The 54,869-nt window shown below is 70.6% G+C and carries 57 protein-coding genes (2 of these 57 only partly in view); 31 read left to right on the top strand and 26 right to left on the bottom strand.

Translation table 11 applies throughout. The features are described 5' to 3' along the window. The 6 genes from JIN95_RS02970 to JIN95_RS02945 form a co-directional block, all read right to left on the bottom strand. On the bottom strand, positions 1–165 hold the 5' portion of the coding sequence (locus JIN95_RS02970) for a M28 family peptidase (RefSeq protein WP_200530468.1). It extends 1,152 nt beyond the left edge of the window; 165 of the gene's 1,317 nt are visible here — the first part of the coding sequence; it begins with the start codon at positions 163–165; its stop codon lies off the left edge, out of view. 89 nt (positions 166–254) lie between these two features. Next, on the bottom strand, positions 255–917 hold the full coding sequence (locus JIN95_RS02965; protein WP_095636399.1) for a DUF420 domain-containing protein: 663 nt from the start codon (positions 915–917) through the stop codon (positions 255–257). 88 nt (positions 918–1,005) lie between these two features. Next, positions 1,006–2,058 (bottom strand): NAD(P)-dependent glycerol-1-phosphate dehydrogenase, encoded by a 1,053-nt coding sequence (locus JIN95_RS02960; RefSeq protein WP_095636400.1) that lies wholly within the window; start codon positions 2,056–2,058, stop codon positions 1,006–1,008. Positions 2,059–2,205: 147 nt separating this feature from the next. Next, positions 2,206–2,904 (bottom strand): LysE family translocator, encoded by a 699-nt coding sequence (locus tag JIN95_RS02955; protein ID WP_095636401.1) that lies wholly within the window; start codon positions 2,902–2,904, stop codon positions 2,206–2,208. A gap of 168 nt (positions 2,905–3,072) precedes the next feature. Beyond that, positions 3,073–3,732, bottom strand: coding sequence for a metal-dependent transcriptional regulator (locus JIN95_RS02950; protein ID WP_200530467.1), 660 nt, complete (start codon positions 3,730–3,732; stop codon positions 3,073–3,075). 81 nt (positions 3,733–3,813) lie between these two features. Further along, entirely contained in the window at positions 3,814–4,605 is a 792-nt protein-coding gene (locus JIN95_RS02945) for a DUF2103 domain-containing protein (protein ID WP_200530466.1), read from the bottom strand. Between the two features lie 90 nt (positions 4,606–4,695). On the opposite strand from JIN95_RS02945, the gene JIN95_RS02940 reads away from it, so the two are divergent. Both JIN95_RS02940 and JIN95_RS02935 read left to right on the top strand, forming a co-directional pair. Next, a complete protein-coding gene (locus JIN95_RS02940; RefSeq protein ID WP_095636404.1) occupies positions 4,696–5,328 on the top strand; it encodes a hypothetical protein in 633 nt (210 codons plus the stop codon). Further along, entirely contained in the window at positions 5,325–5,990 is a 666-nt protein-coding gene (locus JIN95_RS02935) for a hypothetical protein (protein WP_095636405.1), read from the top strand. The genes JIN95_RS02940 and JIN95_RS02935 overlap by 4 nt, the downstream gene beginning before the upstream one ends. 23 nt (positions 5,991–6,013) lie before the next feature. Here JIN95_RS02935 and JIN95_RS02930 read toward each other — a convergent pair whose 3' ends face one another. The 3 genes from JIN95_RS02930 to JIN95_RS02920 form a co-directional block, all read right to left on the bottom strand. Beyond that, positions 6,014–7,231 carry a TRC40/GET3/ArsA family transport-energizing ATPase gene (locus JIN95_RS02930; protein ID WP_200530465.1) on the bottom strand — a complete coding sequence of 406 codons (1,218 nt, stop codon included), beginning with the start codon at positions 7,229–7,231 and terminating at the stop codon, positions 6,014–6,016. Positions 7,232–7,751: 520 nt separating this feature from the next. Continuing rightward, on the bottom strand, positions 7,752–8,273 hold the full coding sequence (locus tag JIN95_RS02925; RefSeq protein ID WP_200530464.1) for a PUA domain-containing protein: 522 nt from the start codon (positions 8,271–8,273) through the stop codon (positions 7,752–7,754). 74 nt (positions 8,274–8,347) lie between these two features. Beyond that, entirely contained in the window at positions 8,348–12,010 is a 3,663-nt protein-coding gene (locus JIN95_RS02920; RefSeq protein WP_200530463.1) for a MarR family transcriptional regulator, read from the bottom strand. A 117-nt stretch (positions 12,011–12,127) separates the two neighbouring features. On the opposite strand from JIN95_RS02920, the gene JIN95_RS02915 reads away from it, so the two are divergent. Next, entirely contained in the window at positions 12,128–13,588 is a 1,461-nt protein-coding gene (locus tag JIN95_RS02915; RefSeq protein ID WP_200530462.1) for an aldehyde dehydrogenase family protein, read from the top strand. 65 nt (positions 13,589–13,653) lie between these two features. Here the strand turns inward: JIN95_RS02915 and JIN95_RS02910 are convergent, their stop codons facing one another. Further along, on the bottom strand, positions 13,654–14,580 hold the full coding sequence (locus JIN95_RS02910; RefSeq protein WP_200530461.1) for an HD domain-containing protein: 927 nt from the start codon (positions 14,578–14,580) through the stop codon (positions 13,654–13,656). Positions 14,581–14,903: 323 nt separating this feature from the next. Between JIN95_RS02910 and dapA the strand changes: the two genes are divergently transcribed. From dapA to JIN95_RS02880, 6 genes are read left to right on the top strand one after another with little or no spacing between them, the layout of a single operon-like run. After that, complete coding sequence (dapA, locus tag JIN95_RS02905; protein WP_200530460.1) at positions 14,904–15,917, top strand: 4-hydroxy-tetrahydrodipicolinate synthase; 1,014 nt, start codon at positions 14,904–14,906, stop codon at positions 15,915–15,917. Continuing rightward, positions 15,914–16,708: a 4-hydroxy-tetrahydrodipicolinate reductase gene (dapB, locus tag JIN95_RS02900; protein ID WP_200530459.1), complete on the top strand. Its 795-nt coding sequence runs from the start codon at positions 15,914–15,916 to the stop codon at positions 16,706–16,708. Before dapA ends, dapB begins: the two co-directional genes overlap by 4 nt. A gap of 53 nt (positions 16,709–16,761) precedes the next feature. Continuing rightward, the gene (locus JIN95_RS02895) at positions 16,762–17,601 is read left to right on the top strand and encodes a 2,3,4,5-tetrahydropyridine-2,6-dicarboxylate N-succinyltransferase (RefSeq protein WP_095636413.1); all 840 of its coding nucleotides are present in this window, start codon (positions 16,762–16,764) and stop codon (positions 17,599–17,601) included. Then, positions 17,598–18,977 (top strand): diaminopimelate decarboxylase, encoded by a 1,380-nt coding sequence (gene lysA, locus JIN95_RS02890; RefSeq protein WP_200530458.1) that lies wholly within the window; start codon positions 17,598–17,600, stop codon positions 18,975–18,977. The genes JIN95_RS02895 and lysA overlap by 4 nt, the downstream gene beginning before the upstream one ends. After that, complete coding sequence (gene dapF, locus JIN95_RS02885; RefSeq protein WP_200530457.1) at positions 18,974–19,903, top strand: diaminopimelate epimerase; 930 nt, start codon at positions 18,974–18,976, stop codon at positions 19,901–19,903. The genes lysA and dapF overlap by 4 nt, the downstream gene beginning before the upstream one ends. Continuing rightward, positions 19,900–21,114 carry a M20/M25/M40 family metallo-hydrolase gene (locus tag JIN95_RS02880; protein WP_200530456.1) on the top strand — a complete coding sequence of 405 codons (1,215 nt, stop codon included), beginning with the start codon at positions 19,900–19,902 and terminating at the stop codon, positions 21,112–21,114. The genes dapF and JIN95_RS02880 overlap by 4 nt, the downstream gene beginning before the upstream one ends. A gap of 11 nt (positions 21,115–21,125) precedes the next feature. On the opposite strand, the gene JIN95_RS02875 is transcribed toward JIN95_RS02880, so the two are convergent. Further along, on the bottom strand, positions 21,126–21,623 hold the full coding sequence (locus JIN95_RS02875; RefSeq protein WP_095636417.1) for an NYN domain-containing protein: 498 nt from the start codon (positions 21,621–21,623) through the stop codon (positions 21,126–21,128). A gap of 106 nt (positions 21,624–21,729) precedes the next feature. On the opposite strand from JIN95_RS02875, the gene JIN95_RS02870 reads away from it, so the two are divergent. Then, positions 21,730–23,634: an ABC transporter substrate-binding protein gene (locus JIN95_RS02870; protein ID WP_198951516.1), complete on the top strand. Its 1,905-nt coding sequence runs from the start codon at positions 21,730–21,732 to the stop codon at positions 23,632–23,634. A gap of 36 nt (positions 23,635–23,670) precedes the next feature. Here the strand turns inward: JIN95_RS02870 and JIN95_RS02865 are convergent, their stop codons facing one another. From JIN95_RS02865 to tpiA, 5 genes are all read right to left on the bottom strand, one after another. After that, positions 23,671–24,381 (bottom strand): AMP-binding protein, encoded by a 711-nt coding sequence (locus JIN95_RS02865; protein WP_095636418.1) that lies wholly within the window; start codon positions 24,379–24,381, stop codon positions 23,671–23,673. 95 nt (positions 24,382–24,476) lie between these two features. After that, complete coding sequence (locus JIN95_RS02860; RefSeq protein ID WP_095636419.1) at positions 24,477–24,797, bottom strand: cupin domain-containing protein; 321 nt, start codon at positions 24,795–24,797, stop codon at positions 24,477–24,479. Positions 24,798–24,864: 67 nt separating this feature from the next. Further along, positions 24,865–26,025: a molecular chaperone DnaJ gene (gene dnaJ, locus JIN95_RS02855; RefSeq protein WP_095636420.1), complete on the bottom strand. Its 1,161-nt coding sequence runs from the start codon at positions 26,023–26,025 to the stop codon at positions 24,865–24,867. An 85-nt stretch (positions 26,026–26,110) separates the two neighbouring features. Beyond that, entirely contained in the window at positions 26,111–28,030 is a 1,920-nt protein-coding gene (gene dnaK, locus JIN95_RS02850; protein WP_198951517.1) for a molecular chaperone DnaK, read from the bottom strand. Between the two features lie 235 nt (positions 28,031–28,265). Next, positions 28,266–28,910: a triose-phosphate isomerase gene (tpiA, locus tag JIN95_RS02845; RefSeq protein WP_095636422.1), complete on the bottom strand. Its 645-nt coding sequence runs from the start codon at positions 28,908–28,910 to the stop codon at positions 28,266–28,268. 122 nt (positions 28,911–29,032) lie between these two features. On the opposite strand from tpiA, the gene JIN95_RS02840 reads away from it, so the two are divergent. Together JIN95_RS02840 and JIN95_RS02835 are read left to right on the top strand one after the other, a co-directional pair. Further along, a complete protein-coding gene (locus JIN95_RS02840; RefSeq protein ID WP_200530455.1) occupies positions 29,033–29,839 on the top strand; it encodes a DICT sensory domain-containing protein in 807 nt (268 codons plus the stop codon). Positions 29,840–29,862: 23 nt separating this feature from the next. Further along, positions 29,863–30,279, top strand: coding sequence for a disulfide bond formation protein B (locus JIN95_RS02835; RefSeq protein WP_200532099.1), 417 nt, complete (start codon positions 29,863–29,865; stop codon positions 30,277–30,279). Between the two features lie 30 nt (positions 30,280–30,309). Here JIN95_RS02835 and JIN95_RS02830 read toward each other — a convergent pair whose 3' ends face one another. After that, on the bottom strand, positions 30,310–30,843 hold the full coding sequence (locus JIN95_RS02830; RefSeq protein WP_095636424.1) for a multiprotein bridging factor aMBF1: 534 nt from the start codon (positions 30,841–30,843) through the stop codon (positions 30,310–30,312). A gap of 158 nt (positions 30,844–31,001) precedes the next feature. Between JIN95_RS02830 and aroA the strand changes: the two genes are divergently transcribed. Continuing rightward, entirely contained in the window at positions 31,002–32,390 is a 1,389-nt protein-coding gene (gene aroA / locus JIN95_RS02825; RefSeq protein WP_200530454.1) for a 3-phosphoshikimate 1-carboxyvinyltransferase, read from the top strand. A 602-nt stretch (positions 32,391–32,992) separates the two neighbouring features. Here aroA and JIN95_RS02820 read toward each other — a convergent pair. From JIN95_RS02820 to JIN95_RS02795, 6 genes are all read right to left on the bottom strand, one after another. Then, positions 32,993–34,006, bottom strand: coding sequence for a presenilin family intramembrane aspartyl protease PSH (locus JIN95_RS02820; protein WP_200530453.1), 1,014 nt, complete (start codon positions 34,004–34,006; stop codon positions 32,993–32,995). 651 nt (positions 34,007–34,657) lie between these two features. Further along, a complete protein-coding gene (locus JIN95_RS02815; protein WP_095636427.1) occupies positions 34,658–35,464 on the bottom strand; it encodes a carbon-nitrogen family hydrolase in 807 nt (268 codons plus the stop codon). Next, on the bottom strand, positions 35,461–35,889 hold the full coding sequence (locus JIN95_RS02810; protein WP_095636428.1) for an SRPBCC family protein: 429 nt from the start codon (positions 35,887–35,889) through the stop codon (positions 35,461–35,463). Before JIN95_RS02810 ends, JIN95_RS02815 begins: the two co-directional genes overlap by 4 nt. 85 nt (positions 35,890–35,974) lie before the next feature. Continuing rightward, the gene (locus JIN95_RS02805) at positions 35,975–36,202 is read right to left on the bottom strand and encodes a hypothetical protein (protein WP_007998354.1); all 228 of its coding nucleotides are present in this window, start codon (positions 36,200–36,202) and stop codon (positions 35,975–35,977) included. A gap of 62 nt (positions 36,203–36,264) precedes the next feature. Next, on the bottom strand, positions 36,265–36,447 hold the full coding sequence (locus JIN95_RS02800; protein ID WP_095636429.1) for a hypothetical protein: 183 nt from the start codon (positions 36,445–36,447) through the stop codon (positions 36,265–36,267). Positions 36,448–36,529: 82 nt separating this feature from the next. After that, positions 36,530–37,561 carry a phosphate uptake regulator PhoU gene (locus JIN95_RS02795; protein WP_095636430.1) on the bottom strand — a complete coding sequence of 344 codons (1,032 nt, stop codon included), beginning with the start codon at positions 37,559–37,561 and terminating at the stop codon, positions 36,530–36,532. A 197-nt stretch (positions 37,562–37,758) separates the two neighbouring features. On the opposite strand from JIN95_RS02795, the gene JIN95_RS02790 reads away from it, so the two are divergent. Further along, positions 37,759–38,118 carry a response regulator gene (locus JIN95_RS02790; RefSeq protein WP_095636431.1) on the top strand — a complete coding sequence of 120 codons (360 nt, stop codon included), beginning with the start codon at positions 37,759–37,761 and terminating at the stop codon, positions 38,116–38,118. 36 nt (positions 38,119–38,154) lie between these two features. Here JIN95_RS02790 and JIN95_RS02785 read toward each other — a convergent pair whose 3' ends face one another. Next, entirely contained in the window at positions 38,155–38,535 is a 381-nt protein-coding gene (locus JIN95_RS02785; protein WP_200530452.1) for a hypothetical protein, read from the bottom strand. 101 nt (positions 38,536–38,636) lie between these two features. On the opposite strand from JIN95_RS02785, the gene aglJ reads away from it, so the two are divergent. The 4 genes from aglJ to JIN95_RS02765 all read left to right on the top strand — a co-directional run bounded on the left by aglJ (position 38,637) and on the right by JIN95_RS02765 (position 42,871). Continuing rightward, entirely contained in the window at positions 38,637–39,566 is a 930-nt protein-coding gene (gene aglJ / locus JIN95_RS02780; RefSeq protein ID WP_095636433.1) for an S-layer glycoprotein N-glycosyltransferase AglJ, read from the top strand. Between the two features lie 102 nt (positions 39,567–39,668). Beyond that, the gene (locus JIN95_RS02775; RefSeq protein ID WP_095636434.1) at positions 39,669–40,775 is read left to right on the top strand and encodes an AI-2E family transporter; all 1,107 of its coding nucleotides are present in this window, start codon (positions 39,669–39,671) and stop codon (positions 40,773–40,775) included. A 137-nt stretch (positions 40,776–40,912) separates the two neighbouring features. Further along, positions 40,913–42,061 carry a cell division protein FtsZ gene (locus JIN95_RS02770; protein ID WP_200530451.1) on the top strand — a complete coding sequence of 383 codons (1,149 nt, stop codon included), beginning with the start codon at positions 40,913–40,915 and terminating at the stop codon, positions 42,059–42,061. Positions 42,062–42,136: 75 nt separating this feature from the next. Beyond that, positions 42,137–42,871: a hypothetical protein gene (locus JIN95_RS02765; protein WP_200530450.1), complete on the top strand. Its 735-nt coding sequence runs from the start codon at positions 42,137–42,139 to the stop codon at positions 42,869–42,871. 97 nt (positions 42,872–42,968) lie between these two features. On the opposite strand, the gene JIN95_RS02760 is transcribed toward JIN95_RS02765, so the two are convergent. Beyond that, on the bottom strand, positions 42,969–43,193 hold the full coding sequence (locus JIN95_RS02760; RefSeq protein ID WP_095636437.1) for a hypothetical protein: 225 nt from the start codon (positions 43,191–43,193) through the stop codon (positions 42,969–42,971). A 128-nt stretch (positions 43,194–43,321) separates the two neighbouring features. On the opposite strand from JIN95_RS02760, the gene JIN95_RS02755 reads away from it, so the two are divergent. Both JIN95_RS02755 and JIN95_RS02750 read left to right on the top strand, forming a co-directional pair. Then, positions 43,322–44,509, top strand: a complete 1,188-nt coding sequence (locus JIN95_RS02755; protein ID WP_200530449.1) for a 5-(carboxyamino)imidazole ribonucleotide synthase — start codon at positions 43,322–43,324, stop codon at positions 44,507–44,509. A 10-nt stretch (positions 44,510–44,519) separates the two neighbouring features. Next, positions 44,520–45,026: an NUDIX hydrolase gene (locus JIN95_RS02750; RefSeq protein WP_200530448.1), complete on the top strand. Its 507-nt coding sequence runs from the start codon at positions 44,520–44,522 to the stop codon at positions 45,024–45,026. Here the strand turns inward: JIN95_RS02750 and JIN95_RS02745 are convergent. Continuing rightward, complete coding sequence (locus JIN95_RS02745; protein ID WP_200530447.1) at positions 45,009–46,232, bottom strand: PQQ-binding-like beta-propeller repeat protein; 1,224 nt, start codon at positions 46,230–46,232, stop codon at positions 45,009–45,011. The genes JIN95_RS02750 and JIN95_RS02745 overlap by 18 nt on opposite strands. Positions 46,233–46,354: 122 nt before the next feature. Between JIN95_RS02745 and purE the strand changes: the two genes are divergently transcribed. The 11 genes from purE to JIN95_RS02690 form a co-directional block, all read left to right on the top strand. Beyond that, positions 46,355–46,972, top strand: a complete 618-nt coding sequence (gene purE, locus JIN95_RS02740) for a 5-(carboxyamino)imidazole ribonucleotide mutase (protein ID WP_200530446.1) — start codon at positions 46,355–46,357, stop codon at positions 46,970–46,972. 144 nt (positions 46,973–47,116) lie between these two features. After that, the gene (locus tag JIN95_RS02735) at positions 47,117–47,533 is read left to right on the top strand and encodes an NADH-quinone oxidoreductase subunit A (protein ID WP_095636442.1); all 417 of its coding nucleotides are present in this window, start codon (positions 47,117–47,119) and stop codon (positions 47,531–47,533) included. Continuing rightward, positions 47,533–48,231 (top strand): NADH-quinone oxidoreductase subunit B, encoded by a 699-nt coding sequence (locus tag JIN95_RS02730; protein ID WP_006113007.1) that lies wholly within the window; start codon positions 47,533–47,535, stop codon positions 48,229–48,231. The genes JIN95_RS02735 and JIN95_RS02730 overlap by 1 nt, the downstream gene beginning before the upstream one ends. Then, positions 48,228–49,892: an NADH-quinone oxidoreductase subunit D gene (locus tag JIN95_RS02725; protein ID WP_095636443.1), complete on the top strand. Its 1,665-nt coding sequence runs from the start codon at positions 48,228–48,230 to the stop codon at positions 49,890–49,892. The genes JIN95_RS02730 and JIN95_RS02725 overlap by 4 nt, the downstream gene beginning before the upstream one ends. Further along, positions 49,892–50,965, top strand: a complete 1,074-nt coding sequence (locus JIN95_RS02720) for a complex I subunit 1 family protein (RefSeq protein WP_095636444.1) — start codon at positions 49,892–49,894, stop codon at positions 50,963–50,965. Before JIN95_RS02725 ends, JIN95_RS02720 begins: the two co-directional genes overlap by 1 nt. A 1-nt stretch (position 50,966) precedes the next feature. Beyond that, positions 50,967–51,428, top strand: a complete 462-nt coding sequence (locus JIN95_RS02715; protein WP_006113010.1) for an NADH-quinone oxidoreductase subunit I — start codon at positions 50,967–50,969, stop codon at positions 51,426–51,428. Between the two features lie 49 nt (positions 51,429–51,477). Next, the gene (locus JIN95_RS02710; RefSeq protein WP_004049822.1) at positions 51,478–51,744 is read left to right on the top strand and encodes an NADH-quinone oxidoreductase subunit J; all 267 of its coding nucleotides are present in this window, start codon (positions 51,478–51,480) and stop codon (positions 51,742–51,744) included. Beyond that, the gene (locus tag JIN95_RS02705; protein ID WP_200530445.1) at positions 51,741–52,097 is read left to right on the top strand and encodes a hypothetical protein; all 357 of its coding nucleotides are present in this window, start codon (positions 51,741–51,743) and stop codon (positions 52,095–52,097) included. The genes JIN95_RS02710 and JIN95_RS02705 overlap by 4 nt, the downstream gene beginning before the upstream one ends. Next, entirely contained in the window at positions 52,097–52,417 is a 321-nt protein-coding gene (gene nuoK, locus JIN95_RS02700; RefSeq protein WP_200530444.1) for an NADH-quinone oxidoreductase subunit NuoK, read from the top strand. Before JIN95_RS02705 ends, nuoK begins: the two co-directional genes overlap by 1 nt. Before the next feature lies 1 nt (position 52,418). Next, positions 52,419–54,467 carry an NADH-quinone oxidoreductase subunit L gene (gene nuoL, locus JIN95_RS02695; RefSeq protein WP_200530443.1) on the top strand — a complete coding sequence of 683 codons (2,049 nt, stop codon included), beginning with the start codon at positions 52,419–52,421 and terminating at the stop codon, positions 54,465–54,467. Next, positions 54,467–54,869, top strand: partial view of a NuoM family protein gene (locus tag JIN95_RS02690; protein WP_200530442.1) — the beginning only. The gene runs 1,127 nt beyond the window's last position; the window shows 403 of its 1,530 coding nt (coding positions 1–403); it begins with the start codon at positions 54,467–54,469; the stop codon falls past the right edge of the window. The genes nuoL and JIN95_RS02690 overlap by 1 nt, the downstream gene beginning before the upstream one ends.

Raw genomic sequence — 54,869 nt, 5'->3', positions numbered from 1 at the left:
GATCCGCGCGCCGCGCGCGCCGGCGTCGGTCAGCGCGTCGCGGGTCAGTTCGAGTCCGGCGCGCTCGCCGGCCGAGCCGGCCATGCGGTCGCCGACGTCGACGAGTGATTCGAGGTGGTCCCAGCCGGCGTCGCTCGTGAAGACGTCGCCGATCCAGTCGGTCATGCCTGTGGGTGGCCGGGACGCCGGTCAAACGTTTCGGTGGCGGCGGACGGGGCCGGATCCGGCGCGTCGACGCCGCCGAGACGCGCCGGCTACAGGACGGGAGCAGTCGGAAGGAGGACCGCCGCGGCCTCGGCGGCCGCGAACGTCGAGTCGTACGCGTGGTTCAACATCAGGTAGGTGACGACGCCGAGCACGAGCGAGAGGAGCCACGCGCTCGCCGCGATCCGGCCGACCCGGCGGTGCGGGGTCTCGTTCCGGAGCTCCGCCTCCGAGTGCGTGAGCCCGAGGACGACCGCGTAGAGGACGACCGGCACGGCGACGACGGAGAGGACGATGTGGACCGCGAGCATGAGGAGGTACGCGGGGTAGATCGGCTCCCACAGGGGAACCCACGCGTAGGCGGAGTCGAGGACGAACTCCCGCGTCCCGCCGCCGGCGACCTTCGGCAGGTACAGCCCGAGGAACACGAGGATGAGGGCGAACGAGGTCGTCATCGCGGCCGCGTGCTTCTTCACCTCGCCGTTGCGGATCCAGTACCAGCCGAGCGAGAGGGTACCGATCGCGACGGTGTTGACGGCGGCGATGGCGTGCGCGAGCAGGTCGACGGTGCTCCGCGTCAGCTCGGGAAACAGCGCCTGGAACTGGGGGACGAGGAACACGCCGCCGACGGCGCCGTAGCCGACGACGGTGAGGAGCAGGGTGAGCGCGCCGGCCCGTTCCTTGGCCCGGTCGCGAACGCTGGCGGTGGACATACGCGGAGTTGTCGCGGGACCGTTAACTCGCTTTCGAGCGCGGAACGGGTCGCCGGCCGTCGGCGGACCCGTTCGGTCGCGATCCGGGTCAGCCGTCGATGACGCCCGTCGCGGTCGCGACCTCGATCGCGGCCGCCTCGTTGATCCCGCCCTGTAAGATCGTGTACCGGTCGCGGATCTCGTGGGCGCTCGTGAGGGCGGCGATCAGCTCGGCGTCGTCGATGCCGAGCTCCGCGGCGGTCGTCGGGGCGTCCAGCTCGGCGAGGGCGTCGCGGATCGCGCTCCACTCCCCGTTCTCGCCGCTGTGGAGGTACTCGGTCATGATCGAGGCGACGCCGACCTGGTGGCCGTGGAGCGCCCGCCCCGGCGCGGTCCGGTCGAGCTGGTGGGAGATGAGGTGTTCCGCGCCGGAGGCGGGCCGCGAGGAGCCCGCGATCGACATCGCGACGCCGGAGGAGACGAGCGCCTTCACGACGACCCACGCCGACTCCTCTAAGCCGGGTCGGATCATATCGGCGTTCTCGACGAGCAGCTCCGCGGTCATCTCCGAGAGCGCGCCCGCGTACTCGCTGTACTCGACGTTACGCAGCCGGCGCGCGAGCCGCCAGTCCTTCACCGCGGTGTAGTTCGAGATGATGTCGGCACAGCCCGCGGTGGTGAGCCGCCACGGGGCCTCCGCGATCAGCGTCGTGTCCGCGACGACCGCCAGCGGCGGGTCGGCCGCGACCGAGTGGCGCGTGTCGCCCTCGGGGATCGACGAGCGCCCCGAGACGATCCCGTCGTGGGAGGCGACCGTGGGGACGGAGACGAAGCCGACGCCGAGGTGGTCGGCGGCCATCTTCGCGATGTCGATCGGCTTCCCGCCGCCGAGGGCGATCAGGTAGCCGGGGTCGACCGCCTCCGCGGTCTCGGTGAGCTCCTCGACCGCCTCGAAGGAGGCCTCCTCGACGACGGCGGTCGCGGGGTCGTCGAACTGCGCGCGCACCCGGTCGCCGGCGATGTCGTTGGGCGTCGGGCTCGTCACGATCAGCGGTCGCCCCGTGAGGTAGAGCTCGCCGACCGCCTCGCCGAGGTCGTCGAGGACGCCGTGGCCCACGAGCACGTTCCGCGGGAGCTTGATCCACGTGGTCTTCTCGAACATACCGGGCGGTCGCGCCCGCGGGTGAAAGCCGTTGTCCATGCCGGTCGGCGACGTTGTCCATGCTGGGCGGCGACGTTGTCCATGCCGGTCGGCGCGGCCGTCGCCCGTGTCGGTGGTCGCGGTCGCGGAGGCCTGTCTCTCGCCCCGCTACGCGCCGAGCGCCGCCAGCGTGGTCGCCGCGTCGTAGAGGAAGTAGACGCCGAACCCGGCGAGCACGACCGCGGAGCCGACGGCGACGATCGGCGCGAACGTCTCGATCCGGCGCTCGGCGGCGACGAGCCCGGTCGGGAACCCGGCGACCCAGACCAGCACGCCGAGGAAGAACCCGCCGATGAGCGCGGGCGAGCCGGTGGCGACGACGAAGGTCCCTGCGAGGTCCGCGCCGACGACGGGGAGCCGGGCGAGCACGTCGAGCTCGCCCGGCCGGAGGAGGCCGACGCCGACCGTCAGCCAGAACAGCACCTGGTACGGGTTCGTCAGCGCGAGCACCAGCGCCTTGCGGAACCCCTTCCCCTCCGCGACGATGGGCTCGTCGCCAGAGGTGGGGCGGAACGACGCGCGGGCGCCCCGCGCCGCGCCGACGGCGAAGTACAGCATCAGGACGCCGCCGACCGCGATCATGGCGCCCCGCAACAGCGGGAACGACTCCACGACCGCGACGACGCCGAGGTACGCGAGGACGAAGAAGATCGCGTCGGCGGTCGCGGCGCCGAGGCCGGCGCGGAAGCCGGCGAGGCGACCGCGGAGCACCGCCTCCTCGGCGATCACGGCGTTCATCGGTCCGGGCGGCGCCGCGAGCGCCAGCCCGAAGACGACGCCGGCGCCGAGCGTTACGAGGAGACTCACACCGTTCGGGAGGGCCGTTTTCGTGAAAAGCCTCGCGAACGAAGGGTGATCCTCACGGGCGGAGAACCAGCATCGATGAGCGAATGTGGGCGGTCGGCGCCGGGTGTCGGCGTCGGATGTCAGCGTCGGATGTCGGCGCCGGTGTCGGCGTCGGGGTCGGTCCGCCTCTCAGCCCGCGTCCTCGACCCGGATCGAGCCGGCGATCTCGGCCGGGAGACTCTGCTCGCCCGTCGGCGTCGCCACGGTCACCATCCCGAACGGGGCGATGTCGACGACCTCGATCTCGGTGCCCGGCGTGATCCCGGCGTCGGCGAGGTACTCCAGCTCCTCCTCGTCGCGGTCGGAGACGCGCGCGACGACCACCCGGTCGCCCTCCTCGCGGTCCGCGAGCCGCGCGCCGCTCCCTTCGTCGACCGGTTCGAGGTCCGCGCTCGGGATCGGGTCGCCGTGGGGGTCGACGGCGGGGTCGCCGAGCGCCTCCGCCACGCGGCGCTCGAACGCCTCGGAGATGTGGTGTTCGAGGGCGTCGGCCTCCTCGTGGACCTCGCTCCAGTCGTAGTCGAGCCGCTCGGCGAGGAACGCCTCCAGCAGCCGGTGGTGACGGACGATCTCCAAGGCGACCGCCTCGCCCTCCGCGGTCAGCTCCGCGCCGCGGTACGGCTCGCGCTCGACGAGCCCGCGGTCCTCCAGCTTGCCCAGCATGTCGGTGACCGACGGAGAGGTCTTGTCGAGGTACTCCGCGATCGCCGACGTCGAGACCGGCGGCCCCCGCTCCGACTGGAGGACGTAGATCGCCTTCAGGTAGTCCTCCATCACGTCGCTCAGCATTTATAAGCGATCGCGCGCGGCGGCGGAAATACCTACCGGGAATCGGCGTGGCCGACCGTCGCCGTTCTGCGTCCGGACTCGTCAGTCCTGCAGCTCCGCGTCCCGCAGCGCCTCGTTGAGGTCCTCGCGGACGCGCTCGCCGGTCTCGCGGTCCATCGCTGTGGTGACGATCCGGTTCTCCTGCACGCTGGAGCCGTCCCGCAGGAGGAGCCGGACGTTCCCGTTCGTGCCCGCTCGCGTCGCCTTCGCGCGCAGTCCCGTCCGGGAGCCGGTGCCGCCGGCGTCGATCGGCCCGGGGACGATCTTCTTGACGTGCGGGTGTTGCGCGACCGTGCTGACCGCCTTCCGGCCCTTGCGGTCGCCGATGAGTGTCGAGTGCGACCCGCCGATCTTCTCGCGGGGGGGCGTCTCGACGACCTCGAGGGCTCGGTCGCCGCGGCGGTCGAGCACCCACGAGACGACGGGGCTCTCGTCGCGCCCCTCGCCGTCGCGCCCGTCGGCGGACTCCCCGTTTCCGCCTCCGTCCCCCGCCTCCGCGTCGGGGACCCGGTAGAACTCGTGGTGGACCTGCGCGCGCGTCTCCCGGAGCGGCTCCCGGGCGCCGGCGGCGTAGACGGTGTCGGGTCGTTTCCGACGGATCTCGTCCGCGACACGCCCGGCGAAGTTGCGGAGCTGGATCTCGGTCAGCTGCTCGTCGCTCTCGGGACGGGTGGTCACGGTCGTCTCGCCGACGACCTCGTCCTCGTCGAGCATCGCGAGCCGGGCGCGGTCCGCCTCGAACTCGACGACGACGGCGTCGGCGTTGGCGGTGTTACAGGTGAGACAGTAGTCCCCGGGCTTGCGGAGCGGGGTCCCACACCGCCGGCAGTTCATAGCGAACGGAGGGACGTGACGGATAAAAGGGCGTCCGTTCGGTCGCCGCCGGAGCAACCCCTATTAGTGTCGCCGGCCTCGACACGCGGTATGGACGGAACGCGACGCGGCGGGGGGTCCGACGAGGAGGCCGTTGACCGGCTGCTCCGACTGCTTCGAAACGGTCGCACCAACGCGATCGTCGTGTGGGCGATGGTCGCGGTGCTCGTCGGCGTGTTCGTCGAGAGCTTCCTCGACGCCGACCTGCTGTCGATGGCGTTCGTCGTCGGCCTCGTCGCGGTCGTGTTGGCTCCCGCGGTCTCGGCGCGCGACTGGAAGGTCCTGCTCCCGGCCGAACTGCTCGGGCTCGCGCTGCTGCCCGTGCTCGTGCGCGTGCTGCTCGGCGGGGAACTCGGGGTCTTCGCGACGTACCTCGCGATCGCCGCGCTGGCGCTCGCCGTCACCGTCGAGCTCCACATGTTCACCTCGCTGCAGGTCACCCACTGGTTCGCGGTGGCGCTCGTCGTCCTGACGACGCTGGCGACGGCGGCGGCGTGGACGATCCTGCGGTGGAACGCCGACCGCCTGCTCGACACCGCCTACCTGACGACCAACGAGGCGCTGATGGTCGAGTGGATCTACGTGACGCTGGCCGGACTCGCCGCGGGACTGCTCTTCGACGCGTACTTCCGGCGGCGCGGGCGTCGCCTCGGGCGGGCGATAAAGCGGGTGGTGCGCCGATGAGGCTCCTCCCCCGCCCCTCGATGCGAACGCAGCGCCGGCTCACGAGGGCGATGCAGGCCGTCCTCATCGGGATCATCGTCTACGGACTGGTCGGCGGCACATTCGGGCTGCCCGGCGGCGGGACGAAGGCGGTCACCAACGGGACGATCGGGCTCCTGGTCACCTTCGTTCCGGCGGTGCTCGAACGGAACTACGACCTCCCGCTGGACCCGTGGCTCGGGGTGTGGATCACGACCGCCGTCTTCCTCCACACTCTCGGGTCCGCGGGGTTCTACGCGCAGATCGAGTGGTGGGACCACGTCACGCACGCGCTCTCGGCGTCGCTCGTCGCCGGCGTGGGCTACACGACGATCCGCGCCGTCGACCTCCACAGCGACGAGATCCGGATCCCCGCCCGCTTCGCGTTCGTCTTCATCTTCGTGGTGGTCCTCGGGTTCGGCGTCGCCTGGGAGCTGTTCGAGTTCGCGCTCGACATCGTCGCCGACGAGACCGGGATCGACATGCCGCTCGCGCAACACGGGCTCGACGACACGGTCGGTGACCTGATGTACAACTCCGTCGGCGCGCTGCTCGTCGCGGCGTTCGGGCAGGCGCACCTCGCGGGCGTCGCCGACGACATCCGCGACGGGCTGTTCTCCGACGCCGAGCGGCGCGGCGAGTGAGAACGGCGGCGGCGAGACGCGGCTCAGCGCAGACAGGCGGCGACGACCCGCAACGCGGCCTCCCCGCGGACCTCCTTCGCGAGCAGGGGCACGCGCTTCACGTCGCGCCCGCGGAACAGGTCCGTCGCGCGTCTGAGGGCGGCCTGCTGGACCTCCCAGCGCCGTGCGCAGAACTCGCAGGTGTCCGGGTTCGGCTCGACGACCCACTCGGGGTCGATCGCGGGCGCGGTCTCCTCGCTCCCGCTCTCTCCGGGGGACCTCGCCCCGGTCACGTCGCCGACGCCCTCCATCACCCGGTTGACGACGAGGGTGTTCACCGGAATCCCGAACTCGTCTAAGCGCGCGACGAGCCGCTCGGACTCGGCGACGCTCATCTCCTCCGGGATCGTCACCACGCGGAAGTCGGTCTTCGACGGGTCCCGGAGCACGCTCCGGAGGCGCTCGATCCGCTCGCGGAGCTCGTCGAGGTCCGCGGAGGGGTCGGGGTCGTCGTCGCCGCCGCCGAACATCCCCTTGATCCCGTCCATCATCCCGGAGAAGCGCTGTCGGAGCTTCATCACCCGGCCGATCATCGAGTCCATGATCTCGGGGAGCTGGAGGAGCCGGAGGGTGTGGCCCGTCGGCGCGGTGTCGACGACGACGCGGTCGAACCGCGGGTCGTCGAGGTACTCCAACAGCTGGCGCATCGCGGCCGCCTCGTCGGCGCCGGGCATCGTCCCGCCGAGCAGGGAGCCGAGGCCGGCGTCGCCGTCGGCGTCCGGGCCTCCCGCCCCGTCGCCCGCGCCGCCCATCATCCCGCCCATCGCGTCCCCCATCTCGCCCATCCCGCCGAGGGGGTCGCCGTCGGCGCCGAACATCCCCTCCTCCATCGCGTCGTCGGGGTCGATCTCGGCGGCGTACAGCGGGATCTCCTCGCGGATGCGCGACGGCTTCGCCGGGATCTCGGTCTCGTAGGTGTCGGAGAGGGAGTGGGCCGGGTCGGTGGAGACCACCAAGGTACTGACCCCGCCCGCCGCCGAGGCGAGCCCGGTCGCGGCCGCCATCGTCGTCTTCCCGACCCCGCCCTTCCCGCCGTAGAGGACGTAGTCCGGGGCGTCGACGCCCACGGGGAGGGCCGTGGTGGCGTCTGTCTCGGTCGGGAGATCCGGGTCGTCGCTTGCGGGGTCGCTCTCGGCGGCGGCGTCCCCGTCGCGCTCCGACTCCTCGACGCGATCCACCGGCTCGACGTCGATATCGTCCATACCGGATTGTGGGCGCGGCCTGCTTGTGTACCCGTCGGTCCCGATACGTGGGCGTTGGGTTGGTGATCGGGTCGTTCGGCGGTTTGGGTGGGTGAGTGGATTAGGAGGGGGTGGTCGGCCGCTTATAAGTGGTTACCGGCGACGCATGATTTCTCCCGAAGGCCTCCGTCGATCGCTTATAAATGGCTGTTCCCGTATCGGCGGTGAAGGCCTCCAAAGCCCCAGGCGCGCTCGGCTCCCACAGCTCGCTGCGGTCCTCGGTCGCTCGCGCTGCTCGCTCCCTGCGGTCCTTGCGCCGCTGGGGTTCGCCGAGCGCGCCTGCCCCTTTGAGTCCCACCCCGCACGCACAGCACCGCGCCTCACACCTCCCCAACCTCGTCGCTGGCACCCGTCGCTTCACTCCGGGTACCAGCGACTCCCTCGCGCGGTGCTCCTCGCGGTCGTCGGTGACGACCGCTCGGAGGCGCGCGCCACCGCACATGCATGAATATAAAACCTGTTTAAAAGGGGTGAGCGTGCACTACTCGTCGGTCTGGTTCCCCTCGCTCCCCGCGCCGTTCCGCACCTTCACCGCGACGCCGCTCGCGAAGTGCTCGGCCTCGGCGCCGGAGAGCTCGGCCCGCCCGACCGCGAACAGCGCGTCGTCCTCGTCGACGACGAGCACCTCGTCGCCGGGGCGGATCCCGTCGTCGGCCGCGGTCACGAACTTCGCGAAGGCGTTGCGCCCCTCGCGGACGAACGGCTCGCTCTCCTCGCCGACGACCATTCGGTGCCGCGGGGCCGAGAAGGCTTCGCGGAGCCGGTGTCCGCCGGCGACGCCGAGGGTGAACCGCCCGTCCGTGCCGTAGGAGACGAGCCGGTCGCCCTCCGGGCTCCCGGGGTCGTCGTCCACGTCGCCGACGATCACCTGTCTGGGGCGGCCGCCGCTCGACCGCCGCAGGGTCAGCGTCTCGTCCGGGGGGAACAGCGCGTCGCCCGCGCCGGCGCCGAACTGGTAGTCGGCGCCGGTCCGCAGGTCCGCGAAGGCGGCTTCGTCGCTCATACCCGGCCTATCGCGGCCACCCGCAAAGCGGTTGCGACACGGGGCGCGGGCGACGAGAGGCCCGATCCCCCGGTTCACTCGGCCTCGCTCCCGTCCGCGGTGAAGTCGGCGGCGGCCCCGTCCGCGCCGACGCGCCACCGGTCCGCGAGCTCGCGGTACGCGGCCGAGTCGGTCGCCGCCGCCTCGGGGATCGGGCCGGGGGCGTCGACGTCGAGGTCCCCGTCCCGACGCGCCGCGAGCAGCGCCGCCAGCTCCTCGGCCGCGGGGACGACCGCGCGCACGCACTCGATCCGACAGCCGAGGTCGATCGCCGCCGTCAGCCGGTCGACCGCGGTCCGCGCGTCCCCCCGCTCGGCCGCGAGGCGACCGAGGTCGCCGAGCACGCGCGCCTCGACCGTGGTGAATCCGCCCGCCTGCGCCTGCTCCAGCCCGGACTCGAACGCGGCCGCGGCGCCGTCGAGGTCGCCACGCTCGAGCGCGAGAACCCCCCGGTTCCGGTCGAGCATCGCCAGCCGCCGTCGCCCCGCGTGGTCGTCGAGCAGCGACGCCGTCCGGTCGATCCACCGCTCGGCCGCGTCGAGGTCGCCCCGCTGGAGTCCGACCTCGGCGAGGGTCACCGCGACCATCGCCCGCCGGGAGTCGGCGCCGAGCTCCTCGAACGCCGACAGCGCGTCGCGGAGGTGCCGCTCCGCGCGGTCGAGGTCCCCGGCGAGCTGCGCCGCCGACCCGAGGTGGCTCACCGCGAACGCGCGGTAGAGGTCGGACCCGACCCGGTCGGCGATCGCCCGCGCCTCCCTCGCGTGCGCCGCCGCCTCGCCGACCTCGCCGCGCTGCTCGGCGATCGCGCCGAGGTTCAACAGGACGACCGCCTCGCGGTGCTCGTCGCCCACGGTCCGGTAGCCGTCGAGCGCGCGCTGCGCCTCGCGTTTGGCGGCCGCCAGGTCGCCGCGCCGGCGGCGGGCGACCGCGAGGTTTGTCCCGACGTTCGCCTCGCCGTGGGTGTCGTCGTAGGCCCCGAACAGCCGGCGGGCGACGCGGTAGTGGTCGATGACCGCGTCGGTGCCGTCGAGCGCGTCGAGCGCGTTCCCGGCGTCCATGAGGGCCTTCGCCACCGCGATCGGGTCGCCGACCGCCGCGGCGATGGCGTACGCCCGCGAGGCGGCCTCGTACGCCGCCTCGTAGTCGCCGGCGAAGTGGGCGGCCTGCGCCCGCCCCCGGACCGCGGCGGCGAGCCCCCGGCGGTCGTCGGCCGACGCGAACAGCTCCGCGGCGCGGTCGTAGCGGTCGCGCGCCGCGTCGTACTCGCCCCGACGGCGGGCCACGTCGCCGTACCCGCGCTGGCGCTCCGCCTCGCCGGCCGCGTCCGCGGGCCGCCACGCGTCGAGCGCGTCGGTCGCGCCGTCGAGGTCGCCTGCGTCGACGTACATGCGCGCGACCCACTCGGGCGGCCGGTCCCGGAGCTCGGCCGGGCAGGCGTCGGGGAGGTCGATCCACGAGTAACGGACCCGCCCGTACAGTCCCGCGAGCCGCGGGTAGCGCCGCCCGACGCCGTAGAGGGCCCGGACCGTGTCGGCGGCCCACGCCTCGGGGTCGCGCTCGATCCGGTCCATCGCCGGCGCGTCGCCGCCCGTTGCGCGCCGGATCCGCGACCGCTGGGCCGGCTCGTCGGCGAGCGCGAGCACCCGCGTGGCGGCGCGGCCGACCCGTCTGGTGACGACCGGCTCCGGCTCCCGGTCGAGGAGCCGCTCTAGGAACAGCACCGACCACTCCTGGTGGACCGTCCGGTCCGGGTCGTCGGGCGTCGGGACGAGGACGGTGCCCGACAGCCGGTCCAGCGCCCGCCGCACCGACTCCGGCGGCGTCTCCTCGTCGACGAGCGCGTACGCGAACTCCCGCACGTCGCCGACGCCGGCGACGTTGAGCAGGTTCACCAGCACCGCGACGTCCGCCGTCGGCGACGGGCGTGCGGTCAGGTCGCGGACCGCGGCCGCGACCGACGCTTCGAGCCCCGTCTCGCCCCCCTCGGCCGGCTCTCCGGCTCCGACCTCCGCGGTCGAGCGGTCGCCGTCGAGCAGGTCGCCCGTCCGCACGAGGTGATGGACGAGGCGAAGCAGCTCGCCGGACCGGTCGTCAGCCGGCCGGCGCACCGCGTCGAGAAGCGACCCCGGATCGGCGACCGGCGGGGCGCCGGTGAGGTCCGCCACGTGCTCCGCGAGCCGCTCCGCCTCGCGCTCGTCGATCCGCGGCATCCGGACGGTCTCGATCTCCCGCCGGTACTCGAGGTCGATCGGGTCGAGCGGGAGCGAGTCGGGGTCGTCGTACCGGTCCTCGCGCGCGTCGAACAAAAACGAGACGTCGGCCCGGTCGGCCAGCTCGCGGGCGACGCCGACCGCGTCGGCCGCGTCGGGGTCGACGGCGTCCTCGACGACGACGAGCGCGTGCCCCTCGGCGTCGAGCGCGCGCTCGCGGAGCCGGTCGGCGGCCGCGAACGGCTCCCCCTCGTCGCCGGCGCGGTACAGCACCGCCCCCCGCCCCGACCGGTACCACCGCACGGCGGCGAGCCGGCAGACGGTGCTCTTCCCGCCGCCGGCCGGGCCAACCAGCGCGTGGTCGTCTCCACCGTCGAGCCCCTCGATCAGCCGGTCGGCGATCGACCGGCGCGAGCCGTCGCGGACCGCGGTCCGGTCGAGCACGTACCCGTCGTCGACCTCGGCGAACGACGCCGTCGCGCGGAGCGGGCCCATCGGGTCGGCGTCGCGGTCGAGCAGCGCGTCGTCGAGCGCGACGAACCCCTGCGCGGAGAGGGGGTCCGGGGACGAGGAGCGCCCGCCGGCCCGGGGCGGCGCGCCGAACGCGTCGAACCCGCCGGCGTCGGCCGCGTCGGTCTCGACCGCGCCGTCGCGCTCGTCGCCCCCGAGTTCGGCGACGCCGGCGGTCTCCCTGTCCCGTCCGGCCCTCGCCTCACGGATCGCGGCGAGTTCGCCCGTCGCGTCGCGACCCGCCTCACGGAGGTCGCGCACGCGGTCGCGGGCCCACGCCACCGCCTCCGGGTCCGTCGACTCGGCCACGCCGTGAACGCCGCCGTCGTCGTCGAACACGACTAGGACCGCCGTCCCGTCGGCGACGAGACAGCCGACCTCGACCGCGTCGATGACGGACATCCCGGCGCCGTCGCCGGCCGCGAGTCGGCCCAGCGTGTCGGCGTAGCGTTCGCGGGCGTGTCGGTACGTACGCTCGGTCAGCACGAGCTCGACGCGCCCGCCGTCGGCGGCGATCCGCCGGCACCGGTCCAGCAGCCGGGGGTACGGGAGCGCCGGGAGCGCGGCGGCGACGCTCTCGGCGTCCGCGAGGACCGCGTCGAGGCGCTCCAGGGGTCGATACGGGTCGGGGGCCGCGGCGCGATAGGTGTCGGCGTCCCGCAGCGCGGCCGGGGCGAGCGCGACGTCCGGCCCGAGCGGGGCGAGCGTTTCGCTCGCGGCGTCGACATCGGCGGCGACCGTCAGAAACCGGCGGTAGCTCCGCGCGAGCAGTCGCCCGGTCAGGGTCGTCCGGTACCCGTCGGTCTCGCCGGCGACGAGCCCGGCCGCCTCCAGCTCGTCGATCGCGCGGTTGACCGTCGAGCGGGAGTGACCGAGCTCGTCGACCAGCTCGTGTTTCCGAAGTCCCTCCTCGACGAGTCGCTCGAGGAAGTCGAGCCGGCGTTCGACCACCTCGACGAGCGCTGAGGGCGCCTCCATTCGTCGCCCACGACTCGGCCCACCCGAATAACTGTTTCCTCGATCACACGTCTCGTCGCGAGGTGACACAGTGTGCCACCGGATGAGAATATGGGGCTCGGCGAACGGGATCCGCGTATGAACGGAGGAGTGGTCGCGGACGAGGAGGGAGGTGACAGGGTGGAGACGACCGTCGCCGACGCTCGGGCCGCGGGAGCGCGGCTCGCGGAGCGCGACGCCGCGGCGACCGAGCGGATCGTCGAGGCGATCGGGGACCGGCTGAGCGACGCGGAGACCGTCAGCCGGCTGGCGCTGGCGGCCGCCACCGAGACCGACCGGGGGCACCCCGGGGCGAAGACGGAGAAGATATCGACGGCGATCGAGGGGGCGCGAGCGCACCTCCGCGAGACGGCGACCGCCGGCGTGATCGACCGCGACGACCGGCGCGGCGGGCTCACCGTCGCCCGGCCGGTCGGCGTCGTCGGCGTCGCGGTCCCGGCGACGCACCCGGTGGTTGTCCCCGCCGTCGCGTCGCTGTACGCGCTGGCCGGGCGGAACGCGGTCGTCCTCGCGCCGTCGCCGTCGGCGGTCGAGACCTGCGACATGGTCGTCGAGGAGCTCCGGCGGGGGCTCGCGTCGGCGGGCGCGCCCGCCGACGCCGTCTCGATGGTCCCCGCGCCGCCGTCGAAGCCCGGGACCGACTCGCTGTTCGAGCGGGCCGACTTCGTCGTCGCCTCGGGGTCGGCGGCGACGGTCGCGGCCGGACAGCGCTGCGGGACGCCGAACGCCTGCGCCGGCGCCGACGGGCTCGTCGCGGTCTCGGACGGGTCGGCGTCGGTCTCGGCGGTGGCGACGCGCGTCGCGGTCGGCGCGACCTACGACTTCGGGTCCCACCCCGCGGCCGACGCCGCGGCGGTGACGGCGACGGGGACGACGGAGCCGCTGACCGCGGCGCTCGAAGACGAGGGCGGGTACGTCCTCGACGCGGCCGAGCGCGACCGGCTCCGCGACCTGCTGACGGACGGCGCCCCGGACGCGGTCCGTGCGGACGGCGCGGACCGGAACGCGGGGTCGTCGGATCCCGTCGGGAACTCGCCGCGGTGGTTCGCGTCCGCGCTCGACCTGCCACCGGCCGCGGACGCGGCGGCGTTCCTGATCGTCGACCGGGGGGTCCGCGGCGGAGACGGGAACGAGACGGCGGGGTCAGGGGACGACCCGCTGGCGACGCTCCCGGGGATTCCGGCGGTCACGGTCCACGCCCGCGAGGGGTTCGGCCCCGCGCTGCGGCTGGCGAGCGAGCTGGGCGGGCCGCACGCTGCCGCGGTCCACACGACCCGACAGGGGCGGGTCACGCGGGCCGCGGAGCGGCTCGCTCCCGGTCGGCTCGTCGTCAACCAGCCGGGCGTCGCGGCGGCGGGGTCGACGCGGAACGGCCTCCCGGTCGCGCCGCTCCTCGGGGGCGGGAGCCGCGAGGGTTGCCAGCTCGACGGCGGGCTGACCGCGACCGACCTGATCGAGGAGACGAACGTCGCGACGACGACGGTCGCCGACCGGGCTCCGCACCGGAGCGCTGCCGGAGAGACGCTTCGGGGTCCGTAGCCGGGACTGCCGAGAGACGCTCGGTTTCCCGTACCGAGACGGCCGAGAGACGCTCCGAAAACGGCCTACAGCTCGATCCGGTCGACGATCGACCCGTTGCCGTCGCCGTCGCGGTGGGTGTTGATCGCGACGGTCCGGATCTGGTCTTCCAACAGCGACCCCTCGATCTTCGCTTTGAGCAGCGAGTCGACCTGGTAGACGCCGGCCGCGTTGTTCATCCGGATCACGACCTGCGCCGGCGTCTTCTCGCCCTCGCGCAGGGAGACGCGCTCGATCGCCTGTGAAGAGACGGTGTTGATCCCGCGGCCGCCCTCCTCGTAGGGGACCCGCGAGCGCCCCCGCTCCATGTCGAGACCGTCGGCGATCCGGACGACGCCCGCCTCGCGGGTCAGCGGCTGCTCTTCGGTGTGGTGACAGAGAATGGCGTGGAGCACCTCGGCCTTGACCCGGACCCGCTCGGGCACGCCGTAGAAGCCGGGGAGGAAGTCGTCGAGGTAGTCGGCCGCGAGCGGGATCGAGTAGTACGGGTGGTCGTGGCGGTGGACGACGTGCCCAATGTCGTGGAGCGTCGCGGCGAGCGCGATGATCACCGGCTCGTCCGCCTCGTCGAGCCCCTGCTGGCGGGCGCCGTTGAACTCGACGCCGCCGGACTTCAGCAGGTCGTACAGCCGGAGCGCGCGGTCCCGGACGATCTCGACGTGTTTCGCGCCGTGGTCGTTGTACCCCTTCCGGTCGACCGGGTTGACGTTCTGGGCCTCCAGGTACGCCGCGATCTCGGGATCCGACTCGATCCGGTCGAGCACCTCGTTAAGCCGCTCGTCGGGGAACGCGTGTTCCCGGTCGGGATGGTACTCGTGGCGGTCCGCGTCGGGGTCGGCGTCGACCTGGTCGGAGCCGCCGGGGTCGCCGTCGGCGTCAGGGGAGCCGGTGTCGGAGGAGCCGGTGTCGGAGGAGCCGGTGTCGGGGGAGCCGGTGTCGGAGGAGTCGGTCATGAGATCGGTGAAAACGCGGCGAGTTCTTAAAAGGGTGTTCGTGGTCGGTGATCGGGAGACGAAAGGCCGATCGGTCGCGCGGACGCAATTTTCCACCCGAGGCGCAATCTATAAGCGAGCCAAAGGCGCATACCGTGGTGTGACCCGACCCGCGTCAGGACGCGGCTCGCCGACGCCGGCAGCGACGCGGCTCTTCTCGAAAAAACGCGCGTGACTCGTCCGACGGCGGGAGTGGCGACCCCGTCCCGGACGACCCCCGACACGCGCGCACCGTTTCCGACTGACGCAAACACCGACCGCACACAGACTCCACCACCCACACCATGACGGACACCACGACCACGACGCCCTACGCGACGACCGACGAGACGGACCGAGAGCCGACCGACGCGCCCTTCGAGGGGGTCTATCCGGCGATGACGACACCCTTCACCGACGCGAACGAGGTCGATCACGCCCAGCTCGCCGACAACGCCCGGTACCTCGAGCGCGCCGGGGTCGACGGGGTCGTCCCCGTCGGCTCGACCGGCGAGTCGGCGACGATGACCCACGACGAGCACGTCGCGGTGATCGAGACGGTCCGCGACGCCGTCGACGAGGTCCCCGTGATCGCCGGCACGGGCTCGAACAACACCGCCGAGGCGCTCTCGCTCTCCGAGCGCGCCGCCGACGCGGGCGCGGACGGCCTCCTCCTCATCTCCCCGTACTACAACAAGCCCGAGCCCGCCGGCTTCCTGGAGCACTACCGGACGATCGCAGACGCGGTCGACCTCCCGCAGATCGTCTACAACGTCCCGAGCCGGACCGGGCAGTCGATCCCCGTGGACGTGACCGTCGAACTCGCCGAACACCCGAACATCCAGGGGTACAAGGCCGCCTCCGGCGACCTGAACCTCATCAGCGAGGTGATCGAGCGCACCCGCGACGAGGAGTTCGCCGTGCTCTCCGGCGACGACGGGCTCACGCTCCCCGTGCTCTCCATCGGCGGGACGGGCACCATCAGCGTCGTCGCCAACGTCGAGCCGGAGCGCTCCTGCGCGATGGTCGGCGCCGCGCTCTCGGGCGACTACGACCGCGCGCGGGCGCTCCACCACGAGCTGTCGCCGCTCGTCCGCGAGCTGTTCGCCGAGACGAACCCGATCCCGGTGAAGGAGGCGATGCACATCCGCGGGCGTGGCGGCCCGCGCGTCCGCTCGCCGCTCTCGCGGCTCTCCGAGGACCGACGCGCGGTCCTGCGCGAGCTGCTGGCCGAGTACGACGAGGGCGCCCCCGGAACCGTCGATCCGGCGGCCGTCGATCCGGAGGCCCTCGGCCCCGCCACGGGGGACGCCGAATGAGCGGCGCGGACCCCGCCCTCCGGATCGCCGTCACCGGCGCAGGCGGCCGGATGGGCCGCGAGGTGATCGAGGCCGCCGCCGCTCGCGAGGGCGTCGCCGTCGCGGTCGCGGTCAACCGCACCCCGACCGACCCGGTGGCCGGGGTCGACGTCCGGGACGCCGACCGCCTCGACGAACTGCTCGCCGCCGAGGCGCCGGACGCGCTCGTCGACTTCACCGGGCCCGAGTCGGCGGTCGCGTACGCCGAGGCCTGCGCCGACGCCGGCGTGCCGATGGTCACCGGGACGACCGGCTTCGCGGACGCCCAGATCGACTCGCTCCGGGCCGCGAGCGAGTCGGTCCCCGTGCTGAAGGCGTCGAACTTCGCACGCGGCGTCGCCGCGCTCCGGCGCGCGGTCCGGGAGGCCGCCGCCGCGCTCCCCGGCTACGACGTGGAGCTGACGGAGACGCACCACAACGCCAAGCGGGACGCCCCCTCCGGCACCGCGAAGTCGATCCTCGACGACGTGGAGGACGTGCGCGAGGACCTCGACGAGCGCGTCCACGGGCGCGAGGGCGACGCGCCGCGCGAGGCCGGCGAGATCGGGGTTCACGCCCGGCGCGCAGGCGACGTGACCGGCGAGCACGAGGTGCTGTTCGCGGGGAACCGCGAGTCGATCGAGCTCACCCACCGCGCTGGCGACCGCGGCGTGTTCGCCGAGGGCGCGCTCGACGCCGCCGACTGGCTCGCCGGCCGCGACCCCGGCTGGTACGGGTTCGGCGACGTGCTGGACGCGGATACAGATGCCTGACGCGCATACGCACATCGACGAATAAATACCGACACTCATCCATACACCATTCAATGACGCTGGAAGCCGACGTATCCGATCTGTGGGACCGCTATCAGGACGGGCTGACCGCCGCCGACGCCACCGACGAGGACGCGGCCGTGATCGACGAGTTCCTCGCCGCCTTGGAGGCCGGCGAGGTCCGCGCCGCCGAGAAGACCGGCGACGACGTGACCTCGTGGGAGGCCAACGAGTGGGTCAAGCGGGGGATCCTGCTCAACTTCGGCCTGCGCGAGACCGAGCCGCGCGAGTACGGCGGCGTCACCTATCACGACGTGCTCCCGCTGCGCGACACCGACGACCTCGGCGAGCGCGGCACCCGAAACACGCCGGACGGCACCGCGATCCGCCGCGGCGCGTACCTCGGCAGCGACTGCATCATGATGAGCCCCTCGTTCGTCAACATGGGCGCGTACGTCGGCGACGGGACGCTCGTCGACTCCTGTGACACCGTCGGCTCCTGCGCCCAGCTCGGCGAGAACGTCAAGCTCGGCGCCAACACGCTGATCGGCGGCGTCCTCGAACCGGTCGAGGACGCGCCCGTCATCGTCGAGGACGGCGTCTCGCTCGGCGCGGGCTGCCGCGTCACCTCGGGCTTCCGCGTGGGCGAGAACTCGATCGTCGGCGAGAACACCCTGCTCACCCCCCGGATCCCCGTCTACGACCTCGTCGAGGAGGAGGTCATCTACGGCCACCTCCCGGCCGAGCGCCGGGCGTTCACCCGGATGGTGGAGTCGTCCGTGGGCGACCACGACCTGTTCGAGGGCGGCGCGTACAAGCCCGCGGTGGTCGCGACCCACGTCGAGGAGGAGACGCTGGAGGCGACCCAGCGAGAGGACGCGCTCCGCGAATGAGCGACCCCGAACCGGCTGCAGAGTCTCCGCCAAACCCCTCGGTCCGACGCGTGAGCGACTGGGACGCCGACCGCCTTGCCGGGCTCGCGGCCGACCACGGGATGCCCCTCTACGTGCAGGACCTCGACCGCGTCCGCGAGAACTGCGAGCGCCTGCGCGACGCCTTCCCGGACGCCGAGGTGCGGTACGCGGTGAAGGCCCACACCGGTCGGGCCGTGCTGGAGGCGGTCCGCGAGGCGGGCCTCGACGCCGAGTGCGCCTCGGCGGGCGAGGTCGACCGCGCGCTCGCGGCCGGCTTCGGCGGCTCGCGGCTCCACTACACCGCGGTGAACCCGCCCGCCCGCGACCTCGACTACGTCGTCGGCGTCGCCGAGGCGGAGCCCGACATCACGGTCACCGTCGGCGCCGTCGACACCCTCGACCGGCTGGCCGAGCGCGGCTACGACGGCCGGGTCTGCGTCCGGGTGAACCCCGGCGTCGGCGCGGGGCACCACGAGAAGGTCCGGACCGGCGGCGCGGCGAAGTTCGGAATCCCGTTCGATCGGGTCACGGAGGCGGCGCGGGACGCGGCCGACCGGTTCGACGTGGTCGGGATCCACGCGCACGCGGGATCCGGCATCGACCCGGACCAGCTCGACAGCCACCGCGAGCTGGTCGCCCGGATGGGCGAGCTGACGCGGGAACTGGCGTCGCCGGACGACGCGGACGCCGACCCCCTCGATCTCGAATACGTCGACGTCGGCGGCGGCTTCGGGGTCCCCTACGAGGAAGACGCGCCGGCGCTCGACCTCCCGGCGGTCGCCGAGGCGACGCGGGAGGCGGTCGCCCCGCTCCCCGCGGGCGTCGACCTCGCGATCGAGCCCGGGCGGTACGTCGTCGCCGACGCGGGCGTGCTCCTGACGCGCGTGAACACGGTGAAGCCGACCCCGGACGAGCGCGTCGTCGGCGTCGACGCCGGGATGACCGACCTGCTTCGCCCGGCGATGTACGACGCCTACCACCCGATCCGGAACCTCGGCGGCGGGCGAGAACGCGACGGGAGCGACCCCCCGGCCCCAGACGAGCGGGAGGCAACCCCTGTCACGGTCGCCGGACCTATCTGTGAGACCGGCGATGTCCTCTGTAGGAACCGAGCGCTCGCCGACCCGGTCCGCGGGGACCTCCTCGCGGTCGGGATCGCGGGCGCGTACGGATACGAGATGGCGAACCAATACAACTCACGACCGCGGCCGGCGGAGGTCGCGCTCGACGACGGGACCGCGGCTGTCGTCCGCCGCCGAGAGGCGCTCGGCGACCTGACGGCGGTCGAGCGGGAAGCGACGCCCGACCGGACCGACCGAACCGGCCGAACCGACCGGACGGGGGCGGGCCGATGAGCGCCCACGCCGTCCCGTTCGAGAAGTACCACGGCACGGGCAACGACTTCATCGTCGTCGACGCTGACGCCGAGGGCGTCGGCGACCGCGCGGCCTTCGCTCGCGCCCACTGCGACCGCGAGACCGGCGTCGACGGGTCGGAGTTCGACGCCGAGGGTGACGGGGCGTCCGCCGGCCGACGCGGCGCTGACGGCGTCCTCTTCCTCAGCGTCGAGGAGCGCTTTCACCCCACCCGCGTCGTGATGACGCTGGTCCAGCCCGACGGCTCCACGGCGACGATGTGCGGCAACGGCGCCCGCGTCGTCGCGCTGTGGGCCCACGACCGGACGGGCGACCGCGAGTTCATGATCGACACGCAGGCCGGCACCCGGCGCGCCTCCGTGACCGCGGACGCGACCGCGGCCACCATCGAGATGGGCGAGCCGACGTTCGACCCCGCTCGCGTGCCGCTCGCCCGCGACACGCCGCTGATCGACGAGCCGGTGGAGGGGCTGACGGTCACCGCCGTCAACACCGGGGTCCCGCACGCGGTCGCGTTCGTCGACGGCGGCCGCGACGACCCCGACGGGATCGACGCGGTCGACCTCGACGCGGTCGCGCCGCCGGTCCGTCACGCCGACGTCTTCCCCGACGGCGCGAACGTGAACCTCGCCGCGGTGGTCGACGACGGCTCCGGCGACGGCCCCGCCGTCATCGACCAGCGAACCTTCGAGCGCGGCGTCGAGGGAGAGACCCGCTCCTGCGGCACCGGCGCGGTCGCGGTCGTCGCGGCCGCGCGTCGGCTCGGCCTGATCGCCGGCGAGTCGGCGGTCAGCCGACCGCCGGGCGGCGAGCTGGAGATCACGGTGCCGGACGAGGGGCACGCCACCCTGACCGGCCCGGTCGCCCGCGAGTTCACCGGGACGCTCCCGGTCGACCCCCGATGAGCGAGGGTGCGTTCGACGCGGTTTCCTTTTTAGAGCGGGCGGTTCAGACTCCGTCTCACGAGTCGGTCGAGGAGATGCGCGCGCTCGTCGTCGAGACGCTCGACCGGTTCGGGGTCGACTGCGAGGTCGTCGCCGGCGGCTGCGTGCTCGCCGAGAAGCGCTCGGACGCCCCCGACGACGGCCCGCACCTCGTGGCGAACACGCACCTCGACACGGTGACGCCGCACGTCCCGTTCGAGCGCGGGGAGGCGACCGAGGACGAGCGCGGCGGTTCGGAAGACGCCGGTGACGCCCCCGAAGCCGTGATCCGCGGGCGCGGGTCCTGCGACGCGAAGGGGCCGCTTGCCGCGTTGCTCGCCGGGTTCCTCGCCGCCGACCCGGAGCGCGGGCGGATCACGCTGGCGCTCACGCCGGACGAGGAGTCGCTGTCGCTCGGCGCGGCGGCGCTGACCGGTCGCTCGCCCGGGACCGACGACCGGCTCGACGGCGACCTGTTCCTGGTCGGCGAGCCGACCGGTCTCGACGCCTGCACCGCCGCGAAGGGGCGGTTTCAGGGAACCGTCGAGCTGTCGGGGACCGCCGCCCACGCCGCGGAGTTCGCGGGCGCGAACGCGGTCGCGGCCGCTGAGGGCGCGCTCGGGGCGATCCGGACCTTCGACGACGGCGCCGACGAGCACCCGCAGCTCGGCCCGCCGAAGCTCACGCCGACCGTCATCGAGGGCGGCGGCGCGACGAATCAGGTGCCCGCGGACTGTGAAATCACCGTCGACCGGCGGAGCGTCCCGCCGGAGACGGCCGAGGGGTTCCGGTCGTCGCTCGCGGACGCGGTCCGAGCGTCGACCCCCGACGACGTAGGCGTCGAGGTCGCGCTGACGGACCGCGAGTCGCCGTTCTTCGAGGCGTTCTCGACGGACCCGGACAACGAACTGGTGGAAGCGGTCGCGGGCGCTGCCCGGAGCGCCGGCGAGTCGGTCGGGCTCCCGGCGGACCGCGGCGGCGCGATCCGGCCCTTCGGCGCGGCGACGGAGGCGTCGTACTTTGCACCGGCGCCGACGGTCGTGTTCGGGCCCGGTGACCTCGCGGACGAGGCCGGAGCGGTGGCTCACGCCGAGCGGGAGTACGTCCGGGTCCGAGAAGTGGAGGCGGCCGCGAAGACGGTCGAACTGGCGATCGGCGCGGTGCTCGGGGACGCCGGCGGCGCGGGACGCTGACTCCGGCGCGGTTACAGCAGGAACGTCTCCTCTTCTTCCGCGAGGTCGACGAAGTCGTCGGCGGCCTCGATCAGTTCGTCGGCCGCGGAGTTGCCGAAGCCCATCGCCTCGACGCGGACACCCTCGTGCCGGAGGTGCGAACAGAGCCGGGCGAAGTCGCCGTCGCCCGTACAGAGCACCACCGTGTCGACGTGGCTCGCGAGCGAGACGGCGTCGAGGCTCATTCCGAGGTCCCAGTCCGCCTTCTTCGACCCGTCGGCGAACGTCTTGATGTCCTTGATCTTCGTCTCGAAGCCGATGCCGCGGAGCGCCTCGAAGAAGCTCTCCTCCTCCGGGGAGTCGGCCCGGATCACGTACGCGATCGCCCGGACGAGCGACCGGTCGTTGACGGCCGCCTCGAGCAGTCCCGAGTAATCGATGTTGCGAGAGTACACGCTCTGGGCGGAGTGGTACAGGTTCTGCGAGTCGGCGAGCACCGCGACGCGCTGATCGGGGTGGATTTCGGTCATACGCCCCGTTCGATCCGATGGGTTAGGGGTTTTGGGATCCGTCTGTCGGTCATGCAGCTCGACGTAGATCTGGGTGTTTTTGTATCTCTTCTTATTGAGGTAGAACGTGCGACAGCAGTATTCTACTCCTGGAAATATTAGCGAAAAACATATTCATCGGCGACGGTATCTCTCCGCGCTCGGCACCACCGGTGTCGCGACGCTCGCCGGCTGTTCCGAGCGGGGCGGCGAGGGGAACGGCGGCGAGACCAAAACAGACGGTCCCAATGGGGGGGACGGTGGCGATACCGTTGATATCGGCGATTTCCCGCAATTCGGCGTTGACGATCTACACGGCGAGGAGATAGCCCGCGAGCTCGCACAGCAGGCATTCGAGCAGTCAGAGTACGACTACGGCTTCGACGGCGGCAACTTGGTCTCCCCGGCGGGCGATCAGGTGGAGCTGGATATCTACCACAGCACGGGACAGGAGACCTCGCGGCTTACCGCCGAGTTTATCGCCAAGGAACTTGGTGAGAATCTCGGCATTGACGTCGCCGTCGAGGCGATCGACAGCGTCCGGTTCAACAACGAGCACTGGGTTGCCGAGCCGAGAGGTGGTACCGACACGGTTGACGGGAACACGGTCGAGTGGGCGAGTCCGACACCGCAGAACCCCGGCCCGCGTTCCGTCACGAGCAGGGAGCCGTGGGACATGTCGACCGTGTTCGGACTGAACACCCATCCTCTGAACCCACTGACGAACGAGCTGTTTTTCGCCGGCGCGGATTCGTCCTACAATCCAGTTGGCTACTACCCCCGGTTCAACGCACGGGAACTGTTCGAGGATGCCGGGAAGGCGACGAACCCTGCTGAACTCCGAGAGGCGGTCGTCGAGATCCTCGAGAACCTCGCCCGCGAGCAGCCGTACATCACGCTGCTGTTCAGCGACGACCTCGTCGGCTACACCTCCAAGCTTAGCGGGCCGGCCGAGAACTTCTCGAACGGATGGGACTTGCCGGCGTGGTACTTTACCGATCCCGCAGTCTCTGGCTCGTACGACAGCGTTACCTCGGCCGCGTTCGAGACCCTGAACCCGCTGTATCACACAGAGGGCAGCGAGCGGATAGCGATCGGTCGCGCGCTCGATCGGGGATATACGTTCGACGAGAATCAGGAGTACTTCCCGCTCTTGTACGACATGTCCACCGAGCACGGAGCAGTGTGGACGTTCGAGGTCCGCGAGAACCTCCGGTTCAGCGAACCATACGGGCAGGTTACTGCCGAGGACTTCGTCTATCTGATTCAGGAGCTCCACCAGTCCGACTGGGCGAACACCGCCGCGTCGACCAGCTGGGACGGCGTCGAGGTCGAACAGACCGGCAGGTTCGAGTTTCAGGCCACGCTCGAACGGCCCACCCTCCTGTGGCCCCAGTCGTACGACCCGCTCCTGTACCCGATTCCGCGCGGCCTCGTCGAGCCGTACGTCGAGGAGGAGGACGCGGACGGCCTCGAACAGGACGAGGAGCTGCTCGAACTCCGCTTCACCGGCAACCTCGGCGCGTTCACGCTCGACGAGTGGAACCGTGGATCCGGGACAACATACACCCGCAACGACGAGTACTACCTGCGCGACATCGACGAGGGGTCCGACCCGTTTCCGGGGGTACCGCTCTTTGAGGCGGCCTCGATCAGCGTCGTTCAGGAGCAGGCGTCTCACCTTGAGGCGCTCGAAGCCGGCGAGATCGACTCGGCCGCCATCCCGCTGGAGCAGTACGAGTCGTATGACGGGAGAGATGCCGTGACGCTCCGGCGGATCCCCACGTCTTACAGCACGGTTCTTTCCGTGAACCAGCGGGACAACGGGTGGGGAACCGGTCCGGGTAACTTGTTCCAACACGTCTCATTCCGGCAGGCGGTGGCCTCGGCGATCAGCAAAGACCGGCTCATCCAAGACGTCTATCGCGGACTCGCTGAGCCGCAGTTCACTTGGCAGCCCCGCTGGTCCGACTTTCACCCGGCCAACGCCTAATTGATTCCCTTCGAGCGGGGGAACAGTCACTCGCCGCTACTTTGGTAGTTCTGTATCGCCGTCAACGACCACTGTCGGATCGCTACTGGCTCCGCCGTTCTCGCGGTCGGAATTCCGGTCCGCCAGGACGACCGTTCCCCCGACCGAGAGCGGCGCGACCACGCTCCCGGCCAGCGTCCGCGGGTCCGAGAAGTCACCTCGAAGAACGACCCGAGTGTCGGAGTTTATGCCGTACCGGTCGACGACTGCGGAAGCCGCCGCGAGGAGGTCGCGGTGAGTGACCTCGCTGTCGGCGACACGGACAACCGGGTCGCCGGGGTCGACGTCGCTCGGCGGCGTCGCGGGGTTCTCGCTCCACAGCTCCTGCTCCCAGTGCGTCGTTTCGGGGCGGTCCGGCGGGCCGCCGAAGACCGCGAGCTTCGTGCCGGGCGCCGGCTCCGCGCCGGCCTCGTAGGCCACGTCGACGAGCACCACGCGATCGCCTCGTTCGAGCCCCAGCGCCGGGTCGAATCGGACCGGAGCCCCCAGCCCCGCGGCGCCCAAGAAGGCGAGCGTCGTGTGAAACCCCGGCGTCGGCTCGACGGCGACGGTCGAGCCCTCGCGGGCGCCGAGGTAGCGCAACACGTTGGCGGCCTTGTACGCGTTGGTGATCAGGTCCCGGTACGTGCGCTCGCGTCCGTCCGGCGTGACGAGCGCGGTCTCGCGGCTCCGGCGGTCGCGATCGAGCAGATCGCCGACGACGTCCATGCCCGCGGCTCGGGGCGGGCGAGACTTAAAAACGCGGAGGCGTTCCCGGGACTCACGAGCCGGGCGGCGAAGGTCGGAAAGAGACCGCGGGTCTCTCAGGGGGCGCCGGCGATGACCATCTTCGAGCCGTCCGCGGAGAAGGCCAAGTCGCGCGTGGAGTCGGCGTCCACCCGGACCGCGTCGCCGGGTCCGAGCTCGACGGGGTCGCCGTCGACGGTGAGCGTCGCCTCGCCGTGGAGCAGCACGTACACTTCCTCGTGACCCTCCTCGGCGTGGTCGTGTTCCATCCCCTCCCAGCCGTCGTTCGCCTCGACGACCGTGACGCCGAGCTCCTCGCAGTCGAGCGCGTCGCGGAGGAAGTACATGCCGGGGGCGCGCGGTTCGACGTCGTCGTAGGCGGTCGCGTCGTAGCCCATATCGGAGAGAGGAACCGGACCGCGGAAAAGGTACGGGTCGGCGAGAGGGCGTCGCCGAAGCCGGCGCTTAAAAGGAGCTCTTCAGCTTCTCGAAGAAGCCGCCGCCAACGTCCACGTCCTCGCCGCCGGCCTCGGCGAACGCCTCCAGCGCCTCGCGCTGCTCCTCGTTGAGCTCCTCGGGAATCACGACCCCGACCTGCACGTAGAGGTCGCCGCGCCCGCGCCGACGCAGGCGGGGCATCCCCTTCCCCTTGAGGCGGAACGTCTCGCCGCTCTGGGTGCCGGCGGGCACGTCCATCTCGACGCTCCCGTCGACCGTTTCGACCTCGATGGTGTCGCCGAAGACGGCCTGCGGGAAGGAGACGGCCTCGTTCACGCGGAGGTCGTCGCCGTCGCGCTGGAACCGGTCGCCGACGTCCACGTCGACCTCGATCAGCAGGTCGCCCTTCGGACCGCCGTTCTCGCCGGGCGCGCCCTCGCGCTCCATCCGGAGGCTCTGTCCCGAGCGGATCCCCGCCGGAATCTCGACGGAGAGCGTCGCCTCCTCGCGGACCACGCCGTCGCCGCCGCAGTCGGCGCAGTCCTCGCTGTAGAGTTCGCCCTCGCCCTCGCACCGGGGACACGTCGAGGTCTGCTGGACGCGGCCGAGCGGCGTCTGCTGGACCTGCTGGACCTGCCCGCGCCCGTTACACTGCGGGCAGGTCTCCACGTCGGCGTCGGGCGGGTGGCCGGCGCCGTCGCAGGTGTCGCACTCGGTCGGTCGCGTGAGGGTGACCTCCTTGGTCGCGCCCTCGAACGCCTCCTCCAGATCGATCGTGAGGCCGGTGCGGAGGTCCTGTCCCTGTCGCGGTCGGTTTCCGCCACCGCCGCCTCCGCCGCGGCCCCCGCCGAAGAACTGGTTGAAGATGTCTTCGAAGCCGCCGGCGCCGCCGGCGCCCCCCGCGCCGCCGAAGGGACCGCCCGCGCCGCCGGGACCGCCGCCGCCGGTCGCGCCGCGCTTGTCGGCCTCGGTGAAGCGGTCGTGGCCCAGCTGGTCGTACTGCTGGCGCTTCTGCTCGTCGGTGAGCACCTCCTTGGCCTTCTGGATCTTCTTGAACCGCTCCTCGGCGTCGTCGTCGTCGCTGACGTCGGGGTGGTGTTTGGCGGCCTGCTTGCGGTACGCCTTCTTGATCTCTTCCTCGCTGGCGTCCCGCGAGACACCGAGGACGTCGTAGAAGTTCTCGCTCATGCGTTACGTTCGTTATTGGGTCGTTCGTGGCTGGGTCGTGTTAAGCGGCGCGTCCGAGGGACGCCGCGAACCGAAAGGGTCCGCGTTACTCCTCGTCGTCGTCTACATCCTCGAAGTCGGCGTCGACGTACTCCTCGTCGTCGCCGTCGGCGCCGGGGCCTGCGCCGCCCGGACCGGCGGCGCCGCCCATGCCGCCCATCCCGCCGGGACCGGCGCCCGCGGCGCCGCCCGCGCCGCCCGGACCGGCCTGCGCGGCCTGTCCCTCGTACATCTGCTTGCCGATCTCCTGGAGCTCCTCCGTGAGCGCCTCGGTGGCGGACTCGATCTCGTCGGTGTCGGCGTCCTCGTCTTCGAGGACTTCCTCGACGTCCTCGATGGCCGCCTCGATGTCGGCGACGAGCTCGTCGTCGTCAAGCTCCTCCTCGTTCTCCTCTAAGAGGGTCTCGGCGCGCTGGATCGTCGTCTCGGCCTCGTTGCGGGCCTCGATCCGCTCGCGGCGGGCCTCGTCCTCCTCCTTGTGCTTCTCGGCCTCCTCCTGCATCTCCTCGATCTCCTCGTCCGAGAGGCCGACGCCGCCCTCGATGGTGATCGACTCGGCGTTCCCGGAGCCCTGGTCCTCGGCCTCCACGTTGACGATGCCGTTCTCGTCGATGTTGAAGGAGACCTCGATCTGCGGCGTTCCGGCGGGCGCCGGCGGGATGCCGGAGAGCTGGAACGCGCCGAGCAGCTCGTTCTCCTCGGCGATCTCGCGTTCGCCCTGGAAGACGCGGACGTTGACGGAGGTCTGGTTGTCCGCGGCCGTGGTGAACACCTTCGACTCCTCGGTCGGGATCGTGGTGTTCTTCTCGATGAGCCGCTCGAAGAGGCCGCCCTTCACCTCGATCCCGAGCGAGAGCGGGGTCACGTCCAGCAGGACGATGTCGTCGACGTCGCCGGAGAGCACGCCGCCCTGGACCGCCGCGCCGAGCGCGACCGCCTCGTCAGGGTTGACGTTCTTCTTCGGCTCCTGGCCGACGAGCTCCTCGACCTTCTCCTGGACCTGCGGCATCCGGGTGGAGCCGCCGACGAGGATGACCTCGTCGATGTCCGACTTCGAGTAGTCGGCGTCGGAGAGGGCCTGCTCGGTCGGCTCGACGGTGCGGTCGATCAGGTCCGAGGTGAGGTTCTCGAACGTCGCGCGGGTGACAGACTGCTCGAGGTGGACCGGACCGCTGTCGGTCGCGGTGATGAAGGGGAGGTTGACGGTGGTCTCCTTCTTGTTGGACAGCTCGATCTTCGCCTCCTCGGCGGCGTCCTTCAGCCGCTGGAGCGCCTGCCGGTCGTCGCGCAGGTCGATGCCGTGGTCGTTCTGGAACTCGTCGGCGAGGTGGTCGATGAGCGCCTCGTCCCAGTCGTCGCCCCCGAGGTCGTTGTCCCCGTTCGTGGCGACGACCTCGTAGACGCCCCCGCCCAGATCGAGGACCGACACGTCGAACGTGCCGCCCCCGAGGTCGTACACGAGGACGGTCTGGTCGGACTCGTCGTCGAGGCCGTACGCCATGGAGGCCGCGGTCGGCTCGTTGACGATGCGTTCGACCTCGAAGCCGGCGATCTCGCCGGCGTCCTTGGTCGCCTGCCGCTGCTTGTCGTTGAAGTACGCGGGGACGGTGATGACCGCCTTCTCGACGTCGTCGCCGAGGTACTCCTCGGCGTCGCGCTTGATCTTCTGGAGGATCATCGCCGAGACCTGCTCCGGCGTGTACTCGTCGTCGCCGATCTCGACGGTGTAGTCGTCCTCGCCCATGTGCCGCTTGATCGACTGAATCGTGCGGTCGGGGTTCTGGACGGCCTGGTTCTTCGCGGGCTTGCCGACGAGGCGCTCGCCGTCGTCGGCGAAGGCGACAACCGACGGCGTGGTCCGGTCGCCTTCCGCGTTGGCGATGATCTCCGGCTCGTCGCCTTCCATCACCGCGAACGCGGAGTTGGTGGTACCGAGGTCGATACCGAGGATTTTGTTGCTCGCCATCTTACCCAAATGTACCGGCTTGTGTCGGTTAAAGGTTACTAGACGGCGCGATTCGGACGCGCATCGGATCACGCCGCAGTCATGCGGTTTCCGCGATCGTGTGAACGCATCTCACCGATGTCTTTATACCGATCCGCAAGCGCAGCAACCCGATCGCCGTCGCGAGGATCGAGAAACGACTTCCGATCGCCGTCGCGGAGACCGAGAAGCCGCCTCAGATCGCCCTCGACGCCCCTCAGATCCCGCTGACGAGGTCTTCGAGCACGGCCTCCGGATCGTCGGCCTTCGCGACGCCGGAGGCCAGCAGGACGCCGGCGGCGCCGAGGTCGCCGGCGGCGGCCACGTCCTCGCCGGTCGAGACGCCGGCGCCACAGAACACGTCCACGTCCTCGTCGACGGCCTCGGCGGCCGCGACCGCGTCCTCGACGATCCCCGGATCGGCCGTCGAGACGGAGACATCCCCGCCGATGAGCGCCGGCGGCTCGACGGCGACCGCGTCGGGACCGAGCGCGGCGGCGGCGCCGACCTGCGCGGGGTTGTTCGCGCAGACGATCGTCTCCAGGTCAGCGCGCTCTGCGGCGCGGACGGAGCCGTCGACGTCGGCGAGCTTCAGGCGGTTCTCCGAGTGGTTGATCAGGGTGCCCTCGGCGCCGTTGTCGGCGACCGCCTCGGCGAGGGTCGAGCCGGTGTGGGAGCCGTGGGCGTTCGGCGAGACGTGCTGGGCCCACGTCTCGACGCCGGTGTCGGCGACGCGGGCGATGTCCGCGGCCTGCGGCGAGACCGCGATCCGCGCGCCGGACGCCTCGGCCACGTCGCGGGCGGCGGTCGCGACTTCGATCGGATCGCACGGGTACGCCTTGAGGTTCACTAGGATGAACATACCCGCATTCGGGGTCCGCGGCGCAAATAGCTTCATACTCCGGCGACGCTCCGCCGAGACTCCCTCGCGCCCCCCGAGAGCAGTAACGACCTTATACCCCGGTACTGTGGGTCCGGCAAGGGATGTCCCTCATCGAGCTCATCGCCGGCGTGGAAGCTCACGAGGCCACGCTGACCGTCTTCAACGCCGACCCGGAGGTCGCGGACGAGCTCCGGGAGTACTTCGCCGACCGTAACATCCGGGTGGTCGAGGCCCAGACCGCCGCCGGCCCCGAGGGGTTCGCCGTGCTCGCGCGCGACGGCGAGTTCGTCACGGCCGTGACCGTCGACGAGCTGTTACCGCGACGGGACGACCCGGGAGACGGCGAAAGCGAGTCGGACGGCCGCGGCGGCGAGTCGGAAGGCGGTAGAGACGAGCCGGCGGCCGGAGAGCCGGCCGGCGGCCGCGTCGGGGGACCGGTGTTGGACCACCTCGACGAGACGATGTTCACCTCCTACTCGCGCGCGGACATGGTGGCCGCCTCCCGCGAGATCGAGGACCGCGCGTGGCGGGTCGGCGACGGGGAGCTCCACGCGGGCTTCCAGACCCTCGACGTGCTCACCGGCGAGGCGGACACCTACGACCTGCTCGGCGGGAAAGAGCGGCTCGACGTGCACGCGTACGCCGCGGACGAGGGCGACGCCCCCGACGTGGAACACTACACCGTCCACGTCGGCGAGACCGCGGAGATCCGGGAGACGTGGTTCGTCGCGTACGACGGCGGCGGGTACGACGACGCGAAGTGTGCGCTGCTCGCCGAGGAACGCGCGCCGGGCGAGTTCTACGGCTTCTGGAGCTACGACCCCGAGACGGTCGACTACATCATCGACTACCTGACGGAGCGCTACGGCGGGTCGGAACAGACGGACGACGGCGGAGCGACGGTGTGACGGGGGAGCCATCGAGCGACGGCGTGTGGGAGCGCCTTTCGGACTCGAGGGTCTGGCTGTCGGCCGCGACGCTCGTCGCGACGGTCGCGACCGCTGGGAGCCTCTGGTTCAGCCTCGGGCTCGGGCTCACGCCCTGCGACCTGTGTTGGTACCAGCGAATTCTCATGTACCCGCTCGTCGTCGTCCTCGGCGTCGCAACCGTCGAGGGCCGGGCGGCGGTCTCCCGGACCGCGCTGCCGTTCGTCGGCCTCGGACTCATCCTCTCCGCGTACCACTCGTACCTCCAGGCGACGACGGCGGAGTGCACGCTCGGCGGTCCGTGCGCGGCGGTCCAGTGGCAGAGCCCGGTGATCGGATTCACGATCCCGAACCTCTCGCTCGTCGCGTTCGGGCTGCTCGCGGTGCTCCTCGTCGGAATGTGGGTTCGAGTCGGACGGTAGGAGAGAGAAACTTCGGGACGTATCCGCGCGTCAGTCCTTCCGCTTGACCACGTCGCCGAGCGTCATCGTCCCGGCGTCGCCGCTGTCCCAGTCGGCGTCGTCGACGGACTCGCCCTCGACCAGCGAGATGTCGAGCGCGCTCTCCAGCTTCCGCTGGATGTCGTCGGTCGGGAGGGTGTCCCCGCGCTCCAGCTTACGGATGAGGCTCGCCTTCTCGTTGAGCTGATCGGCCAGCTCCTCCTGGCTGAGCCCCCGGGACTCGCGGGCCTTGCGAATCCGGTCGTCGTAGTCGGTGGCGATCTCGTCCATGTCGTCGAACATGTCGCGCGGGCGCGTCGACCCGCCCGACGAGCCGGACGACCCGCTTGAGGAGCCGGAGGAGGACCCGGACGACTTCCCGGTGCTCGAACTCGTGGAGTACTTGCTGCCGCCGGAGCCGGTGGACTCGTCGCGGACCTCGGTGCCGAAGTCCGTACACGAGCTGCACAGCTCCAGCTCGGCGCCTTCGACCTTCGTCGTCGTCAGCGAGGCCTCGTCGGCGCCACACATCTCACACTGGGGCATACGCGACGGTAGCGCTCCCGGTGGTATAAAGGGTGCGCCGGCGGGCCACGACGGGCGCTCCGGTCGCCGATCGGCGGCGCCGGATCGCGCCGCGGGGCACACCAACAGAATCGTGCCGCGGCCGGTACCCACTTGTCGCCGCGGGCGGCAGGGATGGTATGGACGTTCACGTCACCACCTCGACCGTGCGAGGATCGACCCGCGCGCCGCCCTCGAAGAGCTACACCCACCGCGCGCTGCTGGCCGCGGGATATAGCGACGGCGCGACCGTGCGCTCCCCGCTCGTCTCGGCCGACACGAAGGCGACCGCTCGGGCCGTGACGGCCTTCGGCGGCGCGGTCGATCCGGGCCCCGGGTCCGGGGCCGAAGCCGAGTCCGACGCGGACGACATGGACGCCGCCGACGCGCTCGCCGTCGACGGCTTCGGCGGTCGCCCCGCGGTCCCCGACGACGTGATCGACTGCGCGAACTCCGGGACGACGATGCGGCTCGTCACCGCCGCGGCAGCGCTCGCGGACGGCACGACGGTGTTGACGGGCGACGGCTCCCTCCGTTCGCGTCCGCAGGGCCCCCTCCTGGAGGCGCTCGGCGACCTCGGCGTGCGCGCGGAGTCGACCCGCGGGAACGGGCAGGCGCCCCTGGTGATCTCCGGGCCGCTCGCGGGCGGCAGGGTGGCGATCCCGGGCGACGTCTCCTCGCAGTACGTCACCGCGCTGCTGATGGCCGGCGCGGTCACCGAGGAGGGGATCGAGGTCGACCTGACGACCCCGCTCAAGTCGGCGCCGTACGTCGACATCACGCTCGAACTCCTCGACGACTTCGGGATCGAGGCCACGCCCGTCGGCGACGGCGGGAACGCGCTCGACGGCGCGGCCGGGGCGGCGGGCTTCGTCGTCGAGGGCGGCCAGTCGTACGCGCCCGCGGGCGGGAGCTACACGGTCCCCGGCGACTTCTCCTCGATCTCCTATCTGGTCGCCGCCGGCGCGGTCGCCGCCGAGCCCGGCGAGGCGGTCCGGATCGAGGGCGCGGTGCCGAGCGCGCAGGGCGACTCCGCGATCGTCGAGATCGCCGAGCGCATGGGGGCCGACATCGAGTGGGACCGCGACGCGGGCGTCATCACCGTCCGGCGCTCCGATCTGTCGGGCGTCGAGGTCGACGTGGGCGACACGCCCGACCTCCTCCCCACGATCGCCGCGCTCGGCGCGGTCGCCGACGGCGACACCCGGATCACGAACTGCGAGCACGTCCGGTACAAGGAGACGGACCGCGTCGCGGCGATGGCCGAGGAGCTGGAGAAGCTGGGCGCCGAGACGACCGAGGAGCAGGATACGCTGACGATTCACGGCTCCGAGAGTGACCTCCGGAGCGCGGCCGTCGACGGGCGCGCCGACCACCGGATCGTGATGTCGCTCGCGGTGGCCGCGCTCGTCGCCGAGGGCACCACGACGATCCGCGGGGGCGAACACGTTGACGTCTCGTTCCCCGACTTCTTCGACGCGATGGCCGACCTCGGGATGGCGGTCGAGCGCGACGGCGCGAGCGAGTAGCGCGCGAAACGAGGAGGAGTGTACAAGGACGGTGCGGTGGCGCGTCCCTCCGAGCGTGCCGCCGCCGGCGGCCGCGAGGAGCACGCGCGAGGGACGCCGCGAGCGACGTGGGCGACCGGAGGGAGCCCCGAGCGAGCGGCGAGGCTGGGGAGGCGTGAGGCTGCTGTGCCGTGCGGTCGGGGTGGGACTCAAAGGGGCAGCCGCGAGGACGAAGCACGGCGCAGCAAGCACTGGAGGGAGCGAACGAAGTGAGCGACTGAAGCGCGTGGTTCGAGAGAGCAAAGCTCTCTCGTCATCGCCAGAAATCACCGATTTCTGGCTAGCAGTCAGAACGCAAAGCGTTCTGACGACATCACGAAAGGCGCTTCGCGCCTTTCGAACGACAGCAAGCCGCGCGAGTCGTCGCGGCTGGGGCTTTGGAGGTGTTCTCCGTCGATCCGCCGTGAGCAACTACTTATAGGCGAGCGGCCGGGGATTTGGAGGTGTTCTCCGTCGATCCGCCGTGAGCAACTACTTATAGGCGAGCGGCCGGGGATTTGGGGGGCGTTCACCGCGAAACCGTCGATCACGTATAAACGGCCGACAGCGCCACAAACGTCGACTTACAGGAATCCGGCCAGCCCGACCGCCTCGATCAGCGGAACGCCGGCGACGACGGAGCCGATCAGGTAGCCGCCGATCGCGCCGCCGTTTAAGAGGGGGAGCCCGGCGTGCGGCCGCCCCTTTATCACCCAGCTCATCAGCACCAACAGCCCCGCGAGGCTGCCGACCATCGCGAGCAGCGCGGGGGCGTTGATCCCGATCAGCGGCACGTCGAGGCCGGCCGCCGGCGAGAACGTCGCCGCGCTCGCCACGAGCACCGCCGGGATCACGGCGTCGCCGAGTCCGATGAAGAAGGCGTCGCGGTCCTCGATGTCGGTGGGTTCCGAGACGTCGGCGGCCCCGTCGTCGACGGTCCCGTCGGCGGCGCTCTCTCCGGCCGAGCCGTCGTCCTCGGTCGGCCCGCCGTCATCGCCGACATCATCGCTCTCCTCCGACGCCTCGCCCAGAAGCGAGTACGAGAGCGACAGCGGGATCACGAGCACCACGGGGATGTTCAGGTCCATCACGCCCTCCGCGAGCGACAGCATGTGTTCGGTGCCGTACACCGAGATCGCGTCGTAGATCGCCAGGAAGGCCAACAGCAGCAGCGCGGGCAGGAGTCCGAAGGAGATGCCGAACAGTCCCGCCGCGCCCGCGCCCATCAGCACCCCGGCGGCGTCGATCACGTACCACTCGGGGTACGCGAGCAGGGCGACGCCGACCGCGACCGCGGGCACGGCGGCCGCGAGCGGCGAGATCACGGCGGAGAAGACGTACCACGAGAGCCACGCCGAGACGCCGACGATCAGGAGTCGGATCCCCTGGTCGAGGTCGTAGCGGAACGCGGCGAGCATCACGCCCGTCATGGCGACGATCGCGGCGATGTAGACGAGGCTGTTCGTCGGGTTGTCGGGGTTTTCGACCGCCTGGTAGCCGCTCGCTGCGAACTCCGGGACCAGCGCCAACGCGCCCAGCTGGACGACGAGGAACAGGCCCACGACGAAGGCGACGCCGCGGTACTCGCGGGGGAACATTCGACCGACGATTCGGGATCCGAGGGTTTCGTCCTTGCGCTTCGGCTCGGCCCGGAAACGCGGCCGCCGCTACGTCTGCTGTCGGGCGTCGAGAAGCGTGACTGTCGGGCGTCGAGAAGCGTGACTGTCGGGTGCCGAGAAACGGGATCGGGTACGGTGTGGGAGCGGATGACCCGAGCCCGAAAGCCGACGGACGACGGACGGTGGAAGCGAGTCTCCGGCCGGCCCGCCCGAAAACGGGAGTGGGCCGGCCGGTTTCGTCCGCGGCGTTTAGCTTCTACCTTGTGCGGGATAAGTAGCTATCGCTCGAATTATCGAGGTTGATTCCGGGCGAGCGACCCCCTCGACGTCGATGGCCGTCGCACGGACGTGAGCACGGATCCGCGGCTCGCGAGATCACGGACGTGAACCCGTAACTGGGAGCCGGTTCCGAAAGGGAGAGACGAAGGCGGCGAAAGGCGAAGCGGAAGGTTGAACGACGGGAGGCGGACGGGCGGCGGCCGAACAGCGGACCCCCGGGCTGTCATCGGCGTCGCCGCCCGAGTGGTCGGGACGGGCGCGTGGTTTTGTCGCCGAACTCCAACGAGAAAAGCGTCGGACTTCGGCAAGCGATCGTTGTCGCTTCTCCCGTATAAATGAGACGGTCCGTGCCTACCGGCGGTCCCGCAGCGCGGGGAACTCCTCGCGCACCGCGGCCACCCGGTCCGGGTCGACCTCGGCGGTCACGGTCGTCGGCTCCTCGCCCGCCGACGCGAGCGTCGTCCCCCACGGATCGTAGACGGTCGTCCGGCCGCAGAGCGCGTCGTCGTCGAACGTCCCGCTCCCGTTGACTGCCGCGACGTACGCCAGGTTCTCGATCGCCCGCGCCCGGCCCAGCGTCCGCCAGTGCTCGACGCGGGGGTACGGCCACGCGCTCGGCACCAGCACGCACTCGACGCCCGCATCGACCATCCGCCGGAACTGCTCCGGGAACCGGAGGTCGTAGCAGGTCGTCACGCCGACGCGCACACCCTCGACCTCCGTCACCGGCTCCCGCTCGCCGGGAACCAGCCGGTCCGTCTCCTCGGAGCCGTAGCCGAAGAGGTGTCGCTTCCGATAGACGAGCCGCCGCTCGCCGTTTCGGTCGAACAGCACCGCCGTGTTCGCGAGCCCCTCCTCGGCCGGCGCGTCGATCCCGTCGGCCGCGGACGCAGCCAGATCCTCCACGACGGTCCCCGCCAGCACGTTCACGTCGGCCTCGGCGGCGACTTCGGCGAACCGACCCAGCCGATCGCCGGCGAGGCTCTCGGCCGCGCGGGCGTACGAGTCGAACGCGAAGTACCCCACGTCGAACAGCTCCGGGAGGACGACCAGGTCGGCCCCGTCGGCCGCGGCCTCGCGGACCGCCTCGATCGCGCCCGCGACGTTGTCTTCCACGGCACCGCCCTCGACGCCGAGCTGGACGCAGGCGACCCTCATGCGGTCGTTCCGAGCGACGCGCGCAGGGCGTCCTCCAAGTTGTCCAGCTCGGCGTCGAAGTTGCGCTCGAAGAAGGACTCGACGCCCGGCAGCTTCCCCTCGACCACGAACTCGTTGGCCAGCCGGCAGCCGCCGTCGGTCTCGGTGATCGTGTGCTCGCCGGTGACGCGGAACGCCTTCGACTTCCCGACGAACTTCACTCGGGTCGGCGGGTCGCGCTCGACCTCCTCCGTGTCCACGGAGATGGTCGACCGGATCATCGGGATCGGGAGCGCGACGTGCCACGTCGCCCGCCCGTCGCCGTGTACTTCGTAGGTGTCGACGACGCTTATCGCCCCTGCGCGCTGCTCGGCGTCCGAGATGAACGCCCACACGTCCTCGGCGGGGGCGTCGAACTCGAACGTCCGGGAGACTCGGACGGTCATACGCCCCCGTTTGGGGCTACGGGAGTTAAAAGCACGCGAGTCGAGCGGCGGGGTGGGAATCGGTCGAGGTGGGGAGGGAATCGACTCAGCCCTGTGGGGTCACGCGCCACGTCGTCGACCGCGCGCGACCCCACTTCTCGATGTCCACGTCGTCGGACTTCTCGGCGAGCCGGGGGAGCCGGGAGCCGACCTGCTTGGCGGTGAGGCCGATGGCGTCGGCGATCGTCTTCGAGCGGACGTAGCGCTCGCCACGGGTGACGCTGTCCGTGAGGTACGCGAGGATGCGCTGCTCCTCCTCGGTGTACTCGCTCATGTCCCGAAGGTAGGCGTCAAACGTCCTTAACGGTTACTCGTCCGGGTCGCGTTCGGGCCGCCTCAGTCGAATATCTGGACGGCGACGACCGAACAGAGGGCGAAGAGGAACGCCGCTCCGAACCCCCAGGCCTTCCCGAGCTGCGACGGGTGGCCGAACATCACGACGGCGCCGACGACCGCGATCGCGCCGAACGCGAGCGCCACGCCGACTTCCTTGTCAGACTCGATGGATGCCTCGCTCATACTCGTCGCTTTGCGGGCGGCTACTTAGTTCATGCGAAGGCGGGGGAGTCGGACTCGAAACGCCGGCGTCCCTCCGGGCGGATCAGATGATCTCGACGTGTTCCGACTCCTCGTTGAGCGCGAGATTCGCGGCAATCTCGGCGTTCCGCATCGCGTACTCCGCGGTGTGCTGGAGGCTGACGAGCACCTCGCGGGTCATCAGCAGCGTGTCGTTGTCGAGGTCGCTCGGCAGCTCCCCGAGGATCTCCTGTTCGCGGTCCTCGAGCCGGGCGAACAGCTCGCGGCACTCGACCGTGAGGTCGTAGTCGCGCTCGACGACCGCCCGCACGGCGAGCGCGGTCAGCTCGTCCACCTGATCGGTGAACTCCCGGATCTGCCGCATCGTCGCGCTGTCGACGTCGAGGGTGTGGCCCTCCGCCTCCATCACGATGTCGGCGATGTCCTCGGCGTTGTCGGCGGTGAGCTCGAGGTTCTTCGCGACCGACCGGTAGCCGATCAGGGGGAACCCCTCCTCGAGCCCGACCGCGCGGGCGAGGTTCGGGTTCTGGTACGCCGTGAAGATGAGCCGGAGCAGGAGCACGAAGATCTTGTTCGCCTGCCGCTCGCGGTTGAGCGCGCGCTGGGCCAGGTCGGGGTTGCCGTGCGCCAGCGCCTTCACGGCCTCGCCGCGCATCGTCGACCCCGTGTTCTCCAGCCGCTCGAGCAGGTTGTCAAGGGTGAAGTCCTCGGGGTCGACGGAACACCGGATCGAGATGTCCGAGGGCGTCTCCTCGATGACGCCGAGCCCCATCAGCTGCGTCTCGGCCTTGTAGACCGCGTTGATGTGTTCGCTGTCGAGCGTCCCCTCGCTGCGGACGTGGATCACGCGCCGCCCGAGGACGTACTGCGCGACGATGGCGCGTTCGAGCGAGCGCGCGTCGAGCGCGTCCGCGTTGATCACGGCCTCCGACTCCTCCGAGCTCACCGACTCCGGAAGGACCGTGAGCGTTCCCTTGCCGCCCATCCGCAGCGAGACCTCGTCGCCCTTGTTGACGCCGTGCTCCTTCGCCCACTCCGCGGGGAGAGTCATCGCCAGCGTCGACGGACCCAACCGCTGGACTTTCCGCGTTTCCATAAGGGTTGATACCGCCGGATACACCTTAACCTTGTTCCTATGACCATTATACGCGCCGTCGAATATACAAGGTGTTCTTCCGCGTCGTCGACGGGGAAGGGGAGACGAGGGAAAGGGGGTGAGAGAAGAGAGGCCGAGGGCGCCCGGGTGCGCGGTCGATCCGCGCGCTTATGCCGTTCTGCCGCCGACAGGTGGACATGACCGAGCGGGTACTCGTCGTCGACGACTCCTCGTTCCAGCGGACCGTCGTCCGGGACGCGCTGGACGGGCCGTTCGAGGTGGTCGACGAGGCGGAGAACGGGACGGAGGCGGTGGAGCTGTTCGAGGCGTACGAACCGGACGCGGTGTCGATGGACGTCGTCATGCCCGAGATGACCGGCATCGAGGCGACCGCCGCGATCAAGGAGCGCTGGCCCGACGCGGTGATCGTGATGTGCACGAGCGTCGATCAGCAGGAGAAGATGATGGAGGCGGTGAAGGCCGGCGCCGACGGCTACGTCACGAAGCCGGTTGACGCCGACGAGCTGGTCTCCGAGATGCGGAGCCACTTCGGGTGAGCGGGTCGCGGTAGCGGGGCGGACAACTGCGATACCCTACGCCGGATCGAACGACCGGAGGATCGACGCGAGCGCGCTCGCGAGCTCCTCGAAGCGGTCGATGTCCATCGAGTCGGTCGTCACCCAGACCCCGTGGCCGTTGTTGATGACCCGCGTGAGGTAGCCGTTCTCGAACACGCGGACCGTGAACTCGTAGTCCCCGAGCTGCGTGTCCGCGTACAGCGACTGCGCGTGGAACCCGTGTCGCTCGCTCTCCGCGAAGCCGACGAGGTCGGCCGTCCGGCTGAGGTCGCTGCGGAGGTAGAGCTGTTCGACGTCCTCCTCGGTGAAGTACGTCAGGCTCCGCAGCTCGTCTCCGGTGGCCGTCCGCGCGGCGCTGAGCAGCTCCTCGACGCGCTCGTCCGGTGGGTGTGCCATGCTATCACGATCGATCGTCTGGTACATGAGCGTATGGGTGTCCGAAGCGGTTCCGGCCCGGAGGGACAGAGTTTAGCGACTCCCCCGACATCGACCGCGTAATGAGCGACTCCGACGACGTCTGCGTCCTGTTGCCGACGATGGACGAGGTCGAGACGGTCGCGCGCGTCGTCGAGGCGTTCCGCGACGCCGGGCTCGACGAGATCCTCGTCATCGACGGCGGTTCGTCCGACGGCACGCAGGAGGCGGCTCGGGAGGCGGGTGCACGCGTCGTCGAGCAGTCGGGGCGCGGGAAGGGACAGGCCGTCAGGGAGGCGGTCCGCGACCACATCGACGCGCCCTACGTCGTGATGGCCGACGCGGACGCGACGTACGACGCGGACGACGTCGACGCGATGCTCGAGCCCCTGCTATCCGGCGAGGCGGACCACGTCATCGGGAACCGGTTCGCGGACATGCGCCCCGGCGCGATGACGCGGCTGAACCAGATCGGGAACCGGATCATCAACCTCGCGTTCCGCCTCATCCACGGCGAGCGCTACCGGGACATCCTCTCCGGCTACCGGGCGTTCACCCGCGAGTCGTTCCTCCGGCTCCACCTCACCGCCGACGGATTCGGGATCGAGACCGAGATGGCGGTCGAATGCGTGAAGAACCGGCAGTCGGTCGCGGTCGTCCCGGTCACCTACCGCGAGCGACCCGGCGGCTCCGCGACCAACCTCCATCCCGTCCGCGACGGCGGCGTGATCTTCATCGAGCTGTACCGGAAGGCGAAGACGAACAACCCGCTGTTCTACTTCGGGAGCCTCGGCGCCCTCTCGACGAGCGCCGGGGCGGTGATGACCGGGTACGTGCTCTACCGCTGGTTCGTCTACGGAGCCACCCACGAGATAATCGCGATCGGTGCGGTCGGGGCCGCGCTGTTGGGGATACAGCTGCTCATCTTCGGCTTCCTCGCCGACATGATCCTCTCGCTCCACCGCGAGCAGGCGGCGCGCTACGAGCGGGCGATCGACGACGGCTCCGACTGATCGGCGGCTCCGACCCACGGGCGCCGCGTCAGCCTCCCGCTCGCGCTCGCCGGTCCCGGAGCGAGCCACATGGTTTATGTCGAGCCGCGGAGAGGACCCGCCATGGACGAAAAGCGGTTCGTCATCGCCCTCTTCGGACTCGTCGTCGCGCTGCTCGTCGGGTTCATCGCCTACCGGTTCGTCGCCCCGCTCACGGTCGCCGTCTTCCTCTACTACTCGACCCGGCGCCTCTACCACCGGCTCGAACGCTTCCGGCTCCCCGCCCGGGTGCGGGCGGTGGCCTCGCTGTCGCTGATCGGTATCCCGCTTATCGGACTCCTGAGCTACACCGTGCTCCTCCTGTTGATCGAGGCGCGGCGGTTCATCGAGCAGTACCCGGTCGCCGAGACGGTCGGCGCCGAGAACTCGTGGGTCGGCGACCTCGCCGCGCTCTCGAACCCGACGTTCGACGGGGTCATGCAGGCGTACCAGTCCGGGCAGCTCGACCCCCTCATCGACTTCGTCTCCGAGCAGGCGGGGCTGCTGGCGGGCGTGCTCTCGGGGCTCACGCTGAACCTCCTCATCACGATCGTCGTCACCTACTACCTGCTGCTCGACGGCTCGAAGTTCCACGGGTGGCTACTCACCTTCGACGACGACGCCGTCGTCCGCGAGTACCTCGAGGCGGCGGACGCCGAGCTGGAGGCCGTGCTGTACGGGAACCTGCTCAACGTCATCGCCATCTCGATCATCGCCGTCGTGACCTACACCGGCTACAACGTGGTCGCCCCCGAGATCGTCGAGGTGCCGTACCCGGCGCTCGCCGGCGCGCTCACCGGAGTGGCGAGCCTGATCCCGGTGATCGGGATGAAGATCGTGTATGTTCCGCTCGCGGCAGTGACCGCGGTTCCGCCGGTCCTCGGCGACGACATCGCCGTGCTCGTGTACGTCGCCGGGTTCCTCGTCGTCGCCGCGGTCGTCGTCGACACGATCCCAGACATCGTGCTCCGCCCGTACTTCAGCGGGAAGACCACCCACGTCGGGCTGCTCATGCTGGCGTACATCTTCGGCCCGGTCGTGTTCGGGTTCCACGGGCTGTTCCTCGCGCCGATCGTGCTCGTGTTGGCGCTCACGTTCGCGGACACGGCCCTGGTCAGGCTGCTCGGCGGCGACGCCGAGGAGGTCGGACCGGAGATCCCGCGGGGACAGCGCCGGCTCGACGAGTTCTGATCGGCGGGTGCTGATCGGCAGGTTCTGACCGCCGACCGCGGACCGACCGCCAATCGCGGACCGATCGGCGACCCCTGCTCCGACGCTCGACCCTCGGGCCGAAGAGATAAGCCCCCGCTCGACGACCGGGGTGACGTATGCGTGTACACGTTATCGGTCTCGGGGGCGCCGGCGGCCGGATCGCCGACCGGCTCGCGGCCGACAGCGACGGGGACCGGTTCCTGCAGGGCGTCAACGCGTTCGACACCGACGCGGCCGCGCTCGACGCCCTCCGGTCGATCGACGAGTCCCGCCGGCACCGCTTCGGCGACGCGGCCGGCGGCGGGGGGCTCGACGGCGACCTCCACGCGGCCCGGCGGCTCGGCGACGCGCACGCCAGCGAGCTCGGCCGGGCGATGGACGACCAGCAGCCGTCGCTCGCGGAGGCGTTCGTCCTCGTCGTCGGGCTCGGCGGCGGCGCGGGCGCGGGCGCCGCGCCGGCGCTGGCCGAGGAGCTGACGCGGCTCTACGACGTGCCCGTCTACGCCGTCGGGCTGCTCCCGACGCCCGCGGAGTCCGAGCCCCGCGAGCCCGACTCGCCCCGCGCGAGCGCGACCGACGACTCCGGGGAACGACCGCCGGAGCGCCCCCTCGCGGAGAAGAACGCGGCGCGGACACTCGACGCGCTCTCGGATCGGTGCGCGGCGGTCTTCCCATTCGACAACGCCGAGTGGCTCCGCCCCGGTGAGGGGATCGCCGACGCCCGCGACCGACTGAACGCCGTCGTCACCGAGCGCGTCGCGGCGCTGTTCGGCGCCGGCGAGGCCGACGACGCGGAGTCGACGCCCCAGCAGGTGCTCGACGCGAGCGACGTGGCCCGGGCGGTCGGCGACGACGGGGAGATCGCCGCGATCGGCCACGCGACGCAGGCGGTCGAGCCGCCCGAGTCGGGGTCGCGGTTCGGGCTCGGCCTGTTCGGCTCCGCGGAGCCGGCGGCGGTCGACACGAGCGAAGCGGTGTCGGCGATCGAGACGACGATCCGGAAGGCGACCCGCGGGAAGAACACCGTCGCGGTGCCCGAGGGGCGGGCGGACCGGACCCTGCTCGTGGTCGGCGGGCCGCCGGCGTGGCTCAACCGCGAGGCGATCGCGGACGGGCGGCGGTGGCTCGCCGACGAGACCGGCTCCGGCGCAATTTTGAGCGGCGACGCGCCGGTCCCCGGCGGCGAGGAGGTGTTCGCGTTGGTCGTCCGATCTGGGATCGACGAGCCGCCGCGGATCCGCGAGATCCGGGAGTCGATCGCGTGAAGCGCCGGGCGCGAACCGGCGGCCGTCCGCTCCCCGACCCGAACTCGTTAACCGCGTGAGGCGCCCAGTACGCCCGTGACCACCCACGCCGACCTCGGGCTCGACCTCGACGTGCGCGACGCGGACGCGGTCGCCGACCGGCGCGACGAGCTCGTCGCCGCCGTGCGGGACCACGCCGGAACGATCGCCTACCAGCTCGCCAAGCTGCAGGGCGGCGACTACGGCCGGCAGGAGCTGTCGACGCCGGGCGGGACGTGGACCGTGAAACACGAGGCCGGCGAGCTGGAGTTCCTGCTGTTCTCGCCGACCTCGGGCTCGGACGTGTACGTGATCTCGACGAAGCAGCCGCCGGCGCCCGCCGGCCTGTCGACCGCGCTCGACGACTACGCGAATTTCGTCGCGGCGTGGAACGAGTGGGTCGGGTCGCTGTCGGGCGTCCTTGACGGCGTGAGCGCCGAGTTCCCCGAGCCGGCCCCGACGGACGGGGTCGTCGCCGAGCGGGACCGGGTACTGGACCGGATCCGCGACGCCTGCTCGGTCATGGCCGGCGAGATCCATCGGTACGGGGGCGACGACTACGGCACCTTCACCGCCCGCGTCGACGGCGACCGGTGGGAGCTGAAGTGGGACGAGGGGACCGTCTCGTACCTCCGTGTCGGGGGATCGGGCGGGCTCTACATCCTCTCGCAGTACGAGGCGCCGTCGGCGGCCGACGTGCGCGAGTACGCCGACTCCTTCCGGGGGTTCGTCGACGCGTACAACGAGTTCGTCGGGGAGTTAGAGAGCGACCTCGCGGCGGTCGATCTCTGAGGTCGTCGGCGACGGGGCCGCCCGGCGACCGCACGGGCGTCGTCTGCCTCCGCCCGCGACCGCACCGGACCTCCTCCGCTCCCGCCCGGCGCCTCGATCACTCGTCGTCCGACCCGCCGAACGCCCCGAACGCGTACTCCAGGCCGAACATAACGAGCGACATCGTGAGGGCGCGAACGAGGAGCGCGTCACCGCTCACCAGGAGGCCGAACGCAAGCACGCCGCCCCCTGACGACGCTCCCAACAGGACGGCGTACCGCCCACGAGAGAGTCCGCGCGCCCACTCGTCCGCCCGCTCGTAGAGCCCCGTCGTCCCGGTCACGTCTTCGAGGAGCAACCCCGGACGGAAAACGGTTCGTGGTCCGGTTTGCTCCGATAATATCCATGTCCGTGCGTATTTCTACGCCTGATGTGGGAATATTTATGCAGTAACGTCCGGTACCGGCGCGCATGACGATCACGCTACCGGGACCGACGCTCGGCGTCGTCGGCGGCGGTCAACTGGGTCGGATGATGGGCGAGGCGGTCGCGCCGCTCGGCGTCGAGGTCGTCGTGTTGGACCCGACGCCCGACTGTCCGGCGAGCCCCGTTGTCAGCGACCAGATCGTCGGCGACTTCGACGACGCCGACGCGATCCGCGAGCTGGCGAGCCGGGTCGACGCGCTGACCTTCGAGATCGAGCTGGCCGACCCGGACCTCATGGCCGAGGCGGCCGCCGAACACGACGTGCCCGTCCACCCCGAACCGGACACGCTCCGAACCATCCAGGACAAGCTCGTGCAGAAGGAGGCGCTTGTCGACGCCGGGATCCCCGTCCCCGAGTTCGTCGCGGTCGCCACCGCCGAGGGGCTCGAACGCGTCGTCGAGGAGTACGGCGGCGTCATGCTGAAGGCCCGCGAGGGCGGCTACGACGGCCGCGGGAACGTCCCGGTCCGCGACCCCGCGGACGCGGCCGACGCGCTCGACGAGATCGGCGGCGCCGCGATGGCCGAGGAGCTCCTCGACTTCGAGCGCGAGATCGCCGTGATGGGGCTGAAAGGGGCCGACGGCGAGACCCGGACCTACCCCGTCACCGAGACGATCCACCGCGAGGAGATCCTCCGTGAGAGCGTCGCGCCGGCCCGGACCGACGGCGCGGTCGTCGCCGAGGCCGAGTCGGTCGCGCGCGACGTGCTCGACGTGCTCGACGGTCGGGGCGTCTACGGGATCGAGCTGTTCGAGACCCGCGAGGGCGACGTGCTCGTCAACGAGATCGCGCCGCGGCCCCACAACTCCGGCCACTGGACCATCGAGGGCGCGCGCACCTCGCAGTTCGAGAACCACGTCCGGGCCGTCCTCGGGTGGCCGCTCGGCCCGACCGACCTCGTCGCGCCCGCGGTCACGGCCAACATCCTCGGCGACATCGAGGAGACGCAACCCGCGACGCTGTCGGGCGTCGAGGCGGTGCTCGCGGCGCCAGAGGCCGCCCTCCACTGGTACGGGAAAGCCGACGTGCGCCCGCTCCGGAAGATGGGGCACCTGACGGCGACTCCCGCAGATGGCGGAAACGACGCCGACGCGGACGCCGATATCGACTGCGACGCCCTGCTCTCGCGGGCGCGGGCCCTCCGCGACGGACTGACGTTCGGAAACGCGTAGTCGCGGACCGATGCCGAACGACCTCGCGCCCGACGCGCCTCGCGAACGCCAGTCGATCCGGCTCCCGCCGGACCGGATCGAGGTGCTCCGCGAGTGGGCAGAGAAGGGGACCGCCCTGACGGCCGCGGCCCGCGTCCGCGACCCGGCCGGCCGGCTCGCGTTCGTGAAGACCGCGTGGTCGGACGGCTGGGTGCTCCCCGGCGGGGCGGTCGAGCCCGGAGAGTCCCCGGCGGCCGCGGCGGCGCGGGAGGTCCGGGAAGAGACGGGGCTCGACCCGGCAGTCGGCGATCCGATCGTCGTCTTCGAGCAGTCGTACGTCGACGCCGAGCGCGGCGCGGTCGCGTTCGAGGCCGACTACGTCGTCTACGCGGCGCGCGCCGACGGGCCCGTTCCGGACGCCGCCGACCTCGGCGTCGCTCCCGACGAGATCCGGGCTGCGCGGTGGTTCGAGGGGGTTCCGTCGGAACTGCACGACGGCGACCTCCTCCGGCCGTTCCTCTCAGGAGAGGACCGCTAACCGCCCGCCGCTCATCCCCCCTGCCACCGTCGCGAACAGCGACCCGTCGGCGGCGGTGACGTAGCTCGCGCCGCCGTCGACCTCGTGTTCGAACCGCTTCTCGCCGACGCGGACCGACCGGACGCCGACGCCGCCGCCGACGGCGATCCCGTGGAGCCGTTCACCCCCGACGTACACCGTGTCGCCCACGAGCGCCGGCGGGGTCGGCCGGACGGCGTTCCCGATCTCGGTCCGCCACCCGAGGGCCCCGTTCTCCGCGTTCAGCGCCGACAGCCGTCCGCCCGATGACACGAACACGCCGTCGTGGCCGGCCGCTATTCCACCCTCGGCGAACCCGAAGAGGTCGGTACGCCACCGGGGCCTCCCGTTCGGGTCGAAACAGCGGATCGACCCGTCACCGTCGCCGACGACCACGTCGCCAGACCCCGTTATCGTCTCGCTATCGCGTCTGCGGGACGCGACGACGGTCGGCGCGGAGCGGATCCCGGCGTCGACGGTCCGGTTCCAGCGCACCCGGCCGTCGTCGTCGACCGCGTACAGGTCCCCGCCGGTGGTCGCGGCGTAGACGACGCCGTACACCGACGCGGACGCGCGGGCGACGGCGCGTCGGACGATCCCGTCGAGCCGCCGTTCCCACTGTCGCTCGCCCGTCGCGCCGTCGAACGCGCGGAGGTACTCGCCGGCGCCTATCACCACTCGGTAGTTGTCTCCGCGCTCGACGACGAGCGGCGTCGTTTCGCCGAAGACGTACTCGAACTCCCGGCTCCACAGCCGCTCGCCGGTGTCGAGGTCGCGCGCGACCAACGTGTCGCTCTCCGGGACGTACGCCACGCCGTCCGCGACGGCCGGCGCCCCGGTGTACCGATACGCGTCGTTGTCGTCAGAAGCGACGGTCCAGCGCCGGCTCAGGTCCTCGCGGTCGAGCGCGACCACGTCCACGCCGGTGTTCAGGAGCACCGTGTCGGCGGTCACCACCGGGTCGCCGGCGGGGGTCCCGTCGAACTCGTAGGTCCGGTCGACGGTCGGGTCGTCGCGCGGCGCGACGCCGCTCGGAACCGACCGCGAGTTCCACTCGTCGCCGCCGCCGACCGGCCAGTCGTACGTCTCGTCGTCGCCGGGGTCGGCGTCGAATCCGGTGAGGCAGCCGGCTGTGGCCGTCAGTCCGGCCGCTCCGAGGCCGGAGAGGAACGCGCGTCTGGAGGGCATCTCGTCTCCCGGTTCCGCGGCCCGATCCTTCCGCCTTGTGGTTGCTGAGGCGTCGATCGGCGACGAGCCGGGCGATGCGGGGACCGGCACGATTTACAACCCGGCTCGCGTCACCCACGCCCATGACCACGGTCCAAGACCTGATCGACCGGCTCGAAGCGGAGGCGGCGGCCGACGTCGACCCCGAGACCACCCCGGACGTGGGGATCATCATGGGGTCGGACTCCGATCTCCCCGTCATGGAGGGCGCCTACGAGGCGCTCGACGAGCTCGGGTTCGCGGAGCAGACAGATTTCCACGACGCGCCCGACGCGCGGTTCACCTACGAGAGCTACGTCGTCTCCGCGCACCGGACGCCGGCGCTCATGTACGCGTACGGGGAGACCGCGGCGGCCCGCGGACTCGACGTCGTGATCGCGGGCGCTGGCGGGAAGTCCGCCGACCTCCCGAACATGACCGCGTCGCTCGCGTACCCGATCCCGGTGATCGGCGTCCCGGTTCAGGAGAAGTCGGTCGACTCCGTGATCGGGATGCCCACGGGCGCCCCGATCGTCGCGGTCGACGCCGGCAAGTCGTTCAATGCGGGCCTGTCGGCCGCGCAGGTGCTCGCGCGCGAGCACGACGCGATCGAGGATCGACTGCTGGAGTACCACGAGGGCCTCAAGGGCGGTGTCGCGGCCGTGTCGGCGGATCTCCACGACCTCGGCATCGACGGATTCCGCGAGCGCGACGAGTCGTAGCGCCGGGCGGAACCGAGAGGACACCGGATCCGGATCGGGCCTCCGGCCCGCTCGACGGCGTTTTCGGCGGCGTGGGGGCGTTGCGGTGAAGACTCAACGCTTATGAGGGGGCGGTCCAAATCCTCGCACGTTACGGAGACCTATATGAGCGATTGGATAGCGATCGGCGCCTTGGCGGCCGTCGGCGTGCTCATCCCGATCGGGATGATGTCCGTGTCGGCGTTGCTCCGTCCGAGCGTGCCTGAGACCGGTAAAAGTACCACCTACGAGTCCGGCGAGACCCCGACGGGCGGGACGCGGATCCGGTTCAACATCCAGTACTACATGGTCGCGCTGTTGTTCGTCGTGTTCGACATCGAGACCGTGTTACTGTTCCCGTGGGCCGTCATCTACCGCCCGGCGATCAGCGCTGGCGTGCCGATGATCGACCTGCTGTGGCCGATGTTGGTGTTCGTCGGAATCCTCGCGATCGGGCTCGTCTGGGCGTGGCGCTCCGGCGCGATCAGCTGGGCCCGGAGCCCCCGCGCGACGAGTCGAAAGACGGAGCGTGACCTCAACTAATGAGCAGCGATCAACCATTCATCACCGACGAATCGCAAGTCGTAACCGAGACCCGCGACGCCCGGATGACCGGGCAGGGGGACCGGTTCAACTCCCGCCTCCGTGAGGCGTTCGGCTCCTCGCCGTTCATCCTCACCAAGTTCGACAAGTTCCTGAACTGGTGTCGCGGCTCCTCGATGTTCATGCTGCAGTTCGGCATCGCCTGCTGCAGCATCGAAATGATGCACACCTACGCGGTGAAACACGACCTCGACCGCTTCGGGTCGGGCGTCCCGCGCGCCTCGCCGCGGCAGGCCGACGTGATGATCGTCCCCGGGACGATCGTCTCGAAGTTCGCGCCGCGGATGAAGCGCGTGTACGACCAGATGCCCGAGCCGAAGTTCGTGGTCGGCATGGGCTCGTGTACCATCTCCGGCGGCCCGTTCCAGGAGGGGTACAACGTGATCAAGGGCGCCGAGGAGGTCATCCCGATCGACATCCACGTCCCCGGCTGCCCGCCCCGTCCGGAGGCGCTCGTCTACGGCGTCGTGAAGCTGCAGGAGCGCGTCGCCAACGGCGAGGCCGCGCCCGTCACCGTCAAGCCGTACGAGCTGGAGGAGTTCTCCGACCTCGAACGCGACGAGCTCGTCGACAAGCTCGCCGACCAGATCGACGACGACGAACTCGTCATGCGGTACAACTTCGCTGATTCCCCATGAGCCTCGAACGACCAGACACCGTCGACGACGGCGCCGTGGAGCGCACCCCGGACGAGCTGGAGGCGCTCTTGGGCGACCTCGTCGTCGACCGCGACGACCACCTGAACGCGCCCGGGTTCGTCATCCGGCCCGACACGGTCCAGGAGACGCTCTCGGTCCTGAAAGAGCAGGCGGGGTACGACCACCTCTCCGTGGTCTCCGCACAGGAGTACGAGAACCGCTACGAGTCGATCTACCACCTGAAGAAGTACGACGACCCGACCCAGGAGGTCAGTGTCGTCGTCCCCGCCGACAAGGACGACCCCGTCTCCGAATCGGCCGAACCCGTCTTCCGCACGGCCGACTGGCACGAGCGCGAGGCGTACGACCTGATCGGCATCGAGTACGACGACCACCCCGACCTACGTCGGATCCTGCTGCCCGAGACGTGGCAGGGCCACCCCCTGTCGATGGACTACGACAAGGACCGGCCGCAGATCGCCACGCTGCCGGAGCACGCCAACCCGCTGCAGGACCATCACAAGGACGAGGAGTCCGACACGATGTTCCTCAACATCGGACCGCATCACCCGGCGACGCACGGGGTGCTCCACCTGAAGACGGTCCTCGACGGCGAGCAGGTCGTCGACGTCGAGCCCGACATCGGCTACCTCCACCGCAGCGAGGAGCAGATGGCGCAGAACGGGACGTACCGCCACCAGATCATGCCGTACCCGGACCGCTGGGACTACATCTCGGCGGGCCTGCTCAACGAGTGGGCGTACGCCCGCGCGGCCGAGGATCTCGCCGACATCGAGGTGCCCGAGTACGCGCAGGTCATCCGCACGATGGGCGCGGAGATGTGCCGGATCGCCGCGCACATGCTCGCGCTCGCCACGTTCGCGCTCGACATCAACGGCGACTTCACGGCGACGTTCATGTACGCCATCAACGACCGCGAGCGCGTCCAGAACCTCTTGGAGGATCTGACGGGCCAGCGGCTGATGTTCAACTACTTTCGGCTCGGCGGCGTCGTCTGGGACCTCCCGGAGCCGCGCGACGAGTTCTTCTCGAAGACCCGGGACTTCCTCGACCAGCTCCCGGAGTCGATCGAGGAGTACCACAACCTCATCACCTCCAACGAGATCTTCCAGATGCGGACGATCGACACCGGGGTCCTCCCGCCGGAGGTCGCGAAGAACTACGGCGCGACCGGTCCCGTCGCCCGCGGCTCGGGCGTCGACTACGACCTGCGCCGCGACGACCCGTACGGGTACTACGACGAGCTCGACTGGGACGTGATCACCGAGGACGGCTGCGACAACTTCAGCCGCCTGCTCGTCCGGATGCGCGAGGTCGAGGAGTCCGCGAAGATCATCGAGCAGTGCGTCGACCTGCTCGAAGATTGGCCGGAAGACGAGCGGAACATCCAGGCGAACGTGCCGCGCACGCTGCGCCCGGACGACGACACCGAGATCTACCGGGCCGTCGAGGCCGCGAAGGGCGAGCTCGGTATCTACATCCGCGCGGACGGCACCGACAAGCCGGCCCGCTTCAAGATCCGGTCGCCGTGCTTCTCGAACCTGCAGACGCTTCCGGAGATGGCGAACGGGGAGTACATCCCCGACGTCGTCGCCGCGCTCGGTAGCCTGGACATCGTTCTCGGGGAGGTGGACCGCTGATGGGGACGGCGCCCGCACAGCTGTTCCCCGAGTACCTCGTCGACACCTTCGGGATCGACAGCGTCCTCGGCGATGTCGTCGCCTCCCTGATCGGGGCGGCGCTCGTCGCCAACATCATCCTCGCGTTCTCCGGCGTCGCCGGACCGTGGGCGAAACGGAAGATCACGGCCGCGTTCACCGACCGGATCGCGGTCGACCGGATCGGCCCGTTCGGCCTGCTCATCATCCCGGCGGCGGCGGTCCAGCTGCTCGCGAAGGAGCTCATCGTCCCCGAGGGGGTCGACCGCCCGACGTGGGACATCGCGCCGATCCTCCTGCCGGCGTCGGCGATGCTCGGGTTCTCCGTGATCCCGATGGGCCAGATCGGCCCGCTGAACATCCACCTCGCCGACCCCGAAGTCGGGCTGGCGCTGGTGTTCGCGTTCGCCTCCATCGCCTCCGTCTCGCTGGTGATGGCCGGCTACGCGTCGAACAACAAGTACTCGTTCCTCGGCGGCCTCCGCGCGGTCGCGCAGAACCTCGCGTACGAGATCCCGCTCATCGTCACCGCGATGTCGGTCGTGATCTTCGCGGGGACGCTCCAGATAAGCGGCGTCGTCGGGGCGCAGACCGAGACGCTCGCGACGGTCGCCGGGTTCGATATCCCGGCGTGGTTCGCGTTCGTCAACCCGTTCGCGTTCGTGCTGTTCCTCACGGCGAACATGGCGGAGATCGGGCGGAACCCGTTCGACATCCCCGAGGCGCCGACTGAGATCGTCGGCGGGTACCAGACGGAGTACTCCTCGGCGTACTTCGTCCTGTTTTACCTCGGCGAGTTCGTCCACATCTTCCTCGGCGGTGCGATCCTCTCCGTGGTGTTCCTCGGCGGCGCGTCCGGTCCGGGCCCGGAGAGCATCAGCTTCATCTGGTTCGTGGTGAAGGTCTGGGGCTTCTTCCTGTTCACGCAGTGGGCCCGCGCGGCGATCCCGCGCGTCCGGATCGATCAGCTGATCGAGATTGGCTGGAAGGGAATGCTGGTGCTGTCGTTCGCGAACCTGGTGCTCACGGCCGTAATCGTGGGGGTGATCGCGTAACATGATCGGACTCATGAAATCCATGGCGACGACGATGAAGCACGCGCTCGACGGGACGACCTTCACGGTGGAATACCCGGAGGACGCGCCCGAGGTGAGCCCGCGCTTCCGCGGCGTCCACAAGTTCAGTCAGGAGCGGTGTATCTGGTGTCGGCAGTGCGAGAACGTCTGCCCGAACGACACGATCCAGATCGTGCAGGACGACCAGCGCAACGGCGAGCAGTATAACCTCCACATCGGCCAGTGTATCTACTGCCGGCTGTGTGAGGAGGTCTGCCCCGTCGACGCCATCCTGTTGACGCAGAACTTCGAGTTCACCGCGGACACGAAGGACGACTTCGTGTTCAACAAAGAACAGCTCAAGAACGTCCCGTGGTACAAGGGAATCGACCCGCTGGAGTCCCGGAACCCCGATCGCGGCGCGTGGATCGGGGAGGGAGACGGCGAGGTCGACTACCAGTAACGGGCGCGTCTCGAAATCTTCAAAGGGACTCTCATAGGAGACACACACAATGGTTTATGCCACCATCGCGTTCGGGCTGTTCGCCGCGGTCACGCTGGCGTTCGGCCTCGGGGTCGTCCTGGCGCGCGACGTGTTCCACGCCGCGCTGCTCCTGGGCGGTGCCCTGACGAGCGTTGCGGTGCACTACGTGATGCTGCAGGCGGAGTTCATCGCCGCCATGCAGATCCTCGTCTACGTGGGCGGGGTCTTGATTCTCGTCACGTTCGCCGTGATGCTCACGCGATCGGACACGGAAACGGAGGTGAATAGCGCATGAGTGACGATGGCTCCCGGAGCCGCGGGCGTCTCGTTCCCGCAGTCGCGGTCGGACTCCTGTTCGCCGTACTGGCCCTGACGGTTCTGTCGGCCGACTTCGGCGAGGTCGCGGCGTTCCCGGCGGACGCGTCGATCGTCCACAACATCGGGTACGCCCTCTTCAACCTCGGCGAGTACGACCTCGGCGCGGTGCCGGCCGAGGGCTTCCTCGCCGCATTCCTGATCGCGGCGGTCGCGCTCGACGTGGCCGTCGACGGCGCGGTCTACCTGGCGAAACGCGAGGAGGACGGCTCCATCGTCGCCGCGGTGGGCGAGGCGCTCACCGACGGCGGGCACGAGGGGGGTGAGCGGTAATGACCGCCGTCGCCTCCTCGATCCCGTCCGAGTGGTACCTGCTGCTCGCCGCCGCCGTGTTCTGTATCGGCCTGTTCGGCGTGCTCACTCGGAACGACGCGCTGTACTTCCTGATGAGCGTCGAGCTCATGATGAACGCCGCGAACATCAACTTCGTCGCGTTCGCGCTGTACTACGGCGACCTCACGGGACAGGTGTTCGCGCTGTTCGTCATCGCGCTCGCGGCCGCGGAGGTCGCGATCGGGATCGGCATCATCCTCGTGTTGTACCGCAACTTCGGGGTCACCGACGTGACCGTTCCAACGGAGATGAGGTGGTAACATGATAGACGTGTTCTCGTACGTTCCGGCGATCGTTCTCCTCCCGTTCTTCTCGTTCCTGATCGCCCTCGGTGTCGGGAAGTACCTCCCGAAGGGCGGCGCCTTCGGCGGCATCGCGGCGACGGCGGGGTCGTTCCTGCTCTCGCTGTGGGTGCTCGCGACGGTGGCGGGCGGGGAGGCGGCGAACCGCACGCTGTACTACTGGGCGAGCGAGGGCGGTGCGGGCATCGGCCCCACCGACATCGAGCTCTCCTTCGGAATCCTGATCGACCCGCTGTCGGCGCTCATGCTCGTCATCGTGACGCTCGTGGCGTTGCTCGTCCACGTGTTCTCGCTCGGCTACATGAACGACGAGGGCGAGACGGGGCTCCCCCGGTACTACGCCGGACTCGGCCTGTTCACGGCCTCGATGCTCGGCTTCGTCGTCGCCGACAACCTGCTGATGGCGTTCATGTTCTTCGAGCTGGTCGGGCTCTGCTCGTACCTGCTCATCGGCTTCCACTTCCGGGAGCCCGGCCCGCCGTCGGCGGCGAAGAAGGCGTTCCTCGTCACGCGGTTCGGGGACTACTTCTTCCTGATCGGCGTCGTCGCGGTGATCGCGACGTTCGGCACCGCGCAGTTCGCGGGCACCGAGTCGTTCCCGCACCTCGCCGAGGCGGCGCTCGCCGGTGAGGGCTCGGTCGCGTGGACGCCCGCAGGCGTCGAACTCCAGACGTGGCTGACGGTCGTCGGCCTGCTCGTGCTGGGCGGCGTCGTCGGGAAGTCCGCGCAGTTCCCGCTGCACACGTGGCTGCCCGACGCGATGGAGGGTCCAACGCCCGTCTCCGCGCTGATTCACGCCGCGACGATGGTGGCGGCCGGCGTCTACCTCGTCGCGCGCATGTACGGGTTCTACGCGCTGACGCCGACGACGCTCGCGGTGATCGCCTTCATCGGCGGCTTCACCGCGCTGTTCGCGGCGACGATGGGCGTCGTGAAAGACGAGCTGAAGCAGGTGCTCGCGTACTCCACCATCTCCCAGTACGGGTACATGATGCTCGCGCTCGGCGCGGGCGGGTACGTGGCCGCTGTCTTCCACCTGACCACCCACGCCTTCTTCAAGGCCCTGCTGTTCCTCGGTGCCGGCGCGGTGATCATCGCGATGCACCACAATGAGGACATGTGGGACATGGGCGGGCTGAAAGCGAAGATGCCCGTCACGTACTACACCTTCCTGGCCGGCTCGCTGGCGCTCGCGGGAATCTTCCCGTTCGCCGGCTTCTGGTCGAAAGACGAGATCCTCTACGAGGCGCTCGTCCACGGGCTCAACGACCCGCTCCTGCTCGGCGGCTACCTGATGGGGCTGCTCGCGGTGCCGGTCACGGCCTTCTACACCTTCCGGATGGTGTTCCTGACGTTCCACGGCGAGGCCCGGAGCGACACCGCACGCGACCCCGAATCCGTTCGCTGGAACGTGAAGGGGCCGCTGACGGTGCTCGGCACGCTCGCCGTCGTTACCGGATTTATCAACATGGTGCCGGTCCAGAAGGTCCTCGGACTGGAGGGGATCGACCTGCTTCACCTCTGGCTCGACAACCACTGGGGCGGCATCGAGGGGCTCTCCTCGCACCACTACGCCGACATCGGCCCGTACAGTAGCGGGTACCTCGTCGGCGGCGAGGTCGGTACGGTCCTCGTGGGCGCGGCCGTCTCGCTCGGCCTGGCGCTTGGCGGGCTCCTCGTGGCCTGGCGGCTCTACAACGTTCCGTCGCCGACGGAGCACACGGCGAAGCTCGGCGGGATCAAAGACGTGCTGTACAACAACTACTACTTGGACGAACTGCAGGTATGGCTCGCGTATCGCACCGAGGACGTCGCCGGCGGCGCTAACACCTTCGATCAGGGGATCATCGACGGCGTCGTCAACGGCGTCTCGTCGGTGAGCCTCTTCGGCGGGAGCCGGATCCGCCGGATCCAGAGCGGCGTGGTCTCGCAGTACGCCGCGCTGCTCACGCTGGGGCTCGTCGCGCTGCTTCTCGCGCTCGGTCTGAGCGGGGGGTGGTTCCTGTGATGATCGAAGCCCTCATCGGGTTCACGTTCGCGGCGGCGCTCCTCGTGCTGCTCGCGCCCGACGAGTGGGCGGGTCGGCTGGCGTTCGCGTTCAGCCTGCTCCCGTTCGCCGGCTCGCTGTACCTCTGGTCCGGCTTCGAGAGCGCCGGCAACGCCCTCACGGGCGGCGACATCGGGTACATGACCCAGATCGAGTGGCTGGAGGTCGGCGGGCGGACCGTGTCGTGGTTCGTCGGCGTCGACGGGATCAGCCTCCCGCTCGTCGTGCTCACGACGTTCCTCGTCCCGCTCGCGATCGTGAGCGCGTGGACGCCGATCGACTCCAGACAGAGCCAGTTCTACGGGCTCATGCTGTTCATGGAGGCGAACCTGCTCGGCGTGTTCACCGCGCTCGACTTCTTCC

It is taken from the genome of Halorubrum sp. LN27, from assembly GCF_016635065.1.
Taxonomy (GTDB): domain Archaea; phylum Halobacteriota; class Halobacteria; order Halobacteriales; family Haloferacaceae; genus Halorubrum; species Halorubrum salipaludis.
The sequence above is the reverse complement of the archived record's forward strand: the minus strand, read 5'-3'. Positions and strand labels throughout refer to the sequence as shown.

Excerpts from the sequence above, each read along its gene's own strand:
- aroA (WP_200530454.1), top strand. The coding sequence starts at position 31,002 with ATGGACGTTCACGTCACCACCTCGACCGTGCGAGGATCGACCCGCGCG.
- dapF (WP_200530457.1), top strand. The coding sequence starts at position 18,974 with ATGAGCGCCCACGCCGTCCCGTTCGAGAAGTACCACGGCACGGGCAAC.
- JIN95_RS02750 (WP_200530448.1), top strand. The coding sequence starts at position 44,520 with ATGCCGAACGACCTCGCGCCCGACGCGCCTCGCGAACGCCAGTCGATC.
- JIN95_RS02720 (WP_095636444.1), top strand. The coding sequence starts at position 49,892 with ATGGGGACGGCGCCCGCACAGCTGTTCCCCGAGTACCTCGTCGACACC.
- tpiA (WP_095636422.1), bottom strand. The coding sequence starts at position 28,910 with ATGTTCATCCTAGTGAACCTCAAGGCGTACCCGTGCGATCCGATCGAA.
- aglJ (WP_095636433.1), top strand. The coding sequence starts at position 38,637 with ATGAGCGACTCCGACGACGTCTGCGTCCTGTTGCCGACGATGGACGAG.
- purE (WP_200530446.1), top strand. The coding sequence starts at position 46,355 with ATGACCACGGTCCAAGACCTGATCGACCGGCTCGAAGCGGAGGCGGCG.
- JIN95_RS02895 (WP_095636413.1), top strand. The coding sequence starts at position 16,762 with ATGACGCTGGAAGCCGACGTATCCGATCTGTGGGACCGCTATCAGGAC.
- dapB (WP_200530459.1), top strand. The coding sequence starts at position 15,914 with ATGAGCGGCGCGGACCCCGCCCTCCGGATCGCCGTCACCGGCGCAGGC.
- JIN95_RS02875 (WP_095636417.1), bottom strand. The coding sequence starts at position 21,623 with ATGACCGAAATCCACCCCGATCAGCGCGTCGCGGTGCTCGCCGACTCG.
- JIN95_RS02785 (WP_200530452.1), bottom strand. The coding sequence starts at position 38,535 with ATGGCACACCCACCGGACGAGCGCGTCGAGGAGCTGCTCAGCGCCGCG.
- JIN95_RS02810 (WP_095636428.1), bottom strand. The coding sequence starts at position 35,889 with ATGACCGTCCGAGTCTCCCGGACGTTCGAGTTCGACGCCCCCGCCGAG.
- JIN95_RS02820 (WP_200530453.1), bottom strand. The coding sequence starts at position 34,006 with ATGTTCCCCCGCGAGTACCGCGGCGTCGCCTTCGTCGTGGGCCTGTTC.
- JIN95_RS02940 (WP_095636404.1), top strand. The coding sequence starts at position 4,696 with ATGGACGGAACGCGACGCGGCGGGGGGTCCGACGAGGAGGCCGTTGAC.
- JIN95_RS02805 (WP_007998354.1), bottom strand. The coding sequence starts at position 36,202 with ATGAGCGAGTACACCGAGGAGGAGCAGCGCATCCTCGCGTACCTCACG.
- JIN95_RS02915 (WP_200530462.1), top strand. The coding sequence starts at position 12,128 with ATGAACGGAGGAGTGGTCGCGGACGAGGAGGGAGGTGACAGGGTGGAG.
- JIN95_RS02815 (WP_095636427.1), bottom strand. The coding sequence starts at position 35,464 with ATGAGGGTCGCCTGCGTCCAGCTCGGCGTCGAGGGCGGTGCCGTGGAA.
- JIN95_RS02705 (WP_200530445.1), top strand. The coding sequence starts at position 51,741 with ATGAGTGACGATGGCTCCCGGAGCCGCGGGCGTCTCGTTCCCGCAGTC.
- JIN95_RS02775 (WP_095636434.1), top strand. The coding sequence starts at position 39,669 with ATGGACGAAAAGCGGTTCGTCATCGCCCTCTTCGGACTCGTCGTCGCG.
- JIN95_RS02930 (WP_200530465.1), bottom strand. The coding sequence starts at position 7,231 with ATGGACGATATCGACGTCGAGCCGGTGGATCGCGTCGAGGAGTCGGAG.
- JIN95_RS02730 (WP_006113007.1), top strand. The coding sequence starts at position 47,533 with ATGAGCAGCGATCAACCATTCATCACCGACGAATCGCAAGTCGTAACC.
- dnaJ (WP_095636420.1), bottom strand. The coding sequence starts at position 26,025 with ATGAGCGAGAACTTCTACGACGTCCTCGGTGTCTCGCGGGACGCCAGC.
- nuoK (WP_200530444.1), top strand. The coding sequence starts at position 52,097 with ATGACCGCCGTCGCCTCCTCGATCCCGTCCGAGTGGTACCTGCTGCTC.
- lysA (WP_200530458.1), top strand. The coding sequence starts at position 17,598 with ATGAGCGACCCCGAACCGGCTGCAGAGTCTCCGCCAAACCCCTCGGTC.
- nuoL (WP_200530443.1), top strand. The coding sequence starts at position 52,419 with ATGATAGACGTGTTCTCGTACGTTCCGGCGATCGTTCTCCTCCCGTTC.
- JIN95_RS02725 (WP_095636443.1), top strand. The coding sequence starts at position 48,228 with ATGAGCCTCGAACGACCAGACACCGTCGACGACGGCGCCGTGGAGCGC.
- JIN95_RS02920 (WP_200530463.1), bottom strand. The coding sequence starts at position 12,010 with ATGGAGGCGCCCTCAGCGCTCGTCGAGGTGGTCGAACGCCGGCTCGAC.
- JIN95_RS02755 (WP_200530449.1), top strand. The coding sequence starts at position 43,322 with ATGACGATCACGCTACCGGGACCGACGCTCGGCGTCGTCGGCGGCGGT.
- JIN95_RS02840 (WP_200530455.1), top strand. The coding sequence starts at position 29,033 with ATGTCCCTCATCGAGCTCATCGCCGGCGTGGAAGCTCACGAGGCCACG.
- JIN95_RS02715 (WP_006113010.1), top strand. The coding sequence starts at position 50,967 with ATGATCGGACTCATGAAATCCATGGCGACGACGATGAAGCACGCGCTC.
- JIN95_RS02710 (WP_004049822.1), top strand. The coding sequence starts at position 51,478 with ATGGTTTATGCCACCATCGCGTTCGGGCTGTTCGCCGCGGTCACGCTG.
- dapA (WP_200530460.1), top strand. The coding sequence starts at position 14,904 with ATGACGGACACCACGACCACGACGCCCTACGCGACGACCGACGAGACG.
- JIN95_RS02945 (WP_200530466.1), bottom strand. The coding sequence starts at position 4,605 with ATGAACTGCCGGCGGTGTGGGACCCCGCTCCGCAAGCCCGGGGACTAC.
- JIN95_RS02770 (WP_200530451.1), top strand. The coding sequence starts at position 40,913 with ATGCGTGTACACGTTATCGGTCTCGGGGGCGCCGGCGGCCGGATCGCC.
- JIN95_RS02965 (WP_095636399.1), bottom strand. The coding sequence starts at position 917 with ATGTCCACCGCCAGCGTTCGCGACCGGGCCAAGGAACGGGCCGGCGCG.
- JIN95_RS02830 (WP_095636424.1), bottom strand. The coding sequence starts at position 30,843 with ATGCCCCAGTGTGAGATGTGTGGCGCCGACGAGGCCTCGCTGACGACG.
- JIN95_RS02950 (WP_200530467.1), bottom strand. The coding sequence starts at position 3,732 with ATGCTGAGCGACGTGATGGAGGACTACCTGAAGGCGATCTACGTCCTC.
- JIN95_RS02880 (WP_200530456.1), top strand. The coding sequence starts at position 19,900 with ATGAGCGAGGGTGCGTTCGACGCGGTTTCCTTTTTAGAGCGGGCGGTT.
- JIN95_RS02960 (WP_095636400.1), bottom strand. The coding sequence starts at position 2,058 with ATGTTCGAGAAGACCACGTGGATCAAGCTCCCGCGGAACGTGCTCGTG.
- JIN95_RS02910 (WP_200530461.1), bottom strand. The coding sequence starts at position 14,580 with ATGACCGACTCCTCCGACACCGGCTCCCCCGACACCGGCTCCTCCGAC.
- JIN95_RS02790 (WP_095636431.1), top strand. The coding sequence starts at position 37,759 with ATGACCGAGCGGGTACTCGTCGTCGACGACTCCTCGTTCCAGCGGACC.
- JIN95_RS02745 (WP_200530447.1), bottom strand. The coding sequence starts at position 46,232 with ATGCCCTCCAGACGCGCGTTCCTCTCCGGCCTCGGAGCGGCCGGACTG.
- JIN95_RS02925 (WP_200530464.1), bottom strand. The coding sequence starts at position 8,273 with ATGAGCGACGAAGCCGCCTTCGCGGACCTGCGGACCGGCGCCGACTAC.
- dnaK (WP_198951517.1), bottom strand. The coding sequence starts at position 28,030 with ATGGCGAGCAACAAAATCCTCGGTATCGACCTCGGTACCACCAACTCC.
- JIN95_RS02935 (WP_095636405.1), top strand. The coding sequence starts at position 5,325 with ATGAGGCTCCTCCCCCGCCCCTCGATGCGAACGCAGCGCCGGCTCACG.
- JIN95_RS02860 (WP_095636419.1), bottom strand. The coding sequence starts at position 24,797 with ATGGGCTACGACGCGACCGCCTACGACGACGTCGAACCGCGCGCCCCC.
- JIN95_RS02795 (WP_095636430.1), bottom strand. The coding sequence starts at position 37,561 with ATGGAAACGCGGAAAGTCCAGCGGTTGGGTCCGTCGACGCTGGCGATG.
- JIN95_RS02800 (WP_095636429.1), bottom strand. The coding sequence starts at position 36,447 with ATGAGCGAGGCATCCATCGAGTCTGACAAGGAAGTCGGCGTGGCGCTC.
- JIN95_RS02865 (WP_095636418.1), bottom strand. The coding sequence starts at position 24,381 with ATGGACGTCGTCGGCGATCTGCTCGATCGCGACCGCCGGAGCCGCGAG.
- JIN95_RS02735 (WP_095636442.1), top strand. The coding sequence starts at position 47,117 with ATGAGCGATTGGATAGCGATCGGCGCCTTGGCGGCCGTCGGCGTGCTC.